Genomic DNA, 55,386 nt, shown 5'->3' with positions numbered 1-55,386 from the left:
ACGGTAAACCGCCAGATTAGGGGATCTTTTGTCAATTTACGTCTGGGGGATGCAAACCTGTGTTTAGCGGATCGGCGGGCCGGGCGGCCCGCCGGGATGAGCTGCAGCGTTACGCTTCTTCGTCGCCCGCTTCGTCGTCCTGCTCGTACTCCGCCAGCTCGTCGCGCATCGCCTGGATGGCGTCGCGGGTCATCAGCGCCAGCGTGCGGTAGAAACCGGTGGTGGCGTGCGCTTCCACTTTACCGAGGAAGCGGCCGCACCACGGCAGCAGAAACTCGTCGAACAGCGCGATCTGCGCCTGCGCTTCATCTTCCTGCGACTGATCTTCCAGCCAGGACGCCGCCAGCAGCAGCTGGCCGAAATGGTCGGCCGGCGCCTCCGCCAGCGGCATGCCGCGCTGCTGGAGGAAGGTGCGCACTTCCGCCTCGCTGGCACCTTCGACGTAGTCGGAGCGGAACGGCGACACGCTGCATTCGCTGCCGACGAACATCGCGTTGAAGTCGGTCGCCAACTGGTTGACGTCGCAGCCCTGCTGCAGGCGCTTCAGCAGGTCATCCTGCTCCAGCGGCCAATGTTGCTGCAGCTTGCCCTCTTTGATCAGCGCGAACAGCGGCACCAGCAGCGGATCCTGCGGCTGACGGTAGAACAGCGTACCCAGCACGCGGCAGACAATGGAAAACTCATTCATGATAATGCCTTATACAATACGGAAAATTTTGCCGGGACGATGTCACAAATCGGCCAATTCCGCAATCGCCGGCTTGCCGCGCCGCTCGAGAAAGTCCAGCAACCGGCGCGGGCTGACGTTGAGAATGCGCTCCTGCGGGAAGCCCACCTCTTCGATAATGCGCTCACAGTGCTCAAAGTTACCCAGCGAAAAGGCGACGTGCGAATCCGAGCCCAGCGCCAGCCAGCCGCCGGCATCGCGCACCGCGGCGGCGATCGCCCGGCAGTTGGCCTCGCTGCCCTTGCGGGAGTGGGTGAACGACGAGTTATTCAGCTCCAGCGCCACCTCGTATTTGGCCGCCGCCGCCGCGACGGCGGGAATGTCGATCGGGTAGCGCGGGTTGCCGGGGTGGCTGATGATATGCACGTCCCCCTGCGCCATTGCGGCGATCATCGCTTCAGTATTGGACGCTTTATCCTGCGGCGCAAACACCGGCTCATGGAAACCGGCGATGATTACGTCGGTGGCGGTCAACATCGGGCCCGTGCAGTCGATGTCGCCCTGCAGGTTTTTGATGTTGGCTTCGATGCCGCGCAAGATGCCCACGCCGTTCACCCGGCGCGGCCACACGTGCATGTTCATAAAGTGCCAGTAATGCGGCGCATCGGCCATGTCCGGGCCGTGATCGGTGATGGCGAACAGTTTGATGCCCTTCTGCTGGGCTTCGGCGATGTAATCGTGCAGCGTGCTGTAGGCGTGGGTGCTGGCGACGGTGTGCATATGCAAATCAACGGGGTACATTGTTTCTCCTTCCAGAGGGCCCGCCCGCAAAGGTACGGGCAGGCGCGATGACGATAACAGCTTATCAGTTACCGAACGGCGGCTGAAGGATCAGTAACCCCGCTGCCTGTCGACCACGCCGGCCGGGGCATGCCCCGCCTCCAGCGCGCGGATGTTGGCGGCGATCTGATCCATCGCCTGCTGCGGCAACGTGATGGCAGCAATATGCGGGGTAATGGTGACACGCGGATGACGCCAGAACGGATGATCCTGCGGCAGCGGCTCGCGGGCGAACACGTCCAGCGTGGCAGCGGCCAGTTGCCCCTGCTCCAGCGCTGCCAGCAGATCGGCCTCCACCAGATGCGCGCCGCGCGCGATGTTGATGAGATAGGCGCCCGTGCTCAACTGCGCGAACAGCTCGCGGTTGAGGATGCCGACGGTCTCCGGCGTATTGGGCAGCAGGTTGATCACCAATTTGACGCCGTCGAGGAAGGCCGCGCGCTGCGCCTCCCCGGCGAAGCTTTGCACGCCATCGATCTGTTTGGCGCTGCGGCTCCAGCAGCGCACGCTAAAGCCAAACTCGGTCAGCTTGCGCGCCACGCTCTGCCCCAGCACGCCGGCGCCGAGGATGCCGATGGTAAAATCATCCAGCGAGTGCGGATCGAGCGGCTGCCACTCCTGCCGCTGCTGCAGCGCCTGATACTCGTCGAAACGACGGAAATAGCGCAGCACATAGCTCAGCGCATATTCCTGCATCTGCTGCGCCATGCCGGTATCCTCCAGCCGCAGCAGCGGTACGCCGGCGGGCAGCGTGCCGGGGTGCTTTCGCTCCTGATCGAGGATCGCGTCAACGCCGGCGCCGAGGGCGAACACCGCTTTCAGATCGCGGCGGTTGGCCAGCATTTCGTGCGGCGGGCGCCACACCAGCGCGTAATCGGCTGGCCGCTCGTCGCCACGCTGCCACTCGCGGATCTCGGCCTGCGGCAGGCGTTGCTTGATGCCGGCCAGCCATTCCTGGGCGTTAAACAAGGGGTGGTAATAAATGATGTTCATACTGCGGGCTCCCGTTTGTTTTTATTGGTTTTCCTCCAGCCTTCCGCGATTCGCCGCCGGATGCAAGCGTTAAAGCCCAAAATAAAAACAGCCCCGACCAGTGGGGCTGTTGTGCATGTTAGCCAATCAGGCGGCGGACGGGCCGTCGCGCCGGATAAGGCGCCGCAGCAGCGGAATTAAAATCAGCATCGCCACGCCAACGCCCGTCGCCCCCCAGCCCAGCGCGCTGAAGATTTCGCTGTAGCCGGGGTTGGTTTGCAGCGGCGTGCTGCCGCTGTTTTCCGGCATCAGGCCGGAGACGTAGCCCGCCAGCACCGAGGCGACGCCGGTCACCATCATCCAGCAGCCCATCATCACGCCCTGATAGCGCGGCGGCGCCAGCTTGCCGATCATGGCGTAGCCGATCGGCGAGATCATCAATTCACCGACGCTTTGCAGCACATAGCTGATAACGATCCATTTGAATGCCACCAGCCCGTCGCCGCCCGCCATGCTGATACCCAGCGGCAGCACCAGCATGCCCAAACCGATGCAGAACAGCGATCCGGAGAACTGCAGCGGAATGTCGATGTTGCAACCGCGAGCGCGCAGGCGGTTGAACCACCAGGCCAGCAGTGGGCCGCCCACCACGATCACCAGCGTGTTGATGTTCTGGATCCACTGCGGCGCCACCTGAATGCCGTAAACGTTAAGGTTGATGTTGTGCTCGGAGAACAGCATCAGCCCCATCGGCGCCAGCTGGTACAGCGCCCAAAACACCAGCGAGCCCAGCGCCAGGATCAGATAGGCCGCCATTCTGCGGCGCTCATCGCGCGGATGGTGGCGCAGCGTCACCACGCACAGCATCAGGAAGATCAGCGCGCCGAGCACGATCACGAAGTGGCCGCTGAACTCGGCATGGGTCAGCATCACGCGGATAATCGGCACCAGCGCCACCAGCACCGCCAGCCCGACCAGCATGCGCCAACGGTATTGGCTGCGGCTGGCGTCGTGCAGCGGGGTATTGAGATCCGCCAGAATGCGCCAGCGGCAGACAGCGACGATGATCGCCGCCGCGTTGCCCAGCGTGGCGAACAGGAACAGCGCGCGGTAGTTTTCCGTCAGTTGGAAATACCCGGCGACGGTAAAGCCGACGAAGAACCCGAGGTTCATACCGGCGTAGTTCCACAGGAACGCCGATTCGCGCCGATCATCGTCCGGCTTGAAACGCTGGGTGAGCATCATATTGATGCAGGTAACGTTGAGGCCGCTGCCGGTCAGGAACATCGCCAGCCCCCAGTACAGCCCCCACACGCCCGCGACGGCAATCAGCGCGCAGCCGATCACCTGCAGCACCATGCCGAGCACGAACAGATTGCGGTTGCTGAGGAATCTACCGCCGAGGTAACCGCCGAACATGTGCAAGCCATAGTTGAAGGCGCCGAACACGCCCATCATGGCGTTGGCGCTGCTTTCGTTAAAGCCCAGCCGCTTGGTGGCGTACAGCACCAGCGTAGAGTAAAGCACGGCGAAGCCGAGCGTGGCGAAGATCTGGATGAAGAACAGTGCCCCCGCACCGGGGGGAATGGCATGGCGCGCTTGCGGCGCCGGCATGGCATCTGAAGGAGTCAAAACGAACCTCTACTGCATTATTATGTAATGAGTCTGTCCCTGTCTGCGATATCGCCGGCCTGTCACCCGGCAATCTGCGCGGCGTCGTGATGTTCCTTGCCAAAAACGCCGCGCCGACATGATTCCATTTAGCGACACATCTGACTAATAATCCAGTATTAATGCATATAACAGCAAACAACCCAATCTCATTGGCGACATATTGAGCTAACTGTATAGAAAAAGGTCAAACAATCGTCTTTCATGGATTCCAACCGCTGCCTGCCCTGCCCGCCGGCGGCCGCGAGTGGGAATATCGTTCGGTAAATCAGCAAATTGCTGCAAGTTTGGCTAAACAGTCATGAGAATGAAATAAGAGGGTTGACGCTGAGATCAGATTCTCCTAAATTAGCGCCCGTCGACAGCGCAACGCGTTTTCGGCAACAAAACGGTGAGGTGTCTGAGTGGCTGAAGGAGCACGCCTGGAAAGTGTGTATACGCGAAAGTGTATCGAGGGTTCGAACCCCTCTCTCACCGCCAAATTTAAAAAGAAAGCCTGGATTCGCGTCCAGGCTTTTTTTTTGCATGGTGCACCGCCGAGAGGGGCGAGAAGCCTCGACAGGGTTCGACAAAACGCCTGCGTTTTGGACCGCCAACGGCGGCCCGCAGGGTGAGCGCAGCGAATCAAGCCCTCTCTCACCGCCAAATTTAAAAAGAAAGCCTGGATTCGCGCCCAGGCTTTTTTTTGCATGGTGCACTGCGCATCTCCCCCCCCTCTGCGACCGCGATTCTCATTTCCGCCGGTTATCCACGAACCTTACCGCTGATTTTCTCGCCCATTCATGACATCTGCCCTGCCGTTCGCCGCAGTTTTCAGCAAAGTGCGCACGGCTTGAGCGGACGAACAAAAACACAGAAATTATTCTTGACCGGATCGGCCCCACTCCCTATAGTAGCGCCCCGTTGCAGCGATGATTTCGCAACAAAAAAATATGGTGAGGTGTCCGAGTGGCTGAAGGAGCACGCCTGGAAAGTGTGTATACGCGAAAGTGTATCGAGGGTTCGAATCCCTCCCTCACCGCCATATTCTAACGAGAAAGCCTGAGCGAAAGTTCGGGCTTTTTTGTATGCATGGCGCACTGACCGGGAGGGTGAGAACCCTCGACAGGGTTCGACAAAACGCCTGCGTTTTGGACCGCCAACGGCGGCCCGCAGGGTGAGCGCAGCGAATCTATCCCTCCCTCACCGCCATATTCTAACGAGAAAGCCTGAGCGAAAGTTCAGGCTTTTTTGTTTGCATAACGCACCGACCGGGAGGGAGCCTCTCGACAGCGGCATAAGCTGTCGACCATAATGCCCTCATAAAGATAGGCCAATGCGTAATGCAAGGGAGAAACGTGGCGCGTAAGAAGAAAGGCAATGCCCCGCGGCCAAAGACAGGCCCCGTTAAAGAAAAATCGAATAACCGTTTGGCGAAAGTATCGGCATTTTTGGTAGGCTCTGGGATTCTCGTGGCGATATTGGGCGCCGCCTATCAGTATTTCGCCGGCAGCGTTTCATTAGCTTTCGTTCAATCCGTCGGAAGAGCCTATGAGTTCCAACTGACAAACGACACGCCTTCGGATCGTACCGTAAAATCCTTCCGCATCATTCCCCCCGACGTCCAGCAAGTGATCTACAAAGTCACCGAGGATGTGTATGCCACCCGCGACGAAAAAGGGCAGATTACCTTGCCGGGCGGCAACCAGAGCTATGTTCCCGCCGCAGAATTTAAAGAGCTCGATGGCCAGCGCCTATCCGCGAACTCCTCATTCAAGTTTCGCGTGCCGCCGCTTTCCAATCGCACCTGGATGGCGCCGGAGGCGGCCATCGTCGATATTCGCTATGAAATCGACTCGTCGAACCCTGTACTTGCCGCTATTGAAGGCATATTTGACGTCCTTGGCTTCCACTCCCGCCAGCACACCGTTCGCTACCTGGTCATTGAAAACTACTGGACGCCTTCTCGTTCAAACTCCCTCAACGAGGCGATTCGCATATTCTGCCGCGACAGCGACACGGTGGCGAAGTCAGGCAGTTGCGACAACTTTTGAATCCCCACGGGTAAAGACAAAAAAGCCCGAACGCAAATTCAGGCTTTTTTATCCCCACTGCCCAACCGCTCAGTGGTGCGTGCGCCCCATAGACGCCGGCTGCGCCAACGCGCGGCGCCAGTCGCCCGGCGTTTGGCCAAACTGGCGTTTGAAGCTGCGGTTGAATGACTGCTGTGAGTCGAAGCCGAGCGAAATCGCCACGCTGACGATAGGCTCGCCGCTGTTGGCCAGGCGCTCCGCCGACACTTTCAGTTTTTGCATGCGGATATACTCCCCCAGCGCGTAGCCGGTCTGGCGTTTGAACATGCGCTGCAGATGCCATTTGGAATAGCCCGCGCGGTCCGCCACGGTGTTGATATCCAGTTTCTCTTCCAGATTGTTGTCGATCCACGCCTTCAAATCGGTAATAAAGCCCGTAGTGTTCATGCTGATGCTCCCATCATTCGGCAGGGTCACCCTCTGCCCGATGCACATACGTTGCAACAGTTTCGCTTTAAATGCAATTTTTATTATTGCATTTACCAGAAAGCCGCCACTATACTCCACCCAATTAATGTAACCGATATTGATACATTAATGTGACACCAATGTGTTTCAAAACCTAACGCTGCGCCGCTGCTGGGCGCAGCCGCCCCCTCACCGCACGCCGGCGCGGGGGCGAATCCCGGAGAACAGGGCCGGGTATGGGGCCTGACCGCGCTTACTTATCGGAATAAAAATAATGGCAAATCAACCAAACTCATCGTTCAACGCCGGCGGCCGCACGCGCGCCGTCGCTCTGGGCCAGCGGCTCTCCGGGGTGGCGCTGCTGGCCACCCTGCTCGCCGGGTGCGACAACAGCGTCGCGCATAACGCCCCGCCACCGCCGCCGGTGGTCAGCGCCGCCAGCGTGGTGGTCAAGCCCATCAGCCAATGGGATGCCTTCAACGGCCGGGTCGAAGCGGTGCAAAGCGTGCAGCTGCGCCCACGGGTCTCCGGCTACATCGAGCGGGTCAACTACACCGAAGGCGACGAGGTGAAGAAAGGCCAGGTGCTGTTCACCATCGACGATCGCACCTACCGCGCCGCGCGCGAACAGGCGCAGGCCGAGCTGGTGCGGGCACGCAACCAGGCCGCCCTGGCGCGCAGCGAATCCTCGCGCACCGAGAAACTGATCGGCACTCAGGCCATCTCTCAAGAAGTCTGGGAGCAGCGCCGGTCGTCCGCCGCGCAGGCGCAAAGCAACGTGCTAGCAGCGCAGGCCCAGCTCGACATGGCGCAGCTGAATCTCGACTTTACCCGCGTTACCGCGCCGATTGACGGGCGCGCCAGCCGCGCAATGATCACCGCCGGCAACCTGGTCACCACCGGCGACAGCGCCAGCGTGCTGACGACGCTGGTGTCGCTCGACAAGGTCTACGTCTATTTCGACGTGGATGAAGCCACCTTCCTGCGCTATCAGCAGCAGGGCCGGCACGACGCGCGCCTGCCGGTGAAAGTCGGCCTGGTGGGCGAAGACGGCACCCCGCATCAGGGGCTGGTGGATTTCACCGATAACCAGCTGAACGCCGGGACCGGCACCATCCGCATGCGCGCCCTGCTCGACAACCGCGAGCGCCGCTTCACGCCGGGGCTGTTCGCCCGGGTACAGATGCCCGGCAGCGCCGAGTTCAACGCCATGCTGATCGACGATAAAGCGGTGATGACCGACCAGAACCGCAAGTTCGTTTACATCGTCGATAAAGACGGCAAGGCGCAGCGCCGCGACATCGACGTGGGCCGCATGGCCGAAGGATTGCGCATCGTGCAGAAAGGGTTGGCAAACGGCGATCGGGTGATCGTCGACGGCATGCAGAAAGTGTTTATGCCGGGCATGCCGGTCGACGCGAAAGCCGTCGCCATGAACCCTATCGCCTCCGCACTTAACTAAGCTCCCAGCAGAGACTTCTGACCCATGGACTTTTCCCGTTTTTTCATCGACCGGCCGATCTTTGCCGCGGTGCTGTCGATCCTGATTTTTGTCGCTGGGGCGATCGCCATCCCGCTGCTGCCGATCAGCGAGTACCCGGACGTGGTGCCGCCCAGCGTGCAGGTGCGCGCCGAATACCCGGGCGCCAACCCGAAAGAGATCGCTGAAACGGTGGCCACGCCGCTGGAGGAAGCGATCAACGGCGTCGAAAACATGATGTACATGAAATCGGTCGCCGGTTCCGACGGCGTGCTGGTGACCACCGTCACCTTCCGCCCCGGCACCGATCCCGATCAGGCGCAGGTACAGGTGCAAAACCGCGTGGCGCAGGCCGAAGCGCGCCTGCCGGAAGACGTGCGCCGCCAGGGCATCACCACTCAGAAGCAGTCCCCGGCGCTGACGCTGGTGGTGCATCTGGTCTCGCCTTCCGGCAAGTACGATTCACTGTACCTGCGCAACTACGCCACCCTGAAGGTCAAGGATGAGCTCGCCCGTCTGCCGGGCGTCGGCCAGGTGCAGATCTTCGGCGCCGGTGAGTACGCGATGCGCATTTGGCTCGATCCGAACAAGGTCGCCGCGCGTGGCCTGACCGCCTCCGACGTGGTGAGCGCCATGCAGGAGCAAAACGTGCAGGTCTCCGCCGGCCAGCTCGGCGCGGAGCCGATGCCGACGCGCAGCGACTATCTGCTGTCGATCAACGCCCAGGGCCGCCTGCAAACCGAAGAAGAGTTCGGCAACATCATCCTCAAGAGCGGCGACAACGGCGAGATCGTACGGCTGCGCGACGTGGCGCGCATCGAAATGGGCTCCGGCAGCTACGCGCTGCGCGCCCAGCTCAATAACAAGGATGCGGTCGGTATCGGTATCTTCCAGTCGCCGGGCGCCAACGCCATCGAGCTGTCTGACGCGGTGCGCGGCAAGATGGCCGAGCTGGCGACCCGCTTCCCGGACGGCATGAGCTGGAAATCGCCTTACGATCCGACGGTGTTCGTGCGCGATTCGATCCGCGCGGTGGTGGATACCCTGCTGGAAGCGGTGATCCTGGTGGTGCTGGTGGTCATTCTGTTCCTGCAGACCTGGCGCGCCTCGATCATTCCGCTGCTGGCGGTCCCGATCTCCGTGGTCGGCACCTTTGCCGCGCTGTATATGCTGGGCTTCTCGCTCAATACCCTCAGCCTGTTCGGGCTGGTGCTGGCGATCGGCATCGTGGTGGATGACGCCATCGTGGTGGTGGAAAACGTCGAGCGCAATATCGAAGAGGGGCTGTCGCCGCTGGCGGCGGCGCACCAGGCGATGCGCGAGGTCTCCGGTCCGATCATTGCCATCGCCGTGGTGCTGTGTGCGGTGTTCGTGCCGATGGCGTTCCTTTCCGGCGTCACCGGTCAGTTCTACAAACAGTTCGCCGTCACCATCGCCATCTCGACGGTGATCTCCGCGATCAACTCGCTGACCCTGTCGCCGGCGCTGGCGGCGCGCTTGCTTAAACCGCACGGCGCGCCGAAAGATCTGCCGTCACGCCTGATTGACCGGCTGTTCGGCTGGTTGTTCCGGCCGTTCAACCGCTTCTTCGCCAGCGGCTCGCAACGCTATCAGCGCGGCGTCTCCCGCGTGCTGGGCCGGCGCGGCGCGGTGTTCGTCGTCTATCTGCTGCTGCTGGCCGCCGCCGGCGTGATGTTCAAGACCGTACCCGGCGGCTTTATCCCGACGCAGGACAAGCTGTACCTGATCGGCGGCGTTAAGATGCCGGAAGGCGCCTCGCTGGAGCGCACCGATGCGGTGATCCGCAAGATGAGCGCCATCGGCCTGAGCGTGGACGGCGTCACCGATGCGGTGGCCTTCCCCGGCCTGAATGCGCTGCAGTTCACCAATACGCCGAATACCGGCACGGTGTTCTTCGCGCTGGAGTCGTTGAGCACCCGTACCCGCACCGCGGCGCAGATCAACGCCGAGATCAACGCGCGCATTTCACAGATTCAGGAAGGCTTCGCCTTCTCAATCATGCCGCCGCCGATCCTCGGCATTGGCCAAGGCTCCGGCTATTCGCTGTACGTGCAGGATCGTGCCGGGCTGGGCTACGGCGCGTTGCAAACGGCGATCAACACCATGTCCGGCGCCATTATGCAAACGCCGGGGATGGGGTTCCCGATCTCCTCGTATCAGGCCAACGTGCCGCAGCTGGACGCCAAAATCGATCGCGACAAGGCCAAGGCGCAAGGGGTACCGCTTAATGCGCTGTTCAGCACGCTGCAGACCTACCTCGGTTCGTCTTACATCAACGACTTCAACCGCTACGGCCGCACCTGGAAGGTGATGGCGCAGGCCGACGGCCAGTTCCGCGACAGCGTGGAGGACATCGCCAACCTGCGCACCCGCAACGACAAGGGCGAAATGGTACCGATCGGCAGCATGGTCAGCATCGGCACCACCTACGGCCCGGATCCGGTGATCCGCTATAACGGCTTCCCGGCGGCGGACCTGATCGGCGACGCCGATCCGCGCGTGCTCTCCTCTACCCAGGCGATGGGCGCGCTGACGCAGATGGCCGGCAAGCTGCTGCCGAACGGCATGAATATCCAGTGGACCGATCTGAGCTACCAACAATCGACCCAGGGCAACGCCGCGCTGGTGGTGTTCCCGGTAGCGGTGCTGCTGGCGTTCCTCGCGCTGGCGGCGCTGTATGAGAGCTGGACGCTGCCGCTGGCGGTGATCCTGATCGTGCCGATGACCATGCTGTCGGCGCTGTTAGGGGTGTGGCTGACCGGCGGCGACAACAACGTGTTCGTGCAGGTCGGGTTGGTCGTTCTGATGGGGCTGGCCTGCAAGAACGCCATTCTGATCGTCGAGTTCGCCCGCGAGCTGGAAATGCAGGGCAAAGGCATCGTCGAGGCGGCGCTGGAGGCCTGTCGCCTGCGGTTGCGGCCGATCGTGATGACCTCCATCGCCTTCATCGCCGGCACCATCCCGCTGATCCTCGGTCACGGCGCCGGCGCCGAGGTGCGTGGCGTCACCGGCATCACGGTGTTCTCCGGCATGTTAGGGGTCACCCTGTTCGGGCTGTTCCTGACGCCGGTGTTCTACGTCACCCTCCGGCGCCTGGTGGCACGCAAAGCGCAGCCGCAGACGGCGTAATCACCGTCTTAACATGCAAAAAGGTCGGGCATTGCCCGACCTTTTTTATGCATGCGAACCGCGATTATTTATCGGCGGCTTCGGCCTCTTGCTCGGCGGCGTATTCCGCGCAGACGCGCTTGTCGCCCCGCTCCAGTTCGGCCAGCGAATCGGCCACGGTGTGGCGGGCCAGCACCGCAAGCGAGGCCTGCTCGGCCTCGTTCACCACCGATTTGAAATACCAACAGGCGTTGGCGCTCACCAGGCAGCGGGCCGGCACTTCAGGGCGGGAAGCCCAGATGCGCTTGTCGTCGATCACCGCCAGATAGATGTCCCGCAGGGTGATCTCTTCCGCCGGGCGGCCGAGATGGATAGAGCCGTTTCGGCCCAGGGTGGAAACGATGATGCCGTCTTTGGTCAGCGGGACCATCAGTTTGCGGATAAAGCTGGGGTTGGCTTCCAGAGCGGCGGCGAGGGTGGCGCTCGTCGAACGCATGCCCTGCTTCTCAGCTACGGCGACGCTAAGGACCATTTGCAACGCTGTCGGAAAGCGAAAATCTAACATGTCGTTATCTCTGCGAGACGAAATACTCGGGTTTTACCGGTGCGGCGATTGGCACCGAACACACCGCTTAATTGCACAATAATATAACAAACGCGGGGGCTTTTTTGAAGTTTTGCCCAGTGATATGGCACGCAGACATTAGAACGATCGCAAATTTTTGGGCAGGCAGAAAACAGAAACCCGCGTCAATGTTAACGCCGCTCGCTTAACCGGGTTAAACGATCAGAACTAACACTGCCCGCGGGCTTAATTCGAATGTGGCGATCAGGCTCTGTTCAGCACCAGCTGGCCGTTTTTATCCAACGGGATTTGCGTGCCCGGATCGTGATCCATACGGATCTTGCCCTGCTGATTACCGATCTTGTAGGTCACGTCATAACCCAGCATTTTCTGGGACTTGTCGTAGACCGTTTTGCAACGCTGCTGAACGCTGGTGCTGACGTCGTTGTTTTGCATCGCCCCTTGCACCTGGTTGCCGGCATAGCCGCCGCCCAGCGCGCCGACCACGGTCGCCACGTCGCGCCCGCGACCGCCGCCGAACTGGTGGCCGATCACGCCGCCCGCCACTGCGCCCAGCACAGAGCCGGCGATGCGGTTTTCATCCTGTACCGGCGCACGGTGCGTAACGGTGACATTGCGGCATTCCTGACGCGGCGTTTTGATGGTTTCTTTAATCGGCGTTGCGGCGAGCACCTGCGCGTACTGCGGACCGGCAGAAAAGACGTCCAGGCTGGCTACCGCGGCAATCCCCAGAGCGGCAGCGATACCAATCCCAACACCGGCTAACATTGACTTGTTCACAGGAAACCTCCTGAAAGTGTTACCACGCATTTTGTCCGGGGTCTGTGACCGGCTGCACCGCGCTTATTATTTTGCGCATGGGCGGCTTGCGGTATCCCGGTTTACGGCGTGCGCGACGCGCCGTCTGTAAACGAGGTAAAGTCTGCACAATGATTTGAGGGCCCGCAATAAGACAAGGGGACCAAAAATGCGGGAAAACGGCCGTTTCGCCGCTGTTTAGGAGGAATCTTAAGAATTTTACCCATGCCGACGACAGCTTATGCTGAAGAATCAAACAACCGCCGCCGTTCGCCTCGCGCCGCCATAAAAAAACCCGCGCGGGCGAACCGGCGCGGGTTGGTCGACGAAGGCAGGATCAGTGCATTTTCAGACGCGGGCGGATCACCCGGTTGATGCCGCCTACCAGCATCATCAGGCCGGTTTTGATGTAGCCGTGCAGCGCCACCTGGTGCATGCGGTACAGCGAGATGTAAACGAAGCGCGCGATGCGCCCTTCCACCATCATCGAGCCGCGCATCAGGTTGCCCATCAGGCTGCCGACGGTGCTGAAGCGCGACAGCGACACCAGCGAGCCGTGGTCTTTATACACGTATGGCTTCAGCGTTTGGCCGTTCATCAGCGCCAGAATATTGGTGGCGCAGCGCGAGGCCATCTGGTGCGCCGACTGGGCGCGCGGCGGCACGAAACCGCCGCCCTCTTTCGGGCAGGAGGCGCAGTCGCCGATGGCGAAGATGTTCGGATCGCGCGTGGTCTGCAGCGTCGGCTCCACCACCAGCTGGTTGATGCGGTTGGTTTCCAGGCCGCCGATGTCTTTCATGAAGTCCGGCGCCTTGATGCCGGCCGCCCATACCATCAGATCGGCATCGATGAACTCGCCGCCCTTGGTGTTCAGGCCTTTGGCATCGGCGCTGGTCACCATGGTGTTGGTCAGCACGCGCACGCCCAGTTTGATCAGCTCCTGGTGCGCCGCAGCGGAAATGCGCGGCGGCAGCGCCGGCAGAATGCGCTCGCCGGCTTCCACCAGCGTCACGTTCAATGCGCTGTTGTCCAGGCCTTCGAAACCGTAGCTGTGCAGCTGTTTCACCGCGTTGTGCAGTTCGGCGGACAGCTCAACGCCGGTGGCGCCGCCGCCGACGATGGCGATGTTGACCCGCTCTTTTTGCCCCGGCTGCGCCGAGAACTTCAGGAACAGGTTGAGCATTTCGTTGTGGAAGCGACGCGCCTGATGCGGGTTATCCAGGAAGATGCAGTGCTCTTTCACGCCCGGCGTACCGAAATCGTTCGAGGTGCTGCCCAGCGCCATCACCAGGATGTCGTACGGCAGTTCGCGCGCCGGCACCAGCTCGCCGCCCTGCTCGTCGCAGATCTGCGCCAGCTGCAGCGTTTGCGTCTCGCGGTTGATGTTGGTCAACGACCCCAGTTGGAAGCTGAAATGGTGGTTGCGCGCGTGCGCCAGGTAGCTGAGCGCATCCACGCCGTCATCGAGGGAACCGGTCGCCACTTCGTGCAGCAGCGGTTTCCACAAATGGCTGTGGTTGCGATCCACCAGCGTGATCTCCGCTTTGTTCTTGCGGCCAAGTTTATGGCCCAGGCTGGTCGCCAGCTCCAAGCCACCGGCGCCGCCGCCAACAATAACGATTTTCTTCTTTGGCGTTGTCAAAATAACCCCCTAAATGTGAACCATTTGTTATTCCAGGGTAAATAAATAATATCCTTAGAATACATAGGGTTCGCTTAAAATAAATCGGCTCTCTAAGGCCAGAATAACATGTGAGGTTATTTGGTCATACCAAAATTGACGTACATCAAATTTTTTTGGTTAAAGGCTGGACGCGGGGATTTTTTGGGGATTGTGATTCAAATAGTTAGCGCTGAGTCACAGTTTTAAATTTTGCCGATTGCCACGAAAAACTTTACCTTGGCGTACAAAAAAGCCGCACTTTCCGTCGGTACAAAACGGGGAGCGCGGCTCGCGGCGGCGTTATGAAACTGTTAACCCAGCGCCTTGAACGCCTTGATCCGCTGCAGATGGGGTGAGATGTTTTTGAACTTGTGCGTCTGCTGTTCATCCCAGACGATTTCGTAGTAGTGATGCAGCAATTCGGCGCTGCGCCGGTTATCCAGCACCTCGTCGTGCCGCGACAGCACCACCAGACAGCGATCGCGATTTTTCTCGCGGAAATCCTCCACGCACTTGGTGGCGATATCGCGATACTCTTCCGGCCGGTCTATCTTGCCGTGCATGTGCTCTTCCGGGTACAGATTGGGGTTGAACATCGCCTGGCGAATGCCGCACAGGAAGCCGATGCGCTCCGCCCAGAAGCCGCCGAGGCCGACCCCGCAGATCAACGGGTGCGCGTCGCCGCCCTGCTGCACCGCCTTGTCCACCTCTTTCAACAGATGCTGCATGTCGTGACGCGGATGCAGCGTGCTGTAGCTGATAAAGCGCACGTCCGGATCGATAAACTGCAGCTGTAACACCTTTTCATGATTGCCGGGACTGGTGGAATCGAAGCCGTGCAAATAGATAATCATGTGGATCCTCGCAACAAGCCAAGGGCCGCGGGCGCGGCCCTCATCATTTCCGCTCTGCGCCGCGATGCGGCGCCTGGATTCACCCTTGCGAACGCTGCTTGTGCTCCTCCCAGCGTTCGCTCAGCGCGCTGAGCGCCTTGTGCGCCTGCTGCCAGCGCTCGGAGTCGCGCAGTTCCTGACGGGTGAACTGACCGCGATGATATAACCGCTTCACCTTCTCTGCTTTGACCGGGGACAGGTTATCCAGCACGCTGACCGCACCTTCGCGGTGGTTGCACACCAGGATCATGTCGCAACCGGCATCGAGCGCCGCCTGACCGCGCTCGGCGTAGCTGCCCATAATGGCGGCGCCTTCCATCGACAGATCGTCGGAGAAAATTACGCCGTCGAAGCCCAGCTCCTGACGCAGGATCTGCTGCAGCCAGTAAGGCGAGCCGCTGGCCGGACGCGGGTCCGCTTCAGTATAGATGACGTGGGCCGGCATGACGGCGTCCAACAGCTGGCGGTTGATCAGCTCGCGGAAGATCGCCATGTCGTGCTCGCGGATCTGCGCCAGCGGCCGCGGATCGCGCGGGGTTTCCTTGTGCGAATCGGCGCTGACGGCGCCGTGCCCCGGGAAGTGTTTACCGGTGGTTTTCATGCCGGCGCTGTGCATGCCGAGGATAAAGCGTTCCGCCATCGCCAGCGCCTGCTGCGGATCGCTGTGGAACGAACGCTCGCCGATCGCCGCGCTGCCGTGGCCGATGTCCAGCACCGGCGCAAAACTGATGTCGATATCCTGTGCGATCATTTCCGCCGCCATCAGCCAGCCGGCCTCCTGCGCCAGCCGGCCGCCTTCCTGCGCATCGTGCAACGCGGCGAACGACTGCGCCGCCGGCAGGCGGGTGAAGCCCTCGCGGAAGCGCTGTACGCGCCCGCCCTCCTGATCCACCGCCACCACCAGCCGATCGTGCGAGGCGGCGCGGATCTGGCGCACCAGCTCACGCAGCTGCTCCGCATCGTGGAAGTTGCGGGTAAACAGGATCAATCCGCCAACCAGCGGGTGTTTCAAAATTTCGCGTTCTTCTGCATCCAGCTCGTAGCCGGCGACATCTAGCATTACTGGGCCCACGGGCACCTCACTTCATTATTGTTCGTTCAGAATTCGGATGATGATAAACAAAGCCGCCGGCGCATCGCCGCGCCCCAGCGCAAAAATTCGGCGTCGCCGCTCTGCTGCCAGCGCACTTCAAACCACAGCAGCATCAGATAATCCACCCACGGCAGCCAGCGGCGCACCTGCGCCTGCAGCCGGGCGACGTTGTGATAGCCCTGGCGCGCGTAGTGCTGCAAAAAGCGCTGCTGCTGGCCGGCCGACCAACCGTTGCCGCGAAACAGCGCGGCGATATCCAACGCCACGTCGCCGTCGGCGGCATATTCCCAGTCGATCAGCAGCAGCCCTTCGCCGGTGGCGATCAGATTGCCCGGATGGATGTCCATGTGCAGCGGCGCCAGGCGCAGCGGCCGTGGCAAGGCGCTGCGTAAAAAATGACGCTGCAGGCGCAGCCAGTCAGGGGTTAAACGCCGCCTATCCAGCTGCTGCCAGTAGCGGCGGAACTGCCGTCGCAGATCCAGTCGGTAACCGCTGAGCGGCCGCCGGTGCAGTTCCGCCGCCATCGCCGCCAGCTCGCCGCGCTGATTCAGCGCCGCAAACTCGGCATCTGTGACGACGTCACCTTCGAGCCATTCGAGGATAAGCCACTGATTATTCTGTGCGAAAACCCGTGGCCCCAGCCCCGGCGCGCAGCGGCGCAAGACCCGCGCCTCCCGCCGGCGGCTCACGCCCAGCGCGCGTTTTTCCGCACTGTGCTGCCGCGCCAACAGCGTGATGCCCGCACCGTCGATGCGCCAGCTCTCGCCGGTCAGCCCCTGCACCGGGCTGAAATGACAACCGGCGGTATTCACCGCCGGCAGTCTGGTTTCCATCAATCGTCGCAGCGCGGCCTCAGCGTTTAACGGCGCCATTGCCCGACCAGACGATCTCGCCGGTTTGCACCAGCATCAGCTGCATATCCAACGCCGGCGACTTCACGTCGCCACTGACGTCGCTGTACAGCACGTACTGCGCGCCGACGATGCGCGCCAGGCCGATCGCCTTGCTGCGCGAACCGAAGCTGTCATCCGCCGATAGGCCCAGCGTTTGTCGGGCGCTGGTCAGCTTCGCTTCCGGCACCACGTTGAAGGTGGAATTCGACGCCAGCGCCTTGTACAGCGCCGCGGTGGCTTTGCCCATCTGCAGCGAGCCGTTGGTGTTGTTCTTGACGCTGTCCAGCAACAGCACGCTGCCGGCCGTGACGCCATCGGCCTTCAGCATCTGCCCCACCAGCGGCTGAACGCTGCCCAGCCAGTCGAGCTGCTGGATTTTCGGCGGCTGCGGCACCGGCTCGGTGGTTGGCGGCTGCGGCTGCTCGACCGGCGGTTTTGGCTGTTCCGGCTCGACGGTGACCGGCGGCAGCGGCTGATCCGGCTCAGGCGGGCGCGACAGGCAGCCGCTCAGGGTTAATGCGGCCAGCGCCACTAAGACGTACTTTTTCATGCTTTTTCTCCAAACCTGGCAAGCGCTTACAGGTACAGATACAGACGCGCGCTTTTGGCGTCCAGGTTGCCGTTAATCGAGTAGATTTTGGCGTCCGAGTCGGGCGCCACGACGATCTCGCGCGGTTTCTCGAAGGGGCGAATATCCAGCCCCTGCGCGTCGTACCAATAGAAACGATAATGCACGGTGACCGGCGTCGATTGGCTGTTGTTGAGCACCGAGGTCGCCATCACCCGCCCGGAGGCGTTCGAAATCGAGGGCGTATCGGCCAAAATGCCGGCGGTCAGCACCGAAGGATCCATCACCACCGTTTGGCGTTGATTGACCGCGATGCCGGACGGCGAGCTGCACCCCATCAGCAACGCGGCGGGCAACGCCAACGCCACCAGACCACGCAGAGTTTTTTTACCGCGCATGATTTCCTCGCTTAACGTGACAACAGCGGCCCCAGCGAGCGGCCACCGACCAGGTGCATATGAATATGATAGACCTCCTGACCGGCATGGCGGTTGCAGTTGACGATCAGACGATAGCCGTCTTCGGCGATGCCTTCCTGTTCGGCGATCTTCGCCGCGGCGGTGATCATGCGGCCCAGCGCGGCTTCGTGCTCCACGGTCACATCGTTGACGGTTGGGATCAGCACGTTGGGAACGATCAGCACATGGGTGGGTGCCTGAGGGGAGATGTCACGGAAAGCGGTGACCAGTTCATCCTGATAAACCACATCAGCAGGGATTTCGCGGCGGATAATTTTACTGAAAATCGTTTCTTCGGCCATCTGGCGTTCCTTTTTACACAATTAGCTGTACGCAGTATGAGTGACAAATTCTACTGCTTTCAACCTGATTGCGCACTTTCCGCGTCGAGTGCTGCAGATTCGCGCAGGCCGGCGCCCCGCTTGTGCATCTTTTCACTTTGGTTATTCACTATTGTTGCTTTACTTGCCCCGTGCCGCCGCCAATAGTAACCCCATGATTAACAAAGAGTAGAGGGTGTTATGCCACTGAGGATTTCGGCGCTGTGCGCGCTGTTGCTGAGCGCTGCCGTTCAGGCGGCCACGGCGGGCGGTATCGATCTGCAGGCTAACCGAGAGCCGATACGCGCAGAGCCGAACCCGGCCGCTATCGCACTGATTCCGGCGAATTTTCACTTTGCGGTGCCCGGCAAGCTGACGGTGGCGGTGGCGTTCGAGAACTCCCCGCCGCTGGCGCTGTTCGCCGAAGACAATAAAACGCTGATCGGCAGCGATCCGGACATCGCCCGCCTGGTGGCCGACAGCCTCGGGCTGGCGCTGAATCTGGTGCCCACCTCCTGGGAAGATTGGCCGCTGGGCATCAGCGCCGGCAAATACGATGCAGCGATCTTCAACATCGCCGTCACCAAACAGCGCAAGACCAAATTCGACTTCGCCACCTATCGGGTGGACACGCTGGGCTTTTACGTCAAATCCACCAGCCACATCACCTCGATCAACCGGCCGCAAGACGTCGCCGGGCTGCGGATCATCGTCGGATCCGGCACCAATCAGGAAAACATTTTGCTGGGGTGGGATAAACAGAATCGCGCCGCCGGGCTGCCGCCGGTGCAGCCGATCTATGTGACCGACGACGCCGCCACCAACCTGAGCATTCAGTCCGGGCGCGCCGACGCGTTCTTCGGCCCCCACTCCACCGGCGCCTACAAGGCGGCGCTGACCGGCAAGACCAAAATGGTCGGCATCGGCCCCAGCGTGGCCTACGTGGCGGTTACCAGCAAGAAAGGCAACGGGTTGGTGAACGCCATCAACGCCGCCATCAACGGCGTCATCGTCAGCGGCGAATACGCGCAGGTGCTGGAGCGCTGGGGCGAAGGCGACGAAAAGGTCGAGCGCTCCGCCATCAACCCGCCGGGCATCGGCGACTAGCCGCCGATCAGCTGCGGCGCGTGCCGACGCATCCACTCGGCCAACGAGTCCAACGTCGGCCGCAGCGACTTACCGAGCGCGGTGACCTGATACTCCACCCGCGGCGGCACTTCGGGAAACACCTGCCGCGTCACCAGGCCGCGCTGCTCAAACAGCCGCAGCTGGCGCGTCAGCTCTTTTTGCGCAATGGGCGCCACCGCCCGCTGCAGTTCGCTGAATCGTACCGGGCTGTCGATCACGATCAGCCGGTACAGGATCGGTATCGCCCACTTGCCCGATACCAGATTGACGAAGTCCACCATCGGGCAAGGTTCGCCCGCCGTCGGCAACGCCGCCAAATTATTTTCCGCCGCTAATGGCGCTTGCGCCGTCATTTCATCCCACCTCGCCCTTTAGTATCCAAAAGGTTCCTACTATGCAAAAGGAACTATAGCGCAAATAATGCCGCAACTGACGCTAAAGAGGAATCGGTTATGTCACGACTGCAAGGCAAATACGCATTGATTACCGGCGGCACCAGCGGCATCGGGCTGGAAACCGCCCGCCAGTTCATCGCCGAGGGCGCGACGGTGGCGATCACCGGGCGCAGCCAAAGCGCCTTGGAAGCGGCGGGCCAGGCATTGGCGGGCAAGGCGCTGTTGCTGCTGAGCGACGCCGGCGATATCCCGCAGCAGCGCGAACTGGTACAGCGGCTGGGGCTAAGGTGGCCGCGGCTGGACGTGCTGTACATCAACGCCGGCGACGTTACGCATCGCCCGCTGCAGGAGTGGGATGAGCAGAGCTATCAGCGGCTGATGGACATCAACCTGAAGGGGCCGTTTTTTCTGATCCAGGCTTTGCTGCCGCTGCTGGCCAACCCGTCTTCGGTGATCCTGTGCGGTTCGGTCAGCGCCCATATCGGCCTGCCGCAGAGCAGCGCCTATGCCGCCAGCAAAGCCGGCTTGCTGTCGCTGGCCAGAACGCTGTCCGGCGAGCTGCACGCGCGCGGCATTCGCGTCAACGGCCTCAGCCCCGGCCCGACCGAAACCCCGGCGTTGGGTAAGCTGGGGTTGGCGGAAGCGGATGAGCAGGCATTGCGCGACGATATCCGCGCGCTGGTGCCGATCGGCCGCATGGGCAGCGCACTGGAGCTGGCCAAAGCGGCGGTGTTTCTGGCGGCGGACGAGTCGGCATTTATGGTCGGCGCCGAGCTGCAGATGGACGGTGGCGTGGGGAATTTATAATTTAATTTAGCGACGCGGCCGCACCCCGCGCGGCCCATAAGATCACCCCAGCCCAGGGATCTCGACGCCGAAGGTCTGCAACAGCAGCACCACGTTGAGCAGCACGATCACCACCGTGCCGACCACCGCCGCCAGGCTGGTCCAGCGGCCGTTGGCGAACTCGCCCATGATGTCGCGGCGGCGGGTGAACATCACCAGCGCGATCATCGGGGCCGGCAGCGCCAGGCTCAGCACCACCTGGCTGTAGACCAGCGCGTCGGTGGCGTTGACGCCCATCGCCACCACGATAAACGCCGGCACCATGGTGACCAGGCGGCGCACCCACACCGGAATGCGGAAGCCAACGAAGCCCTGCATGATCATCTGCCCGGCCATGGTGCCCACCACCGAGCTGGAAATGCCGGAGGCGATCAGCGAAGCGAGGAAGATGCCGGCGGCCGCCGCACCGAACAGCGGCGTCAGCGTATGGTAGGCGGTGCCAATTTCGGCCACGTCGCTGTTACCGGCGTGGAAGGCGCTAGAGGCCATGATGACCATCGCGATATTCACCAACCCGGCGAGCGCCAGCGCGATCACCACCTCAATATTGGAGAAACGCAGCAGCTTGCGCCGTTCGCCGTTATCGCTGGCCGGGCTGCGGTGCTGGGTCAGCCCCGAATGCAGGAAAATGGCGTGCGGCATCACGGTGGCACCGATAATGCCGACGGCGATGGTCAACGCCTGCGCGTCCGGCAGCTGCGGCGTCACCATGCCGATCCCGGCCGCCTGCCAGTCCACCGGTACGATGAACATCTCGACCAGGTAACACAGCGCGATGATCCCCACCAGGCCGCCGATCATCAGCTCGACCGGGCGGAAACCTTTTTTTTCCACCATCAACAGTGCATAGGTGATCACCGCCGTCACTCCCATCCCCGCCAACAGCGGCATATGGAACAGCAGCGCCAGCGCAATCGCCCCGCCGAGAAACTCCGCCAGATCGGTGGCCATCGCCGCCACTTCGCTGAGCAACCACATGCCGATCACTACCGGCCGTGAAAACTGGTCGCGGCACATCTCCGCCAGATTGCGGTTGGTGACGATGCCCAGCTTGGCCGACAGCGCCTGGAACAGCATGGCGATCAGGTTGGCCATCACCACCACCCACAGCAGGCTGTAGCCGTATTTCGCCCCGGCCTGAATGTTGGTGGCGAAGTTGCCGGGATCCATATAGGCAATAGAGGCAATCACCGCCGGGCCGGCGAACAGCAACGGCGTAAAGGCGCCGCGCTTGCGTCCGGCAAGGGCGGCGCCAATCGCAATGTTGGTCCGTTCGGTTAACGATGGAGTGGTTGCCGCATCACGCATGAAGTACCCTCAATCTTTCACTGGTTATTTTTCCACCTATCATGCTGACAATGTAGCATCGGCTACACTTTATGCAACAGGCGAAATTCATTGGCTTTGTGTAGAGATATTTCTAACTACCACAATGCGTGGCATCGAATTGATAATGTGTGCTATTTGGACTAACTTAGGGCAACCCTCCCCGTATTGCCGGGAGATGCCATTTTTATGCTTACAGGACGCCCCACGCTATGGTTACCCGCGCGCCAGATAACGCCGACCGCCACGCCCAGACCGACATGCCGGACGAGGCCGAGCACGCCCTGCGTTTTAGCCGCGCCCGCGAAGCGCAGTCCAATGCGCTGATCGAAGATTACGTTGAGCTGATCGCCGATTTGCTGCAAAGCACCCGCGAAGCCAGAACCACCGACATCGCGCGCCGCTTCGGCGTGTCTCACCCGACGGCGATCAAAAATATCGCGCGGCTGAAAAGCGCCGGGCTGGTGGAATCGCGCCCTTATCGCGGGGTGTTTTTAACGGAAGAAGGCGAGCAGCTGGCGCAGAAGGTGCGCCGCCGTCACCGCATCGTGGTCGATCTGCTGATGTGCGTCGGGGTGCCGAGCGAAACCGCCGAGCTGGACAGCGAAGGGATTGAACACCATATCTCGGACGAAACGCTGGCGGTGTTCGAGCATTACCTGCGAAAGCACGCCAAACCCTGACTGCCGGAGCGCCGATGAGCTACGCCGTGCGGCAAATCCATGATCGGCGCCTGGTGGTTTTCGCCGAAGCCGGGCCGCCGTTGAAAGACGAAAACGACGTCAGCCCGTTTATCGCGCCCGCCTTTGAACACGATGCCGGGATGATTGCCCTCCCCGTCAACCGCCTCGACGCCGCCTTCTTCCAACTCAGAAGCGGCATGGCCGGCGCCGTATTGCAGAAATTCATCAACTACCGCCTGCGCGTGGCGCTGCTGGGCGATATCACCCCCTGGCTGGCGCAAAGCAACGCGCTGCAAGATTTTGTGCGTGAAGCCAACCGCGGCGAACAGGTCTGGTTCCTCCCTTCTCACGCCGAACTCGAACAGCGGCTTGGTGCCTGACGGCAGGCAATAAAAAAAGGGAGGCTTTCGCCTCCCCTGGTAACTCCCCTGCCTGAATCAATGATTACGGATGTATTCGTCCATATCGGTTTTCAGGTTGTCGGACTTGGTGCCGAAGATGGCCTGCACGCCGGAGCCAGCGACGACTACGCCGGCTGCGCCCAGTTTCTTCAGGCCCGCCTGGTCAACTTTGGACACGTCGGCCACGCTGACCCGCAGACGGGTGATGCAAGCATCCAGGTTAGTGATGTTTTCTTTACCGCCGAAGGCCTGAACCAGCGCCGCGGACATTTCGGAACCGCCCTGCGCAGTCTGCTCGGCAGCGGTGTCTTCACGGCCCGGGGTTTTCAGATCCAGCTTGGCGATCAGCACGCGGAAGATAGTGTAGTACACCAGACCGTAGATGATGCCGACGATCGGGAACAGCCAGATTTTGCTGCTGTTGCCGCTCAGTACGATAAAGTCGATCAGGCCGTGCGAGAAGCTGGTGCCGTCACGCATGCCCAACAGGATACAGATTGGGAACGCCAGACCGGCCAGGATAGCGTGGATCACGTACAGGATCGGCGCGACGAACATGAAGGAGAACTCGATCGGCTCGGTGATACCGGTCAGGAACGAGGTCAGCGCGGCGGAGATCATGATGCCGCCAACTTTCGCACGGTTTTCCGGCTTGGCCGAGTGCCAGATGGCGATGGCCGCAGCAGGCAGACCGTACATTTTGAACAGGAAGCCGCCGGACAGTTTGCCCGCAGTTGGGTCACCCGCCATGTAGCGAGGGATGTCGCCGTGGAATACCTGGCCCGCCGCGTTGGTGAATTCACCGATTTGCATTTGGAACGGTACGTTCCAGATGTGGTGCAGACCGAATGGCACCAGAGCACGCTCAACCACGCCGTAAATGCCGAAGGCCACGACCGGGTTCTGATAAGCCGCCCACTGCGAGAAGGTCTGGATAGCCGTACCGATCGGCGGCCAGATGAAGGACAGCACTACGCCCAGAACGATCGCCGCCAGACCGGAAATGATCGGCACGAAGCGCTTACCGGCAAAGAAGCCCAGGTATTCCGGCAGTTGAATGCGGAAGAAGCGGTTGAACATATAGGCCGCGATGGCACCGGAGATAATCCCCCCGAGCACACCGGTATCCGCCAGGTGCTTGGCCGCAATCTCTTCAGCCGGCAGGTGCAGCACCAGCGGCGCAACCACCGCCATGGTTTTCACCATGATGCCGTAGGCCACCACCGCCGCCAGCGCGGAAACGCCGTCGTTGTTGGTGAAGCCCAAAGCGACGCCGATGGCGAAAATCAGCGGCATGTTGGCGAAGACCGAACCGCCCGCTTCCGCCATCACGTGGGAGACTACCGCAGGTAGCCAGCTAAAGTTGGCGGAGCCGACGCCCAGCAGGATACCTGCGATAGGCAACACGGACACCGGCAGCATGAGCGATTTACCTACTTTTTGCAGGTTTGCAAATGCGTTCTTGAACATAGTTGAGTGTGCTCCTGAGTAATAATGCTTTGCTACTTCTTGTCGCGATAATTCGCGCTGCAAGGGGGGGAGAAAAACCCCTGCAATTCAGGGTGTCTGAGCACCCCTTGAATTTATTACGCAGAGTAAAATAAATAGCCTGCGCAATGTTTGATGACAATCACGTTTCGATGATCGAGCCGCGGTAACTTTGCATAAACCGGCTGTTTTTTGGCAAAACGGGCCAAAAAACACGCATCAATCACCCTGAAACGGGAGGGAACCTTACCCGTTTCAGTGATTAATTACGAGCTTAAAAAAAATTACGCAGACAATGACCTACAGCTATAGCCTAGGTCAAAGATCACAGATCGAGGTGAAATAAGCGTGAAAAGTTGGCGGTGGTCGCTTCGGCCAGTTGTTCCAGGCTGACGCCCTTCAATACCGCCATGTATTCAGCCACATCGCGCACATAGGAGGGTTGGTTTTCTTTGCCGCGATGCGGCACCGGCGCCAGATAAGGCGAATCGGTTTCCACCAGAATGCGATCCAGCGGCACATAGCGGGCCACCTCACGCAGCTGTTCGGCGTTGCGGAAGGTCACGATGCCCGAGAAGGAGATGTAGAAGCCCAGATCCAGCAGCGTTTCGGCCGTGGCCAGATCTTCGGTGAAGCAGTGAAGTACGCCGCCGCAGTCCTGTGCGTTCTCTTCACGCAGGATCGCCAGCGTGTCCGCACGCGCATCGCGGGTGTGGACGATCACCGGTTTGTTCAGATCCCGGCCGATACGGATATGTTCGCGGAAAGAGTCCTGCTGCAGCTCAAGATTGTCTTTCTGGTAGAAGTAATCGAGCCCGGTTTCCCCCAGCGCTACCACCTGCTCCGCCGCCGCAAGGCGGCGCAGCTCGGCGTAATCATACCCCTCTTCCAGATTGAGCGGATGCACCCCGCAGGAGAAGGCCACGTCGTTGCGCTTGCCGATCAGCTCGGTCATGGAACGGTAGCCCGGCAGCGTGGTGGCGACCGCCAGCACATAGCCGACGTCGCGCGCTTTGGCCTTGGCCAGCGCATCGTCCACATTTTGGTGCAGCGTTTGATAATCCAGACTGTCAAGATGGCAATGGGAATCGACTAACAACATAATGTTTAACTCTTTTACTTTACAGCGAATGAGAGTGGGAATAGCCGGCGGCGCCGAGCATCTGTTCCCAGCGAAGTAACTGTTCGGTCAGCAGCAGCTCACGATTGACACCCACCACGCTGAGCAGCTGATGGCGGCAGTTCAGCCACTGCTGCACAATCTGCTGCAGCGAGGCGCTGCTCAGCAGGCTGGCCAGCTGATGCACCAGCGGCTGCTGATCCTGATTCAATACATACTGATGCGCGCCCTGCTGCCACTTCATCGCGTCCACCAGCAGCGCGCACAGCCAGTGCAGGCGCTCGGCGACGTCTTCATGGTTCAACACCGGCAACAGCGACAGCATATCGCGCTGCGGCAGCGCGGCGTTCAACGCTGCGCACAGGGCGCTGCGCTGTTGCCACTGCTGCGGCTGCAACAGCTGTTCGGCGGCCAGCGGCGCGCCGTCGTGCAGGCGCAGCGCCGTGAGGCGGTCCGTCTGAGATCCGGCCGCCTGTCGGCCCAGCCACTGCAGGCTGAGCTGCTCATCCGGGCTGGCCAAATGCCAGTACAGGCAGCGGCTGCGCAGCGTCGCCATCAGCCGCGACGGCTCACGGCAACCCAGCAGAAAATAGGTTTTCTCCGGCGGCTCTTCCAGCGTTTTAAGCAGCGCGTTGGCCGCCGCCTCGGTCAGCTGTTCCGCCTGCGGCAGCCAAATCACTTTGGCACCGCCCTGCTGCGCGTGGGCGTACAGCGTTTCAATCACCTGACGGATCGGCTCAATGCCCAGGCTGCTCTTGCCCTTTTCCGGCGCCAGCACGTGATAATCCGGGTGGTTCCCCGCCAGCATTAGCCGGCAGCTGTGGCACTCGCCGCAGCTTTTTTCACCGTTGCGCTGCTGGCAGATCAACCAGCGGCTCAGGCCGTAGGCCAGCGCGTCGTCACCGTTGCCCGCCGCCGCGTGCAGCAGCAGCGCATGATGGCCGCGGCCGTCGGCGTACTGCCCAACCAGCTGGCGATAAGGGCCGTTCAGCCACGGGTACCAGTTCATTATGCGCCTTCCTGCTGCCGCAGCCAGTGGCCGACGCAGTCGCGGATCGCCGCGGTCACCTGCTCCAGCGGCTGGGCGGCGTCGACGGTGACGATGGTTTTATCCTGCGCCGCCAGCTCGAGATAGCGAGCGCGGGTGCGCTCGAAGAACGGCAGCGCCTCCTGTTCGATGCGATCCAACTGACCGCGCGCCTGTGCGCGTTGCAAGCCGACCAGCGGCGGCAGATCGAGATACACCGTCAAATCCGGGCGAAAATCCCCCAGCACGGTGTCGCGCAGCGAGCTCATCAGCTGCGGATCCACGCCGCGGCCGCCGCCCTGGTAAGCCTGTGAAGAGAGATCGTGGCGATCGCCCACCACCCAGGCGCCGCGCGCCAGGGCCGGTTTAATCACGGTTTCCACCAGCTGCACACGCGCGGCGTACAGCATCAATACTTCGGCCTTGATGGTCGGCAATTCGCCGTCGATGCCGCGCTTGAACAGATCGCGCAGCTTCTCCGCCAGCGGCGTGCCGCCCGGCTCGCGGGTGAAGACGATGTCGCTGACGCCGTGTTCGCGCAGCACATTGACCACCGTATCGCGCGCGATGGTTTTACCCGCGCCTTCCAGCCCTTCGATAACAACGAATTTACTTTTCATTCTTTTCCTTTAACGCCTGACGGTACACGCGCACCGCCTGGTTATGGCTCGCCAGATTGGTGGTGAAGGTATGCCCACCCTTGCCGTCGGCGACAAAATAGAGATAAGGCGTTTTGGCCGGATTGGCGGCCGCCTGCAGCGAGGCCTCCCCCGGCATGGCGATCGGCGTTGGCGGCAGGCCGGCGATCACATAGGTGTTGTACGGCGTCGGCGTCTCCAGATCCTTGCGCGTGATGTTGCCATTATAGCTTTCGCCCATGCCGTAGATCACCGTCGGATCGGTCTGCAGGCGCATGCCGATGCGCAAGCGGTTGACGAACACCGACGCGACCTTGCTGCGCTCTTCCGGCACCGCGGTCTCTTTCTCGACGATCGAGGCCATGGTCAGCAGATCTTCCGGCGTTTTATACGGCAGGCTGGTATCGCGGCCGGCCCAGGCGGCCTGCAGCGCTTTGTTCATGCGCACGTGTGCGCGTTTGAGCAGCGCGATGTCGCTCATGCCGGCGGTATACTGATAGGTATCCGGGTACAAATGCCCTTCCGGCGTTTCTCCCGCAGGAATGCCGAGCGCTGCGGCAATCTCCGCTTCGCTCTTGCCCGCCAGGGTGTGTTTCAGGTATTTGGACTGCTGCAGCACCTGCTGCCAATCACGCAGGCGTGAGCCTTCGATAAAGCGTGCGGTGAACTGCGCCTCTTTGCCGCTGGCCAACAGTTTCAGCATCTGGCGCACCGTCATGCCCGGCGTGAACCGGTAGGTACCGGCTTTAAACTCCGCCAACTCCGGCTCCAGCTTCAGCAGCCACTGGAACCAGCGCCCGTTGTGCACCAGCTTATCGCGTACCAGTAGCCCTTCCAGCGCTACCCGGCCGGTGCCGGCCGGCAGTTTGAAGATGGTTTCTTGCTGGATAGCCAGCGGCGTATCGGCAAAGCGTTCGATCTTCTGGTAGCCCCAAAACAGCAGCGCCAATACCAGAACAACAATAACAGACAGGACCTTCAGCTTTCTTTTCTTCATCAATCAGCCATGGTTAACAGTGTGGACGCAAAAAATCATACAGCTGGCGCGAAGCATAGCGCCATGATTGCGCAGCGTTTACCGGCAGCAGCGGCATCAGCGCATTGCTCACCAGCACTTCGTCGGCATCGGCCAGCGTCTCCAGCGGTTCACTGACGCACTGCAGACGGTATTCCGAGCCCGCCAGCAGCGCGATCACCCGCCGCCGCATCAAGCCCGCGACGCCGGCCTGGCTCAGATCCGGGGTAAATACCGCTTTTCCCTTACGCCAGAACAAATTAGCCGCACAGCATTCCACCAGCATACCGGCAGTGTCAAGCACCAGCGCCTCGTCGGCGGCCGTCTGGTCAAGATGCGCGCGGATCAGCACCTGCTCCAGGCGGTTCAAATGCTTCAACCCCGCCAGCAACGGATTGCGCGCCAGCGCCACCGGGCTGAGCGCAAGCGTGATGCCCTGCTCGCGCCACTGCAAATAGTGCGCAGGGTAGCTGCTGCGGGCGACGATACGCGTCGGGTTTTCGCACCCCGTCGGGCTGTAACCCCGCCCGCCGCTGCCGCGCGTCAGTATCGCTTTGACCACGCCGAGAGGAATTGATTCGGCCGCCAGCGCCATCTCCCGCTCGAAAGCCAGCCAATCGGTGGCAGGCAGCATCAGCCGCTGCGCCGCTTGCTGCAGCCGCTCCAGATGCCAGGGCAGCAGCTCGATGTTACCGTCGATAACCCGGGCGGTAGTAAAGCAGCCATCGCCGAACTGCAGGCCACGATCGCTCGGCGCCAGCGCATCGTGGCGTTGTCCGTTAATCCAGTACATGCTTCCTCCTGTTGCCGGGTTATCTCATTACGCTCGCAGGATAGCAGGCGGCGAGACGATACGCAGCCCCACCGGCGGCCAAACGGCGGGCGTAAAAAAGCCCGGTTAAAAAACCGGGCTTTTCGTCAGCTATCCGCAGCGCGAGTTACACTCGGCGGAAGATCAGCGAGCCGTTGGTGCCGCCGAAGCCGAAGGAGTTACACAGGGTGAACTCCATATCGCTGACCTGGCGCGCTTCATGAGGCACGAAGTCCAGATCGCAACCTTCATCCGGGTTATCCAGGTTGATGGTTGGCGGTACCGCCTGATCGCGCAGCGCCAGCACGGTGAAGATAGACTCGATCGCGCCTGCCGCACCCAACAGGTGGCCAGTCATCGATTTGGTCGAACTCACCAGCACGCGGTGGGCATCGGCGCCGAAGACGGATTTCACCGCCTGCGCTTCCGCCTGGTCACCCGCCGGCGTAGAGGTGCCGTGCGCATTGATGTAACCGATTTGTGACGGGGTCACACCGGCGTCAAGCAGGGCATTTTCCATCGCCAGCGCAGCGCCCGCGCCGTTTTCCGGCGGCGACGTCATGTGATAAGCATCGCTGCTCATCCCAAAGCCCACCACTTCGGCGTAGATTTTCGCGCCGCGTTTTTTCGCGTGCTCGTACTCTTCCAGCACCATCATGCCGGCACCGTCGCCCAGCACGAAGCCGTCGCGGTCTTTATCCCACGGACGGCTCGCCGCCTGCGGGTTGTCATTACGGGTGGACAGGGCGCGAGCTGCGCCAAAGCCGCCGACGCCCAATGGGGTGCTGGCTTTCTCTGCCCCACCGGCCAGCATCACGTCAGCATCATTGTAAGCAATGATACGCGCCGCATGGCCGATGTTGTGCACACCTGAAGTACAGGCGGTGGCGATGGAAATGCTTGGGCCACGCATGCCGTACATGATTGTCAGGTGGCCTGCAATCATATTCACGATGGTGGATGGCACGAAGAACGGACTGATTTTCCGTGGGCCACCGTTAACCAGTGAACTGTGGTTTTCTTCGATCAAACCCAGGCCGCCGATGCCGGAACCGATCGCGGCTCCAATGCGGGTGGCGTTAGCCTCGGTGATGTCCAGGCCTGCATCCTGCATGGCTTGCATGCCGGCAGCGATACCGTACTGGATAAAGGCGTCCATCTTGCGCGCATCTTTGCGAGAGATGAAATCCTCAGAATTAAAATTCTTTACCAGGCCAGCAAACTTGGTCGCATAGGCAGTGGTATCGAAATGGTCGATCAGGCTGATGCCACTCTGACCGGCAAGAAGAGCGTTCCACGTGGACTCTACCGTATTGCCGACAGGAGACAACATGCCCAGTCCGGTCACAACTACTCGACGCTTAGACACGTTTGTCCTCCAGGGAGGGAAAAATATGACACTAGGGATAGAAAAAACTTAGGCGGTCGAACGACCGCCTAGATATGTTCTCTTACTGCTGGCTAGCGTTGATGAAATCAATAGCTGCCTGAACAGTAGTGATCTTCTCAGCTTCTTCGTCTGGAATCTCGGTGTCGAATTCTTCTTCCAGTGCCATTACCAGCTCAACGGTGTCAAGAGAATCAGCGCCCAGATCTTCAACGAAAGAAGCGTTGTTCAAAACTTCTTCCTGTTTAACACCCAGTTGCTCAACAATGATTTTCTTAACGCGTTCTTCGATAGTGCTCATACTCTTAAATTTCCTATCAAAACTCGCTTTCGCGATGGTTTTCGTAGTGTATAAAATGCTGAAAAAGATGCAACTAAATCCCGGCTGGTCAAACCACGATTTTACGCTATTTTGCGGTTTTTGCCTCAAATAACGCAAATGGTTTTCACATTTTTTAAATCATGTACATGCCGCCATTGACATGTAACGTTTCACCGGTGATATAGCCGGCCTCATCAGAGGCCAAAAATGCAACAGCGCTGGCGATTTCTTTAGCATCGCCCAGCCGGTTGGCTGGAACTGATGACAAAATGCCTGCGCGTTGATCATCTGTCAACGCCCGTGTCATGTCCGTCTCAATAAAGCCAGGTGCCACGACGTTGACCGTAATGCCACGCGAAGCAACTTCACGTGCCAAAGATTTGCTAAAACCAATCAAACCGGCTTTAGCCGCCGCGTAGTTCGCCTGCCCTGCGTTCCCCATGGTGCCGACAACGGAACCGATGGTGATGATACGGCCAAACCGCTTTTTCATCATAGCGCGCATTACCGCTTTTGACAGGCGGAATACGGAAGTCAGGTTGGTGTCGAGGATATCCTCCCACTCGTCATCCTTCATACGCATCAGCAGGTTATCACGCGTGATGCCGGCATTATTCACTAAAATGTCGATTTCGCCAAATTCGGCGCGAATCGATGCCAGCACGCTGTCGATAGATTGCGCATCAACAACGTTCAACATAAACCCTTTACCGTTTGCGCCCAGGTAGCTGCTGATCGCTTCAGCGCCGCTCTCGCTGGTCGCGGTGCCGATCACTTTGGCGCCGCGTGCCACAAACGTTTCTGCAATAGCTCGGCCAATACCGCGGCTCGCGCCGGTGACCAGAACGATTTTACCTTCGAAGCTCATCATTTTCCTCTTTATTGTTCAAGCGCCGCCGACAGGCTGGCGGTGTCGTTCACCGCCGCAGCCGTCAGGGTGTCAACAATACGTTTAGTCAGGCCGGTCAGCACTTTGCCCGGCCCCACTTCCAGCAGCGACGTCACTCCCTGTGCTGCGATAAATTCTACGCTCTCGGTCCAACGTACCGGGCTGTACAGCTGACGCACCAACGCGCTGCGGATCGCTTCCGGATCGTTTTCGGTACGCACGTCGACGTTGTTCACCACCGGCACCTGCGGCGCGTTGAAGGTGATGTCCTGCAGCGCCACGGCCAGCTTGTCGGCGGCCGGCTTCATCAGCGCGCAGTGCGAAGGCACGCTTACCGGCAGCGGCAGCGCACGTTTGGCGCCGGCGGCTTTGCAGGCGGCGCCTGCGCGCTCAACCGCTTCTTTGTTGCCGGCGATGACCACCTGGCCCGGCGAGTTGAAGTTGACCGGAGAAACCACCTGCCCTTGCGCAGACTCTTCACACGCTTTGGCGATCGCGTCGTTGTCCAGACCGATGATGGCGTACATCGCGCCGGTGCCTTCCGGCACCGCTTCCTGCATCAGCTTGCCGCGCAGCTCGACCAGACGGATCGCCGCCTTGAAGTCCAGCACGCCGGCGCAGACCAGCGCCGAGTATTCGCCCAGGCTGTGACCCGCCATCAGCGCAGGCGCTTTACCGCCCTGCTGCTGCCAAACGCGGAAAATCGCCACCGAGGCGGCCAGCAGAGCCGGTTGGGTCTGCCAGGTTTTGTTCAGCTCTTCCGCCGGGCCTTGCTGCACCAGCTGCCACAGGTCGTAACCCAGGGCGGAAGAGGCCTCGCCGAAGGTTTCTTCGACGATCGGAAACTGTGCGGCCAATTCGGCCAGCATGCCAACGGTCTGTGACCCTTGGCCCGGGAAAACAAAAGCAAATTGCGTCATTTTTTCTTCCTGTCCAAATCAGAAACGAACCAGCGCCGAGCCCCAGGTAAAGCCGCCGCCGAAGGCTTCCAGCAGCACCAGTTGGCCGCGCTGAATTCGCCCGTCGCGCACGGCTTCGTCCAGCGCGGAAGGCACCGAGGCGGCAGAGGTGTTGCCGTGACGATCGAGCGTCACCACCACTTTGTCCATTCCCATGCCCAGTTTTTTCGCCGTTGCGCTGATGATGCGCAGGTTGGCCTGGTGCGGTACCAGCCAATCCAGCTCGCTGCGGTCCATGTTGTTGGCCTGCAACGTCTCATCGACGATGCGCGCCAGCTCGGTAACCGCAACCTTGAAGACTTCGTTGCCCGCCATGGTGACATAGGCCGGCTTGTCTTGATTCTGACGATCCTTGTACGGCAGCGTCAGCAGGTTGCCGTAGCTGCCGTCGGCATGCAGATGGGTAGACAGAATGCCCGGCGCTTCAGAAGCCCCCAACACCACCGCCCCTGCGCCATCGCCAAACAGAATGATGGTGCCGCGATCTTCAGGATCCAGCGTGCGCGACAAGACGTCCGCGCCGATAACCAGCGCATGTTTGACCGCGCCGTTTTTCACGTACTGATCGGCCACGCTGAGCGCGTAAGTAAAGCCGGCGCAGGCCGCAGCCAGATCGAACGCCGCGCAGTCTTTGATGCCCAGCATTTGCTGCACCAGGCACGCCGCGCTCGGGAACGCGTGAGTGGTCGTGGTGGTCGCCACGACGATCAGCCCAATGTCTTCTTTAGCCACACCTGCCATTTCCAGCGCTTTCTCAGCGGCCTGGAAGCTCATCGTCGCAACGGTTTCATCCGCAGCGGCGATGCGACGTTCGCGGATACCGGTACGCGTGACGATCCACTCGTCAGAGGTATCCACCATTTTTTCCAAATCAGCATTGGTGCGCACTTGTACGGGCAAATAACTCCCCGTACCGAGAATCTTTGTATACATGTACGATCAGTCACTCTTAGGTAATACAGCCTCAAGGCGCGCAGCAATCCTTTCCGGGACTTGCCGCTGCACCGCCTGCACAGCCTGTTCGATTGCGACTGCAAACGCGTGAGGGTTCGCAGCGCCGTGGCTCTTGACTACGGTGCTGCGCAATCCTAACAGACATGCGCCATTATACTGGTCGGGGTTCAGGTGGCCGAACCGCTTAACCACCCGTTTTTGCAACCAACGGCCCAACAATTTCAGCCACCACGCTTGCTTGTTTCCGTCGCCGGACGATTTCAGCAGCGATAAGAATACCCTGACCACCCCTTCCATGGTTTTCAGGGTGACGTTGCCCACGAAGCCATCGCAAACCAACACGTCGGTCTTGCCGGTGAGCAGTTCGTTTCCTTCCAGGTAACCAATATAGTTGATTGCCGGAGTATTTTTTAGCACAGCGGCCGCTTCGCGGATATTATCCAGGCCTTTGGTCTCTTCTTCGCCAATATTCAGCAGCGCCACCCGCGGTTGCGCAATGCCGATCACCTCTTCCGCCATCACCGCACCCATCACGGCAAACTGCACCAGCATGGTACTGTCGCACTCGACGTTGGCCCCCAGATCCAGCACCACGGTTTTACTGCGTTGCTGATTCGGGATAGCCGTCATCAGCGCCGGGCGTTCGATGCCCTCCAGCGGCTTGACCAACAGCTTCGCCAATCCCATCAGCGCGCCGGTATTGCCGGCGCTGACGCAGCCTTGCGCGTTTCCGCTGCTGAGCTGCTCGAGCGCAATGCGCATCGACGTGCCGCGGCTGGCACGTATCGCTTGTGAAGGTTTGGCGTCGCCGGCGATCACGGACTCGGCGGGCACGACTTGCAGACGCTCCAGAAGAACCGGATCGGCGTGGGCAAGCAAAGGGGAGATGACGTCGGGATTGCCGACCAGCAGGAGATGAAGCTGTAAATTAGAGGCCAGTGCCTGCAACGAAGCAGGCACTGTGACGCAGGGACCGAAGTCCCCGCCCATTGCATCTAACGCCAGGGTTAGACGAGTCAAGGTATCGCTACTTAGCCGATAACCTTGCGACCGCGGTAGAAACCGTCGGCAGTGATGTGGTGACGACGGTGAGTTTCACCGGATACTTTGTCTACAGACAGAGTAGTCGTGGTCAGAGCATCGTGAGAACGACGCATGCCACGCTTGGAACGGGTTGGTTTATTCTGTTGTACGGCCATGGACCTTACTCCTCAATTACTTACGCTTTAAACTGGCTAATACGGCAAACGGATTCGGTTTCTCCGCCTCGGGAGGCAGTTGGCCGAATACCATGTCCGCTTCGGACACTTCACAGTGTTCAGATTCATGTACCGGAACGACAGGCAGTGAAAGAATAATTTCGTCTTCAATCATTGCCAACAGATCGACTTCGCCAAACTCGTCAACTTCGATCGGTTCGTACGCTTCCGGTAATGCCTCAGCCTGCTCATCATTGACGACCGGGCTAAAACAATATGTTGTGTGAACCTGATGTTCGAACGGGACTCCACAGCGTTGGCACATCAACGTTACCGTGACGTCCGCATGCCCTGTTATCACCGCGAGGCGCTGATTGTCGATATTGAACGACAACGACACCTCGACATCACTGTCCACACTGACCACGGAGTCGGCAACACGAGTAACCTGCTCAGGCGCATAGACACCAGCATAGTCCAGGCGTTTCTGAGCGGTACGTACCGCATCAATGGTCAAGGGTAATTTTACCTTTTGCATAGGGCGCGCATATTAACTTTGTAACGACATAGAGTCAAAGAAAAAGGCCGTAAAACGGCTCCTTTCACCAATATTCGCTTCCACAGCGGCCGACAGTTTAAAATGCCGTACCCATTTACGCTACGGTTTGCGAAAAAAATTATGCAGAGATTGCTTTTAGCCTCCACCTCCCCCTATCGAAAAATGCTGCTGGAGAAGCTGCAGCTACCCTTCGACTGCGCCGCACCCGAGGTGGATGAAACCCCACTGCCGGGTGAAACCGCCGAAGCGCTGGTGCTGCGCCTGGCGGCGGCGAAGGCTCAGGCGCTGGCCCTCGCCTATCCCGAGCATCTGATCATCGGCTCCGATCAGGTCTGCGTGATCGATGGCAACATCACCGGCAAGCCCCATACCGAGGAGAACGCCCGGGCGCAGCTGCGCCAGGCCAGCGGCCAGGCCGTGACTTTTTATACCGGCCTGGCGCTGTACAACGGCCGTAGCAAGCAGCTGCAGGCCCTGTGCGAGCCGTTCCACGTGCATTTTCGCGCGCTGAGCGAAACGGAGATCGCTGCCTATGTTCGCCTGGAGCAACCGCTGAACTGCGCAGGCAGTTTTAAGAGTGAAGGATTGGGGATCGCACTGTTCGACAGGCTGGAAGGCCAGGACCCGAACGCCCTGATCGGCCTGCCGTTGATCGCGCTGTTGGAGATGTTGCGGGCTGAGGGCATCAACCCGCTGGTCTGACGCGGATTACTTGGCCGCCTGCCGGCGCAGCACCTGCAGGCAGTGGCGCAGCTCTTCGTCCATCGGCGCTTCGATGCGCATCGTTTCGCCGGTGGATGGATGCTCAAAGCGCAGCGCTGCGGCGTGCAGGAACAACCGCTTCAGGCCGGTACCCGCCAGCTGGCGATCGAACTCGCGGTCGCCATAGCGATCGTCAAAGGCGATCGGGTGCCCGGCATGCAGCGTGTGCACGCGGATCTGGTGAGTGCGCCCGGTTATCGGGCTGGCCTTCACCAGGGTGGCGAATTCGTAACGCTCTTCCACCTTGAAGCGGGTTTCCGAAGGCTTGCCTTCGCTGCTGACGCGCACGATGCGCTCACCGCTTTGCAGAATGTTTTTCAGCAGCGGCGCCTGTACGGCCTTGCAGTGGGATTGCCACTGGCCGCGCACCAGCGCCAGATAATCCTTCTGCATCCCCTTCAGCCGCAGCTGTTCGTGCAGCGAGCGCAGCGCGGAGCGCTTCTTGGCCACCAGCAGCACGCCGGAGGTGTCGCGATCCAGACGGTGCACCAGCTCGAGGAAACGGGCTTCCGGGCGCAGCGCGCGCAGCCCTTCGATCACGCCGAAGCTCAGGCCGCTGCCGCCATGCACCGCGGTGCCGGAGGGCTTGTTGAGGATCAGCAGGTGGTCGTCTTCATAAAGGATGCAGTCGGCCAATGCGGCTACCTTATCCAGCTTGGCCGACACCGGCGTCTCTTCGCGCTCGGCCACCCGTACCGGCGGCACGCGCACCACGTCGCCGGCCGCCAATTTGTATTCGACCTTGATGCGCCCTTTATTGACCCGCACCTCGCCCTTACGCACGATGCGATAAATCATGCTCTTCGGCACGCCTTTCAGGCGAGCGAGCAGAAAGTTGTCGATTCTCTGACCGGCTTCGTCGTCGGAAATCGTGATGAATTGTACTGCTGGATTGTTCGTTTTCATGGTGCGGGATTCTAAATAGAGCGCGTGAATAGCGCCACATCTTTTTCTGTGCTTAACTGTCTCTCTGACGGCGGGCGAAACCCCAGCGGACAATAAGGCAGCAAGCCGGTTTGAACGTTTGCGATTTCTTCCGCAGTTAAGGAAAAGTCACCTTGCTATAACGGCATCAGCAGTGGAATAATGCAGTCACTTTCCGCGTTGATTCTCGTTAAACAGGGAAAACGGTGGAATTATAAAATTTGTCTGATCGCGCAAAAACGCAGCAATGGCGTAAGACGTAATGCGAAATCAAACAATTAGCGGGCTGCGGGTTGCAGCTTGGCCGGCAAATGGAATCAGATCTGTCGACGTAAATCAGAGGCTATTCCCCTAGTAAAAGTGCTGCCTTTCACAAAGAAAAGCAGGCTTACCGAGATAATGCGCCCCTATGCAGGCGACAACCGTGAGGTTGACGGCTTTGCGAGAAGACACGGGGCTTTCGGTTTAACTCCGGCCATGAGGTTATTTTGCCCGCAGCTTTGTCGATAATGTAAAAATAACGAGTAAGTTAAGATGAAAAGAATGTTGATTAACGCAACTCAGCAGGAAGAGTTGCGTGTTGCCCTCGTAGATGGACAGCGGCTGTATGATTTGGATATCGAAAGTCCGGGTCATGAGCAGAAAAAAGCGAATATTTACAAAGGCAAAATCACCCGCATTGAACCAAGTCTTGAAGCAGCGTTCGTGGACTACGGCGCAGAACGACATGGTTTCCTCCCCCTTAAAGAAATCGCCCGCGAATACTTCCCTAGCAATTACTCTTCCCATGGCCGCCCGAACATCAAAGATGTGCTGCGCGAAGGCCAGGAAGTCATCGTTCAGGTAGACAAAGAAGAACGTGGCAACAAAGGCGCTGCCTTGACCACCTTCATCAGTCTGGCGGGCAGCTATCTGGTGCTGATGCCGAACAACCCGCGTGCCGGTGGCATTTCCCGCCGCATCGAGGGCGACGATCGCACCGAGCTGAAAGAAGCGCTCTCCTCGTTGCAACTGCCGGACGGCATGGGCCTGATCGTTCGCACCGCGGGCGTAGGCAAATCCGCCGACGCGCTGCAGTGGGATCTCTCCTTCCGCCTCAAGCACTGGGAAGCGATTAAAAAAGCCGCCGAAGGCCGCCCTGCGCCGTTCCTGATCCACCAGGAAAGCAACGTTATCGTGCGCGCCTTCCGCGATTACCTGCGCCCGGACATCGGCGAAATCCTGATCGACAACCCGAAAATTCTCGATCTGGCCAAAGAGCACATCGCTGCGCTGGGCCGCCCGGATTTCAGCAGCAAAATCAAACTGTACAGCGGTGAAATCCCTCTGTTCAGCCACTACCAGATCGAATCGCAGATCGAATCCGCCTTCCAGCGCGAAGTGCGCCTGCCGTCCGGCGGCTCGATCGTCATCGACAGCACCGAAGCGCTGACCGCCATCGACATCAACTCCGCCCGCGCAACCCGCGGCGGCGACATCGAAGAGACGGCGTTCAACACCAACCTGGAAGCGGCGGACGAGATCGCTCGCCAGCTGCGCCTGCGTGACCTTGGCGGCCTGATCGTCATCGACTTCATCGACATGACGCCGGTTCGCCACCAGCGCGAAGTGGAAAACCGCCTGCGCGACGCCGTGCGCCAGGACCGTGCGCGCATCCAGATCGGCCGCATTTCCCGTTTCGGCCTGCTGGAAATGTCCCGTCAGCGCCTCAGCCCGTCGCTGGGCGAGTCCAGCCACCACGTGTGCCCACGCTGTAACGGCACCGGCACCATCCGCGACAACGAATCGCTGGCGCTGTCCATCCTGCGCCTGATCGAAGAAGAAGCGCTGAAGGAAAACACCAAAGAAGTTCACGCTATCGTGCCGGTTCAGGTCGCTTCGTACCTGCTGAACGAAAAGCGCGAATCCGTCAGCGCGATCGAAAAACGCCAGGGCGGCGTGAAAGCCGTCATCGTGCCGAACGATCAGATGCAAACCCCGCACTACTCGGTGTTGCGTGTGCGTAAAGGTGAGGAAACCTCTACCCTGAGCTACCTGCTGCCGAAGCTGCATGAAGAAGACATGGAGCGCCCGCTGGAAGATGCGCCGATGGAACGCAAGCGTCCGGAGCAACCGGCCCTGGCTTCCTTCTCCCTGTCCGCCGATGCGCCGCCGCCGGCTGAAGAAACTGTCGCCGTGGCCAAGCCTGCCGCTGCCGCCGCCAAGGCTCAAGCCGCAGCGCCGGTCGCCGCCAAGCCGGGCTTCCTGGGCCGCCTGTTCGGGGGTCTGAAGAGCCTGTTCGCCGGTGAAGAACAACCTGCCGTCGAAGAAGCCAAACCGGCCGAAACGCCGAAGGCGGAAGGCAACGGTGAAAACCGTCGTCAGGATCGTCGCGGCCAGCGCCGTCAAGGCACCGGCCGTAAAGAGCGCGGTGAGCGTGGCGATCGTCCGGAACGCGGCGAGCGTAAAGAGCGCGGTGAAGGCCGTGACAATCGCGAGCGCGACAACCGTGAACCGCGTGAGAACCGTGAAGGCCGTGAATCGCGTGAATCCCGCGATGAACAGCGCCGTAACCGCCGCAACCAGCAGCAGAACGCACCGGTCGCTGAGGAAACCGCCTCGGAAGAAAGCGCTAAAGCGCCGCGCGAAGATCAGCAGCAGCGTCGTGAGCAACGTGCTGAACGCCAGCGTCGTCGTCAGGAAGAGAAGCGCCAGGCTCAGCAGGAAGTGAAAGCGCTGGAAAGCGTTGAAGCGGTCGAGAGCACCGACGAAGAGCAGGAAGAACGCCAGCAGCAGAACATGCAGCGCCGTCAGCGCCGCCCTCTGTCGCAGAAAGTGCGCATCCTGTCTGCGGAAGAAGAACTGCAGCGTGCAGCGGAAGAGCTGTTGGCACCGAAAGCGCCGGTCGCGAAAGCCGCCGACGCACAGCCGACCGCCGACGACAGCGTCAAGCTGCTGCCGGAAACCGTTGCCGTTCAGCCGGAAGACGATGCCCAGGGCGAAAACCGCGGCAACGGCGAAGGCATGCCGCGTCGCTCCCGTCGTTCACCGCGTCACCTGCGCGTCAGCGGCCAGCGCCGCCGCCGTTACCGTGATGAGCGTTACCCGCTGCAATCCCCAATGCCGCTGGCGGGCGCGTTCGCTTCGCCGGAAATGGCGTCGGGCAAAGTCTGGGTAAGCTACCCGGTTGCTCAGGTTGAAGAAGCCGAAGTGCAGGCCGAAGTCGTAGAACAGGCAGCGGCACCGGTTGTCGCCGCAGCGGTTGAACAACACAGCGCTGCCGTGGAAGAAACTCAGGCTGCGGCCAGCGTCAACGAGCCGGCTCCAGAAGCCGCCGTTGAAACTGCAGCCGTCACCGTAACGGAAGAAGAAGCTGCAGCCGTGTCACCGGTCGTTGCCACCCCGGCCGAGGAAACCCCGGCGCCGGTGGAAGCCGCACCGGCACCTGCCGCAGTTGAAGAACCGAAAGCGGAAGAGACTGCCCCGGCAGTGGAAGCCGAGCCGGTAGCTGAAGCCGTAACTGCAGAACCTGTGGTGGAAGCCAAGCTGGTGGAAGAGAAGCCTGTGGTCGAAACTGCACCGGTAGAAGCCACGCCAGCGGAAGAAACGCCAGTGGCAGAAGCCGCACCTGCGCCAGCCGCCGTAGAAGCCGCTCCGGTCGAAAAAGTCCCAGCGCCAATCGCCGCGGAACCTGCGCCTGTGGTTGCTCAGCAGCCGGCACCGGTGAAAGCCGTGCAGGACGTGCTGTACAAACACATCGCCACTGCGCCGATGACCAAAGCGCCTGCGCCGGCCTACGTGCCGGAAGAACGCAAGCACAGCGACTGGCAGCGCCCTTCCTTCAACTTTGAAGGCAAAGGCTCGGCAGGCGGCCATTCGGCGGTGAGCCAGGCGACCGCGCCGGCCACCAAGCCACAGCCGGTTAACGAATGAGTTAATCTGCAACCCTAAAAAAAACCCGCCATCGGCGGGTTTTTTCTTGCCTGTAAAAAGGCTCAGGCTATCTTTTTCAGTTTCTTGATGTCCAAAACGTCCAACTTGCCGTCAAGCCGGCTGACGAACTGCTGAAAATGCGCCGTCTCATTATGCTTATCCAGCGCTTCGCTGCTGGCCCAACGCTCAAAGAACACGAAGACGCCCGGCTTTTCCAGATCGCGATGTAAATCATACTGCAGGTTGCCCAACTCCTGGCGGCTCGGCTCGATAATATCGTGCACCGCTTCGCTGACGGCGGCTTCAAATCCCGCTTTCGCTTGCAGGGTGGCGATAACGCGTACTTCCATTGCTTTCTCCCTTTCCACTTGATGAAGGTCGACGGTATTGGCGTCGGCATCGTTGAAATCTCTGCCACTATGCGCCCGCCGCCCTATTGATTTCAACTTGTCGCCAACAAACAGATGCATCTCAGGCACTTTCCGCTTATCCTTACACCCCGGCGTGAATAAACCCATTATTCGCTTTTCATTAGACGTATTTGACCGCCGGAGCCTAGCTAGATGACCGCACAACCTCAAGTTCTGAAAATCCGCCGCCCAGACGACTGGCATATCCACCTGCGTGACGACGAGATGCTGAAAACGGTGGTGCCCTATACCAGCCAGGTATTTGGCCGGGCGATCGTGATGCCGAACCTGGTTCCCCCCGTAACGACCGTGGCCGCCGCGCGCGCCTACCGCGATCGCATTCTGGCGGCGGTCCCGCAGGGCCACAACTTCACTCCGCTGATGACCTGCTACCTGACCAACTCCCTGGCGGCCAGTGAACTGGTCAACGGCTTCGAGCAAGGGGTGTTTACCGCCGCCAAGCTGTATCCGGCCAACGCTACGACCAACTCCAGCCACGGCGTCAGCGACGTGACCGGCATTTACCCGCTGTTCGAACAGATGCAAAAAATCGGCATGCCGCTGCTGATCCACGGCGAAGTGACCGATCCTACCGTCGATATTTTCGACCGCGAGGCGCGCTTTATCGAACAGGTCATGGAACCTATCCGCGGCCAGTTCCCAGAGTTGAAGATCGTCTTCGAGCACATCACCACCAAAGAAGCGGCGCAATATGTGCAGGCAGGCAATCGTTTCCTCGGCGCCACCATCACGCCACAGCACCTGATGTTCAACCGCAACCACATGCTGGTGGGCGGCATTCGCCCACACCTGTTCTGCCTGCCGATCCTCAAGCGCAATGTCCACCAAGAAGCGCTGCGTCAGGCGGTCGCCAGCGGTTCGGATCGTTTCTTCCTCGGCACCGACTCCGCGCCGCATCTCAAGCACCGCAAAGAATCCAGCTGTGGCTGCGCCGGCTGCTTCAACGCGCCGAATGCCATCCCGGCTTACGCTGCCGTGTTCGAACAACTCGGCGCGTTGGAGCACTTTGAAGCCTTCTGCTCGCTCAACGGCCCACGCTTCTATGGTCTGCCGCTCAACGAAGACTTCATCGAGCTGCAGCGCGTGCCGACCACCCAACCGGAAGAGATCGCCCTGGGCAATGAATCCGTGATCCCCTTCCTGGCCGGTGAAACCCTGAACTGGTCGCTGAAAAACTGATATTTTTGCTTCGCCCTCTTGCCCCCGCACCCGGTTAACTGTATAAATAAACAGTAAATCGCTTCGGGGGCAATTATGCGTGTTGAAGTCACTATAGATAAAACCCGGCCGCTGCCGGCGGGTGCCATTGAGGCACTGACCGGCGAACTGGGCAAGCGGGTCAATCGCCAGTTTCCAGACGCCGTCGTGCAAGTACGTTATGCCGGCGCCAACGGCCTCTCCGTGCTGGGAGGCGCCAAAACCGACCGGGATCTGATCGAGGAAATCCTTCAGGAAACCTGGGAAAGCGCGGACGAGTGGTTCAGCGCAGAATAACACTGCAATGCTGTTTTTGCCGGGGGTCGCTCTCCGGCTTTTTTGTTTCTGGCGCCCTGCCCATTCATCGCTTACCCTTACTTTGGAACAAAATCCGCCTCAGCGCTGTATTTAACGCAAAGGAGTAAGCATGGCCCCGGACAAGGTGAAATCCGAAGACGCGATGACGTTTGGTGAATTGCTGGCGCTGATTGCCGATCAGAAAAGGCGCCTGAACGTATTGGAAGTGGCTTTCTCTTATCTGGCCTTCAGCCTGGATGACAAAGCCAACCAACTGCTGATCCACAGCCTGAAGCTGGAATCGCACAGCCAAAACCGCGACGCCGAAACGCAGAAACATTTCGCCCATTTGGCCGAAGAGCTGGAAAAATGCCTGCACGGTTCACCGCCGCCAGCCGGCGCGGAATAATGCCCTGCGCTTTATTCATCCAAAAATTCGCATACCGGTTTGTAGAATAATTGTTCAAATAAATATTTATTTTGCAAATTTCGGTGACAACCCCCTCCACCGATGAAAGCGGATGCGTATACTGTAATTGCTCTCATGATGATGAGCCGCATTGATCCTCGTTAGTCACTCACGGTAGTTACTACTCAATAAGGGGTCTTTATGGACAGAAATGATGAAGTAATTCAGACGCACCCGCTTGTCGGTTGGGATATCAGTACTGTCGACGTTTATGACGCCATGATGATACGCCTTCATTACCTGTCTTCACTAGACCAAACGCCAGAAGAAGCCCAAGTAGACAGAACGCTTTGGCTGACCACAGATGTCGCCCGTCAATTAATCAATATCTTAGAGGCCGGCATCGCCAAGATTGAAGCTACGGATTACCAGGATCTTGATCGTAGAAAACATTGATTCATCGTCCCCTAACCCCTGAGGCGCCGCGACCCATTCCCGGCGCCTTTTTCTTTGCCTTTCGCCGTTCAATCAGTGCATTGCGCTCGGCAACCTTTTATCATGGGGCGATAAGAAATCGCTATCAGAGAGGGTGGGCACGTGGAATATGATTTGATTGTGGTGGGCAGCGGTTCAGTCGGCGCGGCGGCAGGGTATTACGCTACCCTGGCCGGCTTGAAAGTGCTGATGATCGACAGCGCCATTCCCCCGCACCGCAACGGCAGCCATCACGGCGATACCCGCATCATCCGCCACGCTTACGGCGAAGGCGAAAAGTACGTGCCGCTGGTGCTGCGCGCACAGGCGTTGTGGAATGCGCTGATTCGACAATCCGGCGAGGAACTGTTCCAGTCGTGCGGCGTGCTCAATTTGGGGCCGCAGCACTCCGAATTCATTCGCAATGCTCAGCAGAGCGCGCAGAAATTCCGCCTGAACGCACAAACCCTCAGTGCCGAACAGATCGCTCAACGCTGGCCGGAATTCCGCGCTCCGGAAGGTTACGTCGGCGTTTTCGAGCCGGACGCCGGCTTCCTGCGCTCCGAGCTAGCGGTGGCCAGCCTGATCAAGCTGGCGAAAGAGGCCGGCTGCAGCCAGTTGTTCAACTGCCCGGTCAGCGCGGTGGAGCCTATCGATGGCGGCGTTGCAGTCGTCACCGGCGAAGGGCGTTTCACGGCGCGAAAAGCCGTGGTCACCGCCGGCTCCTGGGTGAAAGCGCTGTTGCCGCAGCTGCCGATTGCGCCATTGCGCAAGGTATTCTCCTGGCATCAGGCGGACGGCCGCTACAGCGTGAACAATCGTTTCCCGGCCTTTACCGTCGAAGCGCAGGACGGCACGCACTATTACGGCTTCCCGGCGGATAACGACGGCCTGAAAGTGGGTAAACACGACGGCGGGCAGCCGATGGACGCCCCCGAGCAGCGCAAACCCTTCGGTAGCTACGCCAGCGACGGCACCGAAGTTTTCTCCTTCCTGCGGCAGTTTTTGCCGGGTGTAGGCGTATGTTTACACGGCGAAGCCTGCAGTTATGACATGAGCCCCGACGAAGACTTTATTATCGATACCCTGCCGGAGTGCGATCGCCTGATGGTCATCAGCGGATTGAGCGGCCACGGCTTCAAGTTCGCCAGCGCGCTGGGTGAGATTGCCGCCCTGTTCGCGCAGGACAAAGCGCCGCCGGTCGACGTCTCCAGCTTTGGTCTGAAACGATTTAGCTAAGCGAAGGATTTCTCTGTCCAGGTTGCCGTCGTGCCCTGGACAGCAAAATTTGGCAGTTACAATTTATTAACCTGCTAACTCTTTTAAATACCAAGTAAAAATTCTGATAACGGAAATTTCTTGCATTCAGCATTTGAATTTCCGAATTGAACACTTGCAGTGTAAGTCCTATTTTACAGAAGATATGCTCCATCGGCTTTCAACAAGGACGTCACCATGAAACTACTTGTCGTGGACGAATGCTGCTTCACCCGGGTCGGTATAGCCAGCTACTTTGCTGATAGTGGGATTACAACGATCAAGTGCTGCCACAGCATTGAGTACGCTACGCCGCTGTTGGCCAGCTTTCAGCCGAGCCACATTCTGGTGAACCTCAGCAACCAGTGCCGCTATAACGAAGCGGACGCACAGCTGCTGGCGTTTATGGAAGCCAGTCAGTCTGCCTTGCTGTTTATCTATCTCGATACGCCTTACCCCTACAGCGAAACGCCAATGCGCATCGCCGATAACGCGTTCCTGTTCAATAAAAGCATTCTGCCGCTCACCTTGCGCACGCTGCGCGAAAATCCGCTGGCGCTGGCCGATGACGGCGAAGAGCGTTCCCTGTTCAGCCCGCAGGAACTGACGGTGATGAAATATTGGATGGCAGAAATGCCCAACTACCGCATCGCGAAAAAGCTGCAGATCAGCTCGCATACGGTGTATGTGCACAAGCGTCACATCACGGAGAAAATCAACGCGCGCAACCGGCTGGAGTTCTACTCGCTGTATAACGTGCTGCGTTATTTCTACCCGCCCAGCGCACCAACGAATTCGACGCCGCTGGCGCTGCTGGCGGTGTAACATCAAGCCTGCGATAACGCAGGCTTTTTTATCGCCACTCTTCCAGCGCTAGCGCGCGCCCCGCTATAAAAGGTGCCGAGAAAAGGACTATAATCAAAGGTCTCTTTCTTCAGGCGGCTGAAATGTTAAACCGAATACTGGCGGCTATCGTCAACAACGTGCGTGAGCACCTGGTGCTGTATCTTTGTCTGTGGCTGGTGCTGCTGGCGCTGGATGTCTATTTTTTCTTCGTGATGTAACCCATGCCGTCGTCATTTCCCCGATTGAGCTTCAGCCGCTTCGGCGATCCCGCCCAGGTGCTGGCGCTGCAGCAGACGAGCAGGCCGCCGCTGCGCCCCGGCCGGCTGCTGCTGCAGATGCGCTATGCCCCGATCAACCCTTCCGACCTGATCCCGATTCACGGCCAATACGCGCACCGCATCGCCCTGCCGCAGGTGCCTGGCTATGAAGGCGTAGGCGTCATCGTCGATCCGCAAAGCGGACGCTCGACCGGCCGACGCGCACTGGCGGTAGCGGGTGACGGCAGCTGGCAAACCTTCGTCACACTGCCTGAAGAACGGGTGGTCTGGGTACCGGACGACATCGACGACGCCAGCGCGGCGCAAATCTATATCAACCCGCTCACCTGCTGGGTGCTGCTGACGCAATGGCTGCCGCTCAACGCCGGCGACGTGCTGCTGCTCAACGGCGGCGGCTCCGCCGTTAGCCTGCTGCTGGCACAGATGACGGCGCTGCGTGGCATTCGTCTGGCGGTGGTGGTGCGTAACCTCACTCATCGCCCGGCGCTGCTGGCCGCCGGCGCCTGGCGCGTTATTGAGGCGCCGCAGCTGGCGCAAATGACCCACTTTGGTGCCCGCGCCGCTATCGACTGCATCGGCGGAGAAGACGGATTGCAGCTGGCGCGGGCGGTTCGCACCGGCGGCGACTTTGTGGCGCTGGGCCTGCTGGGTGGGCGCCAGGTGGACTGGCGGCGCGTGGTGGACGAATTGAAGCTGCGTGCTTCGCTGTTCCACCTGCGTAAATGGAATGCGCAGGCGGCACCGGCGCAGTGGCAAACGGCGTTTTATCAGCTATTCCAGCTGCTGCGGCGCGGCCAGCTGGCGTTGCGCCAACCTGCCGCGATTTACCCTTTGCAACAGTACGCAGCGGCGCTGCAACACGCTGCGCAGCCCGGTGTGAACGGCAAGATCTTCCTCACTCCGGCGGCGCCGGAGGCTGACGCGGCGGGCGGCCGTCGCCCAGGATAACCGCAAGCCGATAACCGCCCTCGGTGGTTTCCAGCGCGATGCGCGCCACGATCGTCAGCGGCACTGACAGCAGCATGCCGACCGGGCCGAGCAGCCAGCCCCAAAAAATCAGCGACAGGAATACCACCAGCGTCGATAACCCCAGCCCGCGCCCCATCACCCGCGGTTCGAGGATATTGCCGATCACCATGTTGATTGCGATAAAGCCGCCCGCCACCACCAGCGCATCACCCAATCCGTTGAACAGCAGCGCCTGAATCAGCGGCGGAATGGCGGCCAATACCGAGCCGATATTGGGAATATAGTTGAGCAGAAACGCCAGCAGCCCCCAGATAAAGGCGAAGCGTACGCCGACCGCCGCTAGGAAGATCCAGACGATCACCCCGGTGGCCAGGCTGATGATGGTTTTAATCACCAGATAACGCGTCACGCCGTCCAGCGCCCGCCGCATCGCGGCGAGGCCTTCATTCGGCTTATCCAGCGCCTGCTGCAGTTTATAAGGCAGCAGCTGCACTTCGAACAGCATAAACACCACGGTCATCAGCAGCAGGAAGACGTTGGTCATGGCGCCAGACAGGTGCCCCAGCATGCGGGTAACCAGATTCATCGCCGCGCTGGGATCGACATATTGCAGCATCGCTTCGCTGGAGAGGCTGATATTGAAGCGATCGGCGTAATACTGCAGCTCGCGCAGTTTCTCGATCATCATGCCGCGGTACTGCGGCAGCGAACGGGCGAACTCGTTCAGCGAAGCGCCCAGCATGCCGATGAACAGCATCACGACCACAATCACCGCCGTCACCAGCAGCGTCACCCCAAGGATGCGCGGCACCCGTCTGCGTTCCAGCATCGCCACCAGCGGGTTCAGCACCATGGCGAGGAACACCGCCAGTAGAAACGGCACCACGATGTCGGCGGCGGCTTTCACCCCAGCCAGAATGATCACCAACATCGCCAGCAGGACGGCCAAACGCAGGCTGTTGTCGGTTACACGGGTTCGGCCCATGACGTTTCCTTGTTATTTCACTGGGTTAGCCGGCCATCAAGAGCCGACGCTTGGCGCTAATGGTAGCAAATTCCGCCGTTGTGCCGCAGAGGATTTCGCGTAACCGTTCGAAAAAATTAATCTTTCCGCCCTGCTCTTCGCCGCGAGAAATAGGCATAACCTTTGCCAACAAATAATCCCACCGAGCAATTTATGGACGGTTTACGTAAAATGACAAAAGCTGACATTAATAGATAATAAGCCTAATTTTCAACAACTAGCATAATCGTTACGTGAAAGAAATAATATCATCTTCAACGATTTATCTGATGAACTCCGAACATCTCAAACAAATTCACTGACTAATATTTCTAAGAAGTAACATAGTTAAATTTATTATTGATTTTATGTTTCCTAAAGTTTAATTATTGCAGCCAGCCAATCGGTAATCGAAGGAAACAGGATGCTCTGGAAAAATACCGCCGATCGTTTCGGCCATGTGTCAGTGTTGATCCACTGGCTGGTGGCGCTGACGGTGTACGGCATGTTCGCACTTGGTCTGTGGATGGTTACGCTGGGCTATTACGACGTCTGGTACCACCAGGCGCCGGAGATCCACAAAAGCATCGGCGCGCTGCTGTTCATCGTCATGGTGATCCGCGTGATCTGGCGCTTTGTCTCGCCGCCGCCCAAGCCTCTGGCCAGCTATGGTCGCCTCACTCGCGTCAGCGCCATTCTCGCGCATCTGGCGTTGTACGCCGTGTTGTTCGGCATTCTGATCAGCGGCTATCTGATCTCGACCGCCGACGGCCAACCGATCAGCGTATTCGGCTGGTTCGACGTGCCCGCCACCGTGACCGGCATGGCGGAGCAAGCCGATACCGCCGGCGCCATTCACCTTTACCTGGCCTGGGCCGTGGTAGTGCTCTCGGTACTGCACGGGCTGGCCGCGCTTAAACATCACTTTATCGATCGTGATGTCACTTTGAAACGGATGCTGGGTAGCAGCGCCGATTAACCTTTGGACTTATGGAGATTGCTATGTTGAAAAAGACCGTATTGGGCCTGACCGCAGGCGCCCTGCTGCTGAGCGCCGGTTCCGCACTGGCGGCGGACTACAAGATCGACAAACAGGGCCAGCACGCCTTTATCGAATTCCGCATCCAGCACCTGGGCTACAGCTGGCTGTACGGCAGCTTTAAAGACTTCGACGGCGGCTTCACCTTCGACGAAAAAGATCCGTCCAAGGACAAGGTCAACGTGACCATCAATACCGCCAGCGTCGACACCAACCACGCCGAACGCGACAAGCACCTGCGCAGCGCCGAGTTCCTCAACGTAGAGAAGAACAAGCAGGCCAAGTTTGAATCCACCGACGTGAAGAAAAGCGGCGACGGTTATGCGGTGGTCGGTAACCTGACGTTGAACGGCGTGACCAAGCCGGTCACGCTGGACGCCAAACTGATTGGCCAGGGCAACGATCCGTGGGGCGGCTACCGCGCCGGCTTTGAAGCCAACGGCAAGATCAAGCTGAAAGACTTCGGCATCACCACCGATCTGGGCCCGGCGTCGCAAGACGTTGAGCTGATCATCTCCGTAGAAGGCGTACGCGAGAAATAAAAAAAAGCCCGGCTTGGCGGCCGGGCTTCTGATTTCCTCAGGCTCAGCGGGCTGGGCCTTCTTCTTCCGGTGCCGGAATGTGCATCGTAGTCTGCAACAAGCCTTTCGACTTATTGAAGATCTTGACGCCGTTTTCACGGCCGGCACGGCGCGCGCGCTGCTCTTCACGCGGCAACTTCAGCTCTTCGCGGCAAATCTCGCTGCAGCACCCTTCAAACTTGGCGGCGCAGCTCGGGCACTGAATGAACAGCAGATGGCAGCCGTCGTTCTTGCAGTTGGTGTGGGTGTCACACGGCGCACCGCACTGGTGGCAGTTGGCGATCACATCGTCGGAGATGCGCTCGCCCATGCGCTCATCAAACACGAAGTTTTTGCCGATAAACTTCAGCGGCAACCCCTGCTCTTTCGCTTTGCGGGTGTACTCGATAATCCCGCCTTCCACGTGGTAGATGTTTTTAAAGCCGTTGTGCAACATATAGGCGCTGGCTTTTTCACAGCGAATGCCGCCCGTGCAGTACATGACGATGTTTTTGTCTTTGCTGTCCTGCAGCATCTCCACCGCCATCGGCAGCTGATCGCGGAAGGTATCCGACGGCACCTCGATGGCGTTTTCGAAGTGACCGACTTCGTACTCATAGTGGTTGCGCATATCGACGAATACCGTATTCGGATCGTCGATCATCTGATTGACGCGATCGGCCTGCAGATACTCGCCGACGTTGCTTGGGTCAAAGCTCTCGTCATCGATGCCGTCGGCCACGATACGCTCGCGCACCTTGAGGCGCAGCACCCAAAAGGATTTGCCGTCGTCTTCCAGCGCGATGTTCAGGCGCACCTGATCCAGCGCCGGGTGCGAGGCGAACAGCGCGGCTTTGAACGCGTCGAAATTATGCTGTGGCACGCTGATCTGCGCGTTGATGCCCTCTTTCGCCACGTAGATGCGGCCGAACACCTTCAGTTTTTCGAACTGAACGTACAGGCTGTCGCGAAACGCTTTGGGATCGTCGATGGAGAAGTATTTGTAAAAAGAAACTGTGGTGCGAGGCTCGGTTTCCGCCAGCATGCGCGCCTTCAGTTCCTCGTTAGAAATTCGGTTATGTAACACTGGCATGGTGTACTTTCCTGTCTTTCGGGAGGTGACTGATTATCGCGCGCAGCCTGCCGGCCCGCGCGCGGCGCACATCATACCCGAAAAACCGCCGCCGCGCAGCCCCGCCATCATGCCTACACGGTTGCTCCTGAATAATGCCCGGCCATGATATTGCCGTTGGCCTTTAGCGGGAAATATTGTGGAAAAATCCGGCACCTGATGCATATTTAACGCCGAAAAGGGGATTTTAATGCGTTGTGTTTTCCCGGAGCACGAGAAAAATGCCACAATAGTCGCAAACAAACGGCAGAAACGAACCTTGCGGCCGAACTCACCCGGCTGCCAGACCATGCTATGACTCTGTCATTACACTTAAACAACCGTATTCAAACAGAGAACCCATGACTCAAGTTCCTACTTTCAATCGCTCCTTATTGCACCCACGCTATTGGCTGACCTGGGTCGGCATCGGCTTGCTTTATCTGCTGGTGTTGCTGCCTTACCCCGTCATCTACTGGCTCGGCACCTCGATCGGGCGGTTTGCCATGCGCTTTCTCAAGCGCCGCGTCGCTATCGCCCAACGCAACCTCGAGCTCTGTTTTCCCGACATGCCGCAGGCCGAACGCGATGCGCTGGTGGTAAAGAATTTCGAATCGGTCGGCATGGGGCTGTTTGAAACCGGCATGGCGTGGTTTTGGCCTAACTGGCGCATCGAGCGCTGGTTCAAGGTCAGCGGCCTGGAACACATCCAAAAGGCGCGCGACAACCACCAGGGCGTGCTGCTGATTGGCCTGCACTTTTTGACGCTGGAGCTGGGCGCGCGCATCTTCGGCATTCATAACCCGGGCATCGGCGTTTACCGCCCGCACGACAACAAGCTGATGGACTGGCTGCAAACTTGGGGGCGCATGCGCTCCAACAAGTCGATGCTGGATCGCAAGGACGTCAAAGGCATGATCCGCGCCCTGAAACAGGGCGATATCATCTGGTATGCGCCGGATCACGACTACGGCCCGCGCAGCAGCGTTTTCGTGCCGCTGTTCGCGGTCGACAAGGCCGCTACCACCACCGGCAGCTACGTGCTGGTGCGGATGGGCAAACCGGCGATCATTCCGTTCACCCCGCGCCGCCTGCCGGACGGCAAAGGGTATGAGCTGATCATGCAACCGGCGGTGGAAAACTTCCCGCTGGATAATGAAATCGAGGCCGCCGCCTTTATGAATAAAGTGGTGGAAAAAGAGATCCTGATGGCGCCTGACCAATATATGTGGCTGCATCGTCGCTTCAAGACCCGCCCGGAAGGCGAGCCTTCGCTCTACTGATAAAGCAAACCCGCCACCGGCGGGTTTTTTATTGCGCGCCTCTTGAGAATCGACGGCGAGGGTGGGATGGTAAAGCCTTTGCCGCCAACCTGGAGCCGCTATGTACATTGTCAGCCTGACCTACCATCGCCCGATCGCCGAAGTCGACAGCCACCTTGACGGGCACATCGCCTGGCTTAAGAAATATTTTCAGGACGGCACCTTCGTCGCCTCCGGCCGCAAAAATCCCCGCACCGGCGGCGTGATCCTGGCCAAGGGCATTGAGCGTGCGCGGTTAGACGCCATCCTGGCCGAAGATCCCTTCAACGCCGTGGCTCACTACGAGGTCACCGACTTTAGCGCCACCACCACCGCCGCCGGTTTCGAGGCGCTGGCCGGACTATAAAACGCTGTAAATTCCGCGCGCTAAGCGCGGAATAAGGTTTAAACGTCTTTTTTAAAACTTTATTTCATTTTTTGCCCAATCCTTGTCCCCTCGTTTGCCGTCGCCGCGCTGGCGGCGCATACTTACCAAGCTAACTTTCACGCTTTGCCCCTTCATCTTGCCGCCGGCAAAGCGCGTCACCTTTCGGCAGTGGACATTTATGGCTTCGGCAGCAGAACCCGTTAACTGGAAACGCAACCTTTTCGTCGCCTGGGTAGGGTGTTTCCTCACCGGCGCCGCCTTCAGCCTGGTGATGCCGTTTCTGCCGCTGTATGTAGAGACGCTGGGTGTAACCGGCCATCAGGCGCTCAACATGTGGTCCGGTCTGCTGTTCAGCATCACCTTCCTGTTTTCCGCTATCGCCGCGCCATTCTGGGGCGCCCTGGCCGACCGACGCGGCCGTAAACTGATGCTGCTGCGCTCAGCGTTGGGCATGGCGATCGTCATGGTGCTGATGGGCATGGCGCAAACGGTCTGGCAATTTCTCGCGCTGCGAGCGGTGCTGGGGCTGCTTGGCGGGTTCATACCCAACGCCAACGCGCTGATCGCCACCCAGGTGCCACGCAACCGCAGCGGCTGGGCGCTCGGCACCCTGTCAACCGGCGGTGTCGGCGGTGCGCTGATCGGCCCGCTGATCGGCGGCCTGTTGGCCGACCTCTATGGTCTGCGCCCGGTGTTTTACATCACCGCTGCGGTGCTGTTCGTCTGCTTCGTGCTGACGCTGCTGTATGTCAAAGAGCAATTCACCCCGGTACAAAAACGCGACATGTTGCACGCACGGCAGGTGTTTGCCTCGCTGAAAAACCCGAAGCTGGTGCTCAGCCTGTTCGTGACTACCATGATTATCCAGATTGCCACTGGCTCAATTGCGCCGATCCTGACGCTGTATGTGCGCGATCTGGCCGGCGCCACCCATAACCTGGCGTTTATCAGCGGGCTGATCGCCTCGGTGCCCGGCGTCGCGGCGTTGATGAGCGCTCCACGGCTGGGCAAGCTGGGCGATCGCATCGGCCCGGAGCGCATTCTGATATGTATGCTGATCGTCTCGGTGCTGTTGCTGATCCCGATGGCCTTCGTGCAAACGCCGTGGCAGCTCGGGGTGCTGCGCTTTCTGCTGGGGGCGGCCGACGGCGCGCTGCTGCCGGCGGTACAGACGCTGCTGATTTACAACTGCACCAATCAGGTGGCCGGCCGCATTTTCAGCTATAACCAGTCGTTCCGTGACGTCGGCAACGTCAGCGGCCCATTGCTTGGCGCCGCGGTCTCCGCCGGCTACGGTTTTCGTGCAGTCTTCGGCGTCACCGCTTTGGTGGTGCTGTTCAACGCCGGTTATTCCTGGTGGTGTCTGCGGCGGCGGCCGGGCTACATGCGGGAAGACACGCTGCAGGAAGAACAATAGCTGCATTTATCGCCAATTTCAGCCATTGGCCGGATCAACGCCGCGTTTCCCCTACTTTTAATAATGCTTCCTTCGGGCCTGCGAATTTTCGGCCCACTCGGAACATTCTTACCTCAACATCTTGTTTATCAACAATTAATTAACTTTCAGCGCATAAAACCCGCTGTCAATCATATTCCCGCCACAACCAACAGAAAAACCAGAAAAGGAGATGCTTGTCGACTTTTCGTCTAAAAAATGGGATACAGGTACTAGACAAAACCAACGACCAGTTATCAAATGGTTAAATAATATCACGCCAGATGTGAACCATCGGCCAAGTGAAAAAAGGTCAGCACGCTTTCCACGGTTTATCAGCGTTGCAGCCACGGTTTTGTCGGGTAATCCGCATTGGGCGGATCGCCTTCATTAAATACACATACAACCACAGTACGGGCTGCAGCCATGCAGCGCCTTTTTATTGGGAAATCGTTATGCAATCCTCTGTCAATAAGTCAGAAAGCCGGACCTTCTTCGGCCATCCCTATCCGCTGGGTTCTCTGTTCTTCACCGAAATGTGGGAACGCTTTTCGTTCTACGGCATCCGTCCGCTGCTGATCCTGTTTATGGCCGCCACCGTGTACGACGGCGGCCTGGGTCTGGCGCGTGAGAACGCGTCGGCGATCGTCGGCATTTTCGCCGGCAGCATGTACCTGGCGGCACTGCCGGGCGGCTGGCTGGCGGACAATTGGCTCGGCCAACGCAAGGCCGTCTGGTACGGGTCTATCCTGATCGCCCTCGGTCACCTGTCGATCGCCCTGTCCGCGGTGATGGGCACCAACCTGTTCTTCATCGGCCTGATGTTCATCGTGCTCGGTTCCGGCCTGTTCAAGACCTGTATCTCGGTGATGGTCGGCACGCTGTACAAGAAAGGCGATGCGCGCCGCGACGGCGGTTTCTCGCTGTTCTACATGGGCATCAACATCGGTTCGTTCATCGCCCCGTTGATCTCCGGCTGGCTGATCAAGTCACACGGCTGGCACTGGGGCTTCGGCATCGGCGGTATCGGGATGCTGGTGGCGCTGGTGATTTTCCGGGTGTTCGCCGTACCGGCGATGAAACGCTATGACCGCGAAGTGGGCCTGGATTCCACCTGGAACAGCCCGGTCGCGAA

Annotated in this window: 58 protein-coding genes, 2 tRNA genes and 1 other RNA gene (1 of these 61 cut by a window edge); 26 read left to right on the top strand and 35 right to left on the bottom strand. The window is 59.7% G+C overall.

Translation table 11 applies throughout. The features are described 5' to 3' along the window. Positions 1 to 109: 109 nt before the first annotated feature. From WCL58_RS17430 to WCL58_RS17415, 4 genes are all read right to left on the bottom strand, one after another. The gene (locus WCL58_RS17430) at positions 110 to 688 is read right to left on the bottom strand and encodes a TorD/DmsD family molecular chaperone (RefSeq protein WP_019455786.1); all 579 of its coding nucleotides are present in this window, start codon (positions 686 to 688) and stop codon (positions 110 to 112) included. 42 nt (positions 689 to 730) lie between these two features. Next, entirely contained in the window at positions 731 to 1,468 is a 738-nt protein-coding gene (locus tag WCL58_RS17425) for a phosphatase (protein WP_004928821.1), read from the bottom strand. A gap of 90 nt (positions 1,469 to 1,558) precedes the next feature. After that, the gene (gene ghrA, locus WCL58_RS17420) at positions 1,559 to 2,500 is read right to left on the bottom strand and encodes a glyoxylate/hydroxypyruvate reductase GhrA (protein ID WP_060419491.1); all 942 of its coding nucleotides are present in this window, start codon (positions 2,498 to 2,500) and stop codon (positions 1,559 to 1,561) included. Between the two features lie 126 nt (positions 2,501 to 2,626). Beyond that, positions 2,627 to 4,093 carry a peptide MFS transporter gene (locus WCL58_RS17415; protein WP_049202801.1) on the bottom strand — a complete coding sequence of 489 codons (1,467 nt, stop codon included), beginning with the start codon at positions 4,091 to 4,093 and terminating at the stop codon, positions 2,627 to 2,629. Between the two features lie 447 nt (positions 4,094 to 4,540). On the opposite strand from WCL58_RS17415, the gene WCL58_RS17410 reads away from it, so the two are divergent. From WCL58_RS17410 to WCL58_RS17395, 4 genes are all read left to right on the top strand, one after another. Beyond that, positions 4,541 to 4,630, top strand: a tRNA-Ser gene (locus WCL58_RS17410). Positions 4,631 to 5,084: 454 nt separating this feature from the next. Then, positions 5,085 to 5,174: transfer RNA gene (locus WCL58_RS17405), tRNA-Ser, on the top strand. A gap of 47 nt (positions 5,175 to 5,221) precedes the next feature. Then, positions 5,222 to 5,341, top strand: a non-coding RNA gene (locus WCL58_RS17400) — RtT sRNA. A gap of 146 nt (positions 5,342 to 5,487) precedes the next feature. Then, positions 5,488 to 6,183: a hypothetical protein gene (locus WCL58_RS17395; protein WP_127554731.1), complete on the top strand. Its 696-nt coding sequence runs from the start codon at positions 5,488 to 5,490 to the stop codon at positions 6,181 to 6,183. Between the two features lie 69 nt (positions 6,184 to 6,252). Here the strand turns inward: WCL58_RS17395 and WCL58_RS17390 are convergent, their stop codons facing one another. Further along, on the bottom strand, positions 6,253 to 6,609 hold the full coding sequence (locus WCL58_RS17390; RefSeq protein ID WP_004928813.1) for a helix-turn-helix domain-containing protein: 357 nt from the start codon (positions 6,607 to 6,609) through the stop codon (positions 6,253 to 6,255). 295 nt (positions 6,610 to 6,904) lie between these two features. Here WCL58_RS17390 and sdeA point away from each other — a divergent pair, with 295 nt between their 5' ends. Together sdeA and sdeB are read left to right on the top strand one after the other, a co-directional pair. Beyond that, a complete protein-coding gene (sdeA, locus tag WCL58_RS17385; protein ID WP_193158965.1) occupies positions 6,905 to 8,092 on the top strand; it encodes a multidrug efflux RND transporter periplasmic adaptor subunit SdeA in 1,188 nt (395 codons plus the stop codon). A 24-nt stretch (positions 8,093 to 8,116) separates the two neighbouring features. Next, positions 8,117 to 11,260: a multidrug efflux RND transporter permease subunit SdeB gene (gene sdeB, locus WCL58_RS17380; RefSeq protein WP_336851424.1), complete on the top strand. Its 3,144-nt coding sequence runs from the start codon at positions 8,117 to 8,119 to the stop codon at positions 11,258 to 11,260. Positions 11,261 to 11,324: 64 nt separating this feature from the next. Here the strand turns inward: sdeB and WCL58_RS17375 are convergent, their stop codons facing one another. The 9 genes from WCL58_RS17375 to hinT all read right to left on the bottom strand — a co-directional run bounded on the left by WCL58_RS17375 (position 11,325) and on the right by hinT (position 18,493). Beyond that, positions 11,325 to 11,804 carry an RrF2 family transcriptional regulator gene (locus tag WCL58_RS17375; protein ID WP_060432120.1) on the bottom strand — a complete coding sequence of 160 codons (480 nt, stop codon included), beginning with the start codon at positions 11,802 to 11,804 and terminating at the stop codon, positions 11,325 to 11,327. A 264-nt stretch (positions 11,805 to 12,068) separates the two neighbouring features. Further along, positions 12,069 to 12,605, bottom strand: a complete 537-nt coding sequence (locus WCL58_RS17370; RefSeq protein ID WP_168166356.1) for a glycine zipper 2TM domain-containing protein — start codon at positions 12,603 to 12,605, stop codon at positions 12,069 to 12,071. Positions 12,606 to 12,960: 355 nt separating this feature from the next. After that, entirely contained in the window at positions 12,961 to 14,265 is a 1,305-nt protein-coding gene (locus tag WCL58_RS17365) for an NAD(P)/FAD-dependent oxidoreductase (RefSeq protein WP_004928794.1), read from the bottom strand. 332 nt (positions 14,266 to 14,597) lie between these two features. Further along, the gene (ycfP, locus tag WCL58_RS17360) at positions 14,598 to 15,140 is read right to left on the bottom strand and encodes an alpha/beta hydrolase YcfP (RefSeq protein WP_033638056.1); all 543 of its coding nucleotides are present in this window, start codon (positions 15,138 to 15,140) and stop codon (positions 14,598 to 14,600) included. 79 nt (positions 15,141 to 15,219) lie between these two features. Beyond that, positions 15,220 to 16,239, bottom strand: coding sequence for a beta-N-acetylhexosaminidase (gene nagZ / locus WCL58_RS17355; RefSeq protein ID WP_033646434.1), 1,020 nt, complete (start codon positions 16,237 to 16,239; stop codon positions 15,220 to 15,222). A gap of 38 nt (positions 16,240 to 16,277) precedes the next feature. Next, the gene (gene thiK / locus WCL58_RS17350) at positions 16,278 to 17,144 is read right to left on the bottom strand and encodes a thiamine kinase (RefSeq protein ID WP_336851423.1); all 867 of its coding nucleotides are present in this window, start codon (positions 17,142 to 17,144) and stop codon (positions 16,278 to 16,280) included. Beyond that, positions 17,125 to 17,715 carry a penicillin-binding protein activator LpoB gene (gene lpoB / locus WCL58_RS17345; protein ID WP_336851422.1) on the bottom strand — a complete coding sequence of 197 codons (591 nt, stop codon included), beginning with the start codon at positions 17,713 to 17,715 and terminating at the stop codon, positions 17,125 to 17,127. The genes thiK and lpoB overlap by 20 nt, the downstream gene beginning before the upstream one ends. Positions 17,716 to 17,741: 26 nt before the next feature. Beyond that, a complete protein-coding gene (locus WCL58_RS17340) occupies positions 17,742 to 18,131 on the bottom strand; it encodes a YcfL family protein (protein ID WP_060419506.1) in 390 nt (129 codons plus the stop codon). 11 nt (positions 18,132 to 18,142) lie between these two features. Beyond that, complete coding sequence (hinT, locus tag WCL58_RS17335; protein ID WP_004928776.1) at positions 18,143 to 18,493, bottom strand: purine nucleoside phosphoramidase; 351 nt, start codon at positions 18,491 to 18,493, stop codon at positions 18,143 to 18,145. A 219-nt stretch (positions 18,494 to 18,712) separates the two neighbouring features. Here hinT and WCL58_RS17330 point away from each other — a divergent pair, with 219 nt between their 5' ends. Then, positions 18,713 to 19,618 carry a transporter substrate-binding domain-containing protein gene (locus tag WCL58_RS17330; protein WP_087762327.1) on the top strand — a complete coding sequence of 302 codons (906 nt, stop codon included), beginning with the start codon at positions 18,713 to 18,715 and terminating at the stop codon, positions 19,616 to 19,618. Here the strand turns inward: WCL58_RS17330 and WCL58_RS17325 are convergent. After that, on the bottom strand, positions 19,615 to 19,992 hold the full coding sequence (locus WCL58_RS17325) for a winged helix-turn-helix transcriptional regulator (protein ID WP_072265396.1): 378 nt from the start codon (positions 19,990 to 19,992) through the stop codon (positions 19,615 to 19,617). The two genes, WCL58_RS17330 and WCL58_RS17325, sit on opposite strands and share 4 nt — an antisense overlap. Positions 19,993 to 20,091: 99 nt before the next feature. Between WCL58_RS17325 and WCL58_RS17320 the strand changes: the two genes are divergently transcribed. Continuing rightward, positions 20,092 to 20,841, top strand: coding sequence for an SDR family oxidoreductase (locus WCL58_RS17320; protein ID WP_100396549.1), 750 nt, complete (start codon positions 20,092 to 20,094; stop codon positions 20,839 to 20,841). Between the two features lie 42 nt (positions 20,842 to 20,883). Here WCL58_RS17320 and WCL58_RS17315 read toward each other — a convergent pair whose 3' ends face one another. After that, positions 20,884 to 22,188, bottom strand: a complete 1,305-nt coding sequence (locus tag WCL58_RS17315) for an Nramp family divalent metal transporter (RefSeq protein WP_049271379.1) — start codon at positions 22,186 to 22,188, stop codon at positions 20,884 to 20,886. Positions 22,189 to 22,418: 230 nt separating this feature from the next. Here WCL58_RS17315 and mntR point away from each other — a divergent pair, with 230 nt between their 5' ends. Both mntR and WCL58_RS17305 read left to right on the top strand, forming a co-directional pair. After that, entirely contained in the window at positions 22,419 to 22,889 is a 471-nt protein-coding gene (gene mntR, locus WCL58_RS17310; RefSeq protein ID WP_336851421.1) for a manganese-binding transcriptional regulator MntR, read from the top strand. Between the two features lie 14 nt (positions 22,890 to 22,903). Then, on the top strand, positions 22,904 to 23,269 hold the full coding sequence (locus WCL58_RS17305) for a DUF4180 domain-containing protein (protein WP_336851420.1): 366 nt from the start codon (positions 22,904 to 22,906) through the stop codon (positions 23,267 to 23,269). 57 nt (positions 23,270 to 23,326) lie between these two features. Here the strand turns inward: WCL58_RS17305 and ptsG are convergent, their stop codons facing one another. The 14 genes from ptsG to yceD all read right to left on the bottom strand — a co-directional run bounded on the left by ptsG (position 23,327) and on the right by yceD (position 35,637). Further along, positions 23,327 to 24,760: a PTS glucose transporter subunit IIBC gene (gene ptsG, locus WCL58_RS17300; protein ID WP_019455831.1), complete on the bottom strand. Its 1,434-nt coding sequence runs from the start codon at positions 24,758 to 24,760 to the stop codon at positions 23,327 to 23,329. Between the two features lie 343 nt (positions 24,761 to 25,103). Further along, a complete protein-coding gene (locus tag WCL58_RS17295) occupies positions 25,104 to 25,880 on the bottom strand; it encodes a metal-dependent hydrolase (RefSeq protein WP_060440203.1) in 777 nt (258 codons plus the stop codon). A gap of 19 nt (positions 25,881 to 25,899) precedes the next feature. After that, entirely contained in the window at positions 25,900 to 26,907 is a 1,008-nt protein-coding gene (gene holB, locus WCL58_RS17290; protein ID WP_087762320.1) for a DNA polymerase III subunit delta', read from the bottom strand. Continuing rightward, entirely contained in the window at positions 26,907 to 27,545 is a 639-nt protein-coding gene (tmk, locus tag WCL58_RS17285) for a dTMP kinase (protein WP_336851419.1), read from the bottom strand. The genes holB and tmk overlap by 1 nt, the downstream gene beginning before the upstream one ends. Then, positions 27,535 to 28,560, bottom strand: a complete 1,026-nt coding sequence (gene mltG / locus WCL58_RS17280; protein WP_049197996.1) for an endolytic transglycosylase MltG — start codon at positions 28,558 to 28,560, stop codon at positions 27,535 to 27,537. Before mltG ends, tmk begins: the two co-directional genes overlap by 11 nt. A 13-nt stretch (positions 28,561 to 28,573) precedes the next feature. Further along, positions 28,574 to 29,371: an aminodeoxychorismate lyase gene (pabC, locus tag WCL58_RS17275; protein ID WP_060419536.1), complete on the bottom strand. Its 798-nt coding sequence runs from the start codon at positions 29,369 to 29,371 to the stop codon at positions 28,574 to 28,576. Between the two features lie 145 nt (positions 29,372 to 29,516). Continuing rightward, positions 29,517 to 30,758, bottom strand: coding sequence for a beta-ketoacyl-ACP synthase II (fabF, locus tag WCL58_RS17270; RefSeq protein WP_049197999.1), 1,242 nt, complete (start codon positions 30,756 to 30,758; stop codon positions 29,517 to 29,519). An 82-nt stretch (positions 30,759 to 30,840) separates the two neighbouring features. Further along, on the bottom strand, positions 30,841 to 31,077 hold the full coding sequence (gene acpP / locus WCL58_RS17265) for an acyl carrier protein (protein ID WP_004719003.1): 237 nt from the start codon (positions 31,075 to 31,077) through the stop codon (positions 30,841 to 30,843). Between the two features lie 154 nt (positions 31,078 to 31,231). Beyond that, positions 31,232 to 31,966 carry a 3-oxoacyl-ACP reductase FabG gene (gene fabG / locus WCL58_RS17260; protein WP_016928193.1) on the bottom strand — a complete coding sequence of 245 codons (735 nt, stop codon included), beginning with the start codon at positions 31,964 to 31,966 and terminating at the stop codon, positions 31,232 to 31,234. A gap of 11 nt (positions 31,967 to 31,977) precedes the next feature. Then, entirely contained in the window at positions 31,978 to 32,907 is a 930-nt protein-coding gene (gene fabD / locus WCL58_RS17255; protein ID WP_015377451.1) for an ACP S-malonyltransferase, read from the bottom strand. Between the two features lie 18 nt (positions 32,908 to 32,925). After that, entirely contained in the window at positions 32,926 to 33,879 is a 954-nt protein-coding gene (locus tag WCL58_RS17250) for a beta-ketoacyl-ACP synthase III (protein WP_025302411.1), read from the bottom strand. Positions 33,880 to 33,885: 6 nt separating this feature from the next. Then, the gene (plsX, locus tag WCL58_RS17245; protein WP_071845251.1) at positions 33,886 to 34,920 is read right to left on the bottom strand and encodes a phosphate acyltransferase PlsX; all 1,035 of its coding nucleotides are present in this window, start codon (positions 34,918 to 34,920) and stop codon (positions 33,886 to 33,888) included. A gap of 11 nt (positions 34,921 to 34,931) precedes the next feature. Continuing rightward, a complete protein-coding gene (gene rpmF, locus WCL58_RS17240; RefSeq protein ID WP_004927778.1) occupies positions 34,932 to 35,099 on the bottom strand; it encodes a 50S ribosomal protein L32 in 168 nt (55 codons plus the stop codon). A 16-nt stretch (positions 35,100 to 35,115) separates the two neighbouring features. Beyond that, entirely contained in the window at positions 35,116 to 35,637 is a 522-nt protein-coding gene (yceD, locus tag WCL58_RS17235; protein WP_004927780.1) for a 23S rRNA accumulation protein YceD, read from the bottom strand. A 141-nt stretch (positions 35,638 to 35,778) separates the two neighbouring features. Here yceD and WCL58_RS17230 point away from each other — a divergent pair, with 141 nt between their 5' ends. After that, positions 35,779 to 36,360 carry a Maf family nucleotide pyrophosphatase gene (locus WCL58_RS17230; protein ID WP_197809077.1) on the top strand — a complete coding sequence of 194 codons (582 nt, stop codon included), beginning with the start codon at positions 35,779 to 35,781 and terminating at the stop codon, positions 36,358 to 36,360. 6 nt (positions 36,361 to 36,366) lie between these two features. On the opposite strand, the gene rluC is transcribed toward WCL58_RS17230, so the two are convergent. Beyond that, positions 36,367 to 37,326 carry a 23S rRNA pseudouridine(955/2504/2580) synthase RluC gene (rluC, locus tag WCL58_RS17225; RefSeq protein WP_038875510.1) on the bottom strand — a complete coding sequence of 320 codons (960 nt, stop codon included), beginning with the start codon at positions 37,324 to 37,326 and terminating at the stop codon, positions 36,367 to 36,369. Between the two features lie 552 nt (positions 37,327 to 37,878). Between rluC and rne the strand changes: the two genes are divergently transcribed. Continuing rightward, a complete protein-coding gene (gene rne, locus WCL58_RS17220) occupies positions 37,879 to 41,256 on the top strand; it encodes a ribonuclease E (RefSeq protein WP_336851418.1) in 3,378 nt (1,125 codons plus the stop codon). Positions 41,257 to 41,318: 62 nt separating this feature from the next. Here rne and WCL58_RS17215 read toward each other — a convergent pair whose 3' ends face one another. Further along, positions 41,319 to 41,606, bottom strand: coding sequence for a putative quinol monooxygenase (locus WCL58_RS17215; protein ID WP_015377446.1), 288 nt, complete (start codon positions 41,604 to 41,606; stop codon positions 41,319 to 41,321). Positions 41,607 to 41,819: 213 nt separating this feature from the next. On the opposite strand from WCL58_RS17215, the gene pyrC reads away from it, so the two are divergent. From pyrC to WCL58_RS17175, 8 genes are all read left to right on the top strand, one after another. Next, positions 41,820 to 42,866 (top strand): dihydroorotase, encoded by a 1,047-nt coding sequence (gene pyrC, locus WCL58_RS17210; RefSeq protein ID WP_336851417.1) that lies wholly within the window; start codon positions 41,820 to 41,822, stop codon positions 42,864 to 42,866. Positions 42,867 to 42,941: 75 nt separating this feature from the next. Beyond that, positions 42,942 to 43,181, top strand: coding sequence for a DNA damage-inducible protein I (dinI, locus tag WCL58_RS17205; RefSeq protein ID WP_038875499.1), 240 nt, complete (start codon positions 42,942 to 42,944; stop codon positions 43,179 to 43,181). Between the two features lie 130 nt (positions 43,182 to 43,311). Beyond that, positions 43,312 to 43,590 (top strand): hypothetical protein, encoded by a 279-nt coding sequence (locus WCL58_RS17200; RefSeq protein WP_038875495.1) that lies wholly within the window; start codon positions 43,312 to 43,314, stop codon positions 43,588 to 43,590. Positions 43,591 to 43,791: 201 nt separating this feature from the next. Continuing rightward, complete coding sequence (gene bssS / locus WCL58_RS17195) at positions 43,792 to 44,046, top strand: biofilm formation regulator BssS (protein WP_004927812.1); 255 nt, start codon at positions 43,792 to 43,794, stop codon at positions 44,044 to 44,046. 141 nt (positions 44,047 to 44,187) lie between these two features. Continuing rightward, positions 44,188 to 45,303 carry an N-methyl-L-tryptophan oxidase gene (gene solA, locus WCL58_RS17190; protein ID WP_197784634.1) on the top strand — a complete coding sequence of 372 codons (1,116 nt, stop codon included), beginning with the start codon at positions 44,188 to 44,190 and terminating at the stop codon, positions 45,301 to 45,303. Positions 45,304 to 45,519: 216 nt separating this feature from the next. Next, positions 45,520 to 46,146 (top strand): LuxR C-terminal-related transcriptional regulator, encoded by a 627-nt coding sequence (locus WCL58_RS17185; protein WP_038875489.1) that lies wholly within the window; start codon positions 45,520 to 45,522, stop codon positions 46,144 to 46,146. Positions 46,147 to 46,268: 122 nt separating this feature from the next. Then, on the top strand, positions 46,269 to 46,385 hold the full coding sequence (locus WCL58_RS17180; protein ID WP_004927822.1) for a DUF2770 family protein: 117 nt from the start codon (positions 46,269 to 46,271) through the stop codon (positions 46,383 to 46,385). A gap of 3 nt (positions 46,386 to 46,388) precedes the next feature. Continuing rightward, the gene (locus WCL58_RS17175) at positions 46,389 to 47,393 is read left to right on the top strand and encodes a zinc-dependent alcohol dehydrogenase family protein (RefSeq protein WP_203088800.1); all 1,005 of its coding nucleotides are present in this window, start codon (positions 46,389 to 46,391) and stop codon (positions 47,391 to 47,393) included. Here the strand turns inward: WCL58_RS17175 and WCL58_RS17170 are convergent. Next, complete coding sequence (locus WCL58_RS17170; protein ID WP_060440213.1) at positions 47,341 to 48,399, bottom strand: AI-2E family transporter; 1,059 nt, start codon at positions 48,397 to 48,399, stop codon at positions 47,341 to 47,343. The genes WCL58_RS17175 and WCL58_RS17170 overlap by 53 nt on opposite strands. Positions 48,400 to 48,841: 442 nt before the next feature. On the opposite strand from WCL58_RS17170, the gene WCL58_RS17165 reads away from it, so the two are divergent. Together WCL58_RS17165 and WCL58_RS17160 are read left to right on the top strand one after the other, a co-directional pair. Continuing rightward, positions 48,842 to 49,396, top strand: coding sequence for a cytochrome b (locus tag WCL58_RS17165; RefSeq protein ID WP_033646456.1), 555 nt, complete (start codon positions 48,842 to 48,844; stop codon positions 49,394 to 49,396). 23 nt (positions 49,397 to 49,419) lie between these two features. Beyond that, a complete protein-coding gene (locus tag WCL58_RS17160) occupies positions 49,420 to 49,998 on the top strand; it encodes a YceI family protein (protein WP_060440214.1) in 579 nt (192 codons plus the stop codon). Between the two features lie 43 nt (positions 49,999 to 50,041). On the opposite strand, the gene trhO is transcribed toward WCL58_RS17160, so the two are convergent. Further along, a complete protein-coding gene (trhO, locus tag WCL58_RS17155; protein WP_033638032.1) occupies positions 50,042 to 51,109 on the bottom strand; it encodes an oxygen-dependent tRNA uridine(34) hydroxylase TrhO in 1,068 nt (355 codons plus the stop codon). A gap of 33 nt (positions 51,110 to 51,142) precedes the next feature. Then, positions 51,143 to 51,439: a hypothetical protein gene (locus WCL58_RS17150; protein WP_127554732.1), complete on the bottom strand. Its 297-nt coding sequence runs from the start codon at positions 51,437 to 51,439 to the stop codon at positions 51,143 to 51,145. Between the two features lie 50 nt (positions 51,440 to 51,489). On the opposite strand from WCL58_RS17150, the gene WCL58_RS17145 reads away from it, so the two are divergent. The 4 genes from WCL58_RS17145 to WCL58_RS17130 form a co-directional block, all read left to right on the top strand. After that, the gene (locus WCL58_RS17145; protein ID WP_038875457.1) at positions 51,490 to 52,410 is read left to right on the top strand and encodes a Kdo(2)-lipid IV(A) acyltransferase; all 921 of its coding nucleotides are present in this window, start codon (positions 51,490 to 51,492) and stop codon (positions 52,408 to 52,410) included. Positions 52,411 to 52,510: 100 nt separating this feature from the next. Beyond that, on the top strand, positions 52,511 to 52,795 hold the full coding sequence (locus WCL58_RS17140) for a YciI family protein (protein ID WP_049199424.1): 285 nt from the start codon (positions 52,511 to 52,513) through the stop codon (positions 52,793 to 52,795). A 199-nt stretch (positions 52,796 to 52,994) separates the two neighbouring features. Further along, positions 52,995 to 54,233: a multidrug efflux MFS transporter MdtG gene (mdtG, locus tag WCL58_RS17135; protein WP_049271430.1), complete on the top strand. Its 1,239-nt coding sequence runs from the start codon at positions 52,995 to 52,997 to the stop codon at positions 54,231 to 54,233. Between the two features lie 473 nt (positions 54,234 to 54,706). Then, positions 54,707 to 55,386, top strand: the beginning of a protein-coding gene (locus WCL58_RS17130) for a peptide MFS transporter (protein WP_046686847.1). Its footprint extends 874 nt past the window's final position; only the first 680 of its 1,554 coding nucleotides appear in the window; the start codon lies at positions 54,707 to 54,709; the stop codon falls past the right edge of the window.

The sequence above is a fragment of the Serratia sp. TMDUHS_CL genome, from assembly GCF_037137105.1.
GTDB classification, from domain to species: domain Bacteria; phylum Pseudomonadota; class Gammaproteobacteria; order Enterobacterales; family Enterobacteriaceae; genus Serratia; species Serratia nevei.
The sequence above is the reverse complement of the archived record's forward strand: the minus strand, read 5'-3'. Positions and strand labels throughout refer to the sequence as shown.

Excerpts from the sequence above, each read along its gene's own strand:
- WCL58_RS17430 (WP_019455786.1), bottom strand. The coding sequence starts at position 688 with ATGAATGAGTTTTCCATTGTCTGCCGCGTGCTGGGTACGCTGTTCTAC.
- WCL58_RS17425 (WP_004928821.1), bottom strand. The coding sequence starts at position 1,468 with ATGTACCCCGTTGATTTGCATATGCACACCGTCGCCAGCACCCACGCC.
- ghrA (WP_060419491.1), bottom strand. The coding sequence starts at position 2,500 with ATGAACATCATTTATTACCACCCCTTGTTTAACGCCCAGGAATGGCTG.
- WCL58_RS17415 (WP_049202801.1), bottom strand. The coding sequence starts at position 4,093 with ATGCCGGCGCCGCAAGCGCGCCATGCCATTCCCCCCGGTGCGGGGGCA.
- WCL58_RS17390 (WP_004928813.1), bottom strand. The coding sequence starts at position 6,609 with ATGAACACTACGGGCTTTATTACCGATTTGAAGGCGTGGATCGACAAC.
- sdeA (WP_193158965.1), top strand. The coding sequence starts at position 6,905 with ATGGCAAATCAACCAAACTCATCGTTCAACGCCGGCGGCCGCACGCGC.
- sdeB (WP_336851424.1), top strand. The coding sequence starts at position 8,117 with ATGGACTTTTCCCGTTTTTTCATCGACCGGCCGATCTTTGCCGCGGTG.
- WCL58_RS17375 (WP_060432120.1), bottom strand. The coding sequence starts at position 11,804 with ATGTTAGATTTTCGCTTTCCGACAGCGTTGCAAATGGTCCTTAGCGTC.
- ycfP (WP_033638056.1), bottom strand. The coding sequence starts at position 15,140 with ATGATTATCTATTTGCACGGCTTCGATTCCACCAGTCCCGGCAATCAT.
- nagZ (WP_033646434.1), bottom strand. The coding sequence starts at position 16,239 with ATGCTAGATGTCGCCGGCTACGAGCTGGATGCAGAAGAACGCGAAATT.
- thiK (WP_336851423.1), bottom strand. The coding sequence starts at position 17,144 with ATGGCGCCGTTAAACGCTGAGGCCGCGCTGCGACGATTGATGGAAACC.
- lpoB (WP_336851422.1), bottom strand. The coding sequence starts at position 17,715 with ATGAAAAAGTACGTCTTAGTGGCGCTGGCCGCATTAACCCTGAGCGGC.
- WCL58_RS17340 (WP_060419506.1), bottom strand. The coding sequence starts at position 18,131 with ATGCGCGGTAAAAAAACTCTGCGTGGTCTGGTGGCGTTGGCGTTGCCC.
- hinT (WP_004928776.1), bottom strand. The coding sequence starts at position 18,493 with ATGGCCGAAGAAACGATTTTCAGTAAAATTATCCGCCGCGAAATCCCT.
- WCL58_RS17330 (WP_087762327.1), top strand. The coding sequence starts at position 18,713 with ATGCCACTGAGGATTTCGGCGCTGTGCGCGCTGTTGCTGAGCGCTGCC.
- WCL58_RS17325 (WP_072265396.1), bottom strand. The coding sequence starts at position 19,992 with ATGACGGCGCAAGCGCCATTAGCGGCGGAAAATAATTTGGCGGCGTTG.
- WCL58_RS17320 (WP_100396549.1), top strand. The coding sequence starts at position 20,092 with ATGTCACGACTGCAAGGCAAATACGCATTGATTACCGGCGGCACCAGC.
- WCL58_RS17315 (WP_049271379.1), bottom strand. The coding sequence starts at position 22,188 with ATGCGTGATGCGGCAACCACTCCATCGTTAACCGAACGGACCAACATT.
- mntR (WP_336851421.1), top strand. The coding sequence starts at position 22,419 with ATGGTTACCCGCGCGCCAGATAACGCCGACCGCCACGCCCAGACCGAC.
- WCL58_RS17305 (WP_336851420.1), top strand. The coding sequence starts at position 22,904 with ATGAGCTACGCCGTGCGGCAAATCCATGATCGGCGCCTGGTGGTTTTC.
- ptsG (WP_019455831.1), bottom strand. The coding sequence starts at position 24,760 with ATGTTCAAGAACGCATTTGCAAACCTGCAAAAAGTAGGTAAATCGCTC.
- WCL58_RS17295 (WP_060440203.1), bottom strand. The coding sequence starts at position 25,880 with ATGTTGTTAGTCGATTCCCATTGCCATCTTGACAGTCTGGATTATCAA.
- holB (WP_087762320.1), bottom strand. The coding sequence starts at position 26,907 with ATGAACTGGTACCCGTGGCTGAACGGCCCTTATCGCCAGCTGGTTGGG.
- tmk (WP_336851419.1), bottom strand. The coding sequence starts at position 27,545 with ATGAAAAGTAAATTCGTTGTTATCGAAGGGCTGGAAGGCGCGGGTAAA.
- mltG (WP_049197996.1), bottom strand. The coding sequence starts at position 28,560 with ATGAAGAAAAGAAAGCTGAAGGTCCTGTCTGTTATTGTTGTTCTGGTA.
- pabC (WP_060419536.1), bottom strand. The coding sequence starts at position 29,371 with ATGTACTGGATTAACGGACAACGCCACGATGCGCTGGCGCCGAGCGAT.
- acpP (WP_004719003.1), bottom strand. The coding sequence starts at position 31,077 with ATGAGCACTATCGAAGAACGCGTTAAGAAAATCATTGTTGAGCAACTG.
- fabG (WP_016928193.1), bottom strand. The coding sequence starts at position 31,966 with ATGAGCTTCGAAGGTAAAATCGTTCTGGTCACCGGCGCGAGCCGCGGT.
- fabD (WP_015377451.1), bottom strand. The coding sequence starts at position 32,907 with ATGACGCAATTTGCTTTTGTTTTCCCGGGCCAAGGGTCACAGACCGTT.
- WCL58_RS17250 (WP_025302411.1), bottom strand. The coding sequence starts at position 33,879 with ATGTATACAAAGATTCTCGGTACGGGGAGTTATTTGCCCGTACAAGTG.
- rpmF (WP_004927778.1), bottom strand. The coding sequence starts at position 35,099 with ATGGCCGTACAACAGAATAAACCAACCCGTTCCAAGCGTGGCATGCGT.
- yceD (WP_004927780.1), bottom strand. The coding sequence starts at position 35,637 with ATGCAAAAGGTAAAATTACCCTTGACCATTGATGCGGTACGTACCGCT.
- WCL58_RS17230 (WP_197809077.1), top strand. The coding sequence starts at position 35,779 with ATGCAGAGATTGCTTTTAGCCTCCACCTCCCCCTATCGAAAAATGCTG.
- rluC (WP_038875510.1), bottom strand. The coding sequence starts at position 37,326 with ATGAAAACGAACAATCCAGCAGTACAATTCATCACGATTTCCGACGAC.
- rne (WP_336851418.1), top strand. The coding sequence starts at position 37,879 with ATGAAAAGAATGTTGATTAACGCAACTCAGCAGGAAGAGTTGCGTGTT.
- WCL58_RS17215 (WP_015377446.1), bottom strand. The coding sequence starts at position 41,606 with ATGGAAGTACGCGTTATCGCCACCCTGCAAGCGAAAGCGGGATTTGAA.
- pyrC (WP_336851417.1), top strand. The coding sequence starts at position 41,820 with ATGACCGCACAACCTCAAGTTCTGAAAATCCGCCGCCCAGACGACTGG.
- dinI (WP_038875499.1), top strand. The coding sequence starts at position 42,942 with ATGCGTGTTGAAGTCACTATAGATAAAACCCGGCCGCTGCCGGCGGGT.
- WCL58_RS17200 (WP_038875495.1), top strand. The coding sequence starts at position 43,312 with ATGGCCCCGGACAAGGTGAAATCCGAAGACGCGATGACGTTTGGTGAA.
- bssS (WP_004927812.1), top strand. The coding sequence starts at position 43,792 with ATGGACAGAAATGATGAAGTAATTCAGACGCACCCGCTTGTCGGTTGG.
- WCL58_RS17185 (WP_038875489.1), top strand. The coding sequence starts at position 45,520 with ATGAAACTACTTGTCGTGGACGAATGCTGCTTCACCCGGGTCGGTATA.
- WCL58_RS17180 (WP_004927822.1), top strand. The coding sequence starts at position 46,269 with ATGTTAAACCGAATACTGGCGGCTATCGTCAACAACGTGCGTGAGCAC.
- WCL58_RS17175 (WP_203088800.1), top strand. The coding sequence starts at position 46,389 with ATGCCGTCGTCATTTCCCCGATTGAGCTTCAGCCGCTTCGGCGATCCC.
- WCL58_RS17170 (WP_060440213.1), bottom strand. The coding sequence starts at position 48,399 with ATGGGCCGAACCCGTGTAACCGACAACAGCCTGCGTTTGGCCGTCCTG.
- WCL58_RS17165 (WP_033646456.1), top strand. The coding sequence starts at position 48,842 with ATGCTCTGGAAAAATACCGCCGATCGTTTCGGCCATGTGTCAGTGTTG.
- WCL58_RS17160 (WP_060440214.1), top strand. The coding sequence starts at position 49,420 with ATGTTGAAAAAGACCGTATTGGGCCTGACCGCAGGCGCCCTGCTGCTG.
- trhO (WP_033638032.1), bottom strand. The coding sequence starts at position 51,109 with ATGCCAGTGTTACATAACCGAATTTCTAACGAGGAACTGAAGGCGCGC.
- WCL58_RS17150 (WP_127554732.1), bottom strand. The coding sequence starts at position 51,439 with ATGGTCTGGCAGCCGGGTGAGTTCGGCCGCAAGGTTCGTTTCTGCCGT.
- WCL58_RS17145 (WP_038875457.1), top strand. The coding sequence starts at position 51,490 with ATGACTCAAGTTCCTACTTTCAATCGCTCCTTATTGCACCCACGCTAT.
- WCL58_RS17140 (WP_049199424.1), top strand. The coding sequence starts at position 52,511 with ATGTACATTGTCAGCCTGACCTACCATCGCCCGATCGCCGAAGTCGAC.
- mdtG (WP_049271430.1), top strand. The coding sequence starts at position 52,995 with ATGGCTTCGGCAGCAGAACCCGTTAACTGGAAACGCAACCTTTTCGTC.